Annotated in this window: 49 protein-coding genes (1 of these 49 running past the window's edge); 25 read left to right on the top strand and 24 right to left on the bottom strand. The window is 71.2% G+C overall.

All coding sequences use genetic code 11. From position 1 onward, the window contains the following. A protein-coding gene (locus tag Voc01_RS11740; RefSeq protein WP_203927379.1) for an AfsR/SARP family transcriptional regulator crosses the window boundary here: on the bottom strand, positions 1-499 show its start. The gene continues 2525 nt to the left of window position 1, outside the view; only the first 499 of its 3024 coding nucleotides appear in the window; the start codon lies at positions 497-499; the stop codon falls past the left edge of the window. Between the two features lie 118 nt (positions 500-617). Between Voc01_RS11740 and Voc01_RS11735 the strand changes: the two genes are divergently transcribed. Next, on the top strand, positions 618-1256 hold the full coding sequence (locus Voc01_RS11735) for a TetR/AcrR family transcriptional regulator (protein ID WP_203927378.1): 639 nt from the start codon (positions 618-620) through the stop codon (positions 1254-1256). Beyond that, positions 1253-1852, top strand: a complete 600-nt coding sequence (locus tag Voc01_RS11730; protein WP_203927377.1) for an O-methyltransferase — start codon at positions 1253-1255, stop codon at positions 1850-1852. The genes Voc01_RS11735 and Voc01_RS11730 overlap by 4 nt, the downstream gene beginning before the upstream one ends. On the opposite strand, the gene Voc01_RS11725 is transcribed toward Voc01_RS11730, so the two are convergent. Further along, positions 1849-3111 carry a sensor histidine kinase gene (locus Voc01_RS11725; RefSeq protein WP_203927376.1) on the bottom strand — a complete coding sequence of 421 codons (1263 nt, stop codon included), beginning with the start codon at positions 3109-3111 and terminating at the stop codon, positions 1849-1851. The genes Voc01_RS11730 and Voc01_RS11725 overlap by 4 nt on opposite strands. A gap of 260 nt (positions 3112-3371) precedes the next feature. On the opposite strand from Voc01_RS11725, the gene Voc01_RS11720 reads away from it, so the two are divergent. Continuing rightward, complete coding sequence (locus Voc01_RS11720) at positions 3372-4004, top strand: hypothetical protein (RefSeq protein ID WP_203927375.1); 633 nt, start codon at positions 3372-3374, stop codon at positions 4002-4004. Positions 4005-4381: 377 nt separating this feature from the next. Here the strand turns inward: Voc01_RS11720 and Voc01_RS11715 are convergent, their stop codons facing one another. Beyond that, positions 4382-5641: a glycosyltransferase family 4 protein gene (locus Voc01_RS11715; protein ID WP_203927407.1), complete on the bottom strand. Its 1260-nt coding sequence runs from the start codon at positions 5639-5641 to the stop codon at positions 4382-4384. 388 nt (positions 5642-6029) lie between these two features. On the opposite strand from Voc01_RS11715, the gene Voc01_RS11710 reads away from it, so the two are divergent. From Voc01_RS11710 to Voc01_RS11685, 6 genes are all read left to right on the top strand, one after another. Beyond that, positions 6030-8654 carry an MGH1-like glycoside hydrolase domain-containing protein gene (locus tag Voc01_RS11710; RefSeq protein ID WP_203927374.1) on the top strand — a complete coding sequence of 875 codons (2625 nt, stop codon included), beginning with the start codon at positions 6030-6032 and terminating at the stop codon, positions 8652-8654. 147 nt (positions 8655-8801) lie between these two features. Continuing rightward, positions 8802-9659, top strand: coding sequence for a DUF4397 domain-containing protein (locus Voc01_RS11705; RefSeq protein WP_203927373.1), 858 nt, complete (start codon positions 8802-8804; stop codon positions 9657-9659). Further along, entirely contained in the window at positions 9656-10318 is a 663-nt protein-coding gene (locus tag Voc01_RS11700) for a class F sortase (RefSeq protein WP_239160123.1), read from the top strand. Before Voc01_RS11705 ends, Voc01_RS11700 begins: the two co-directional genes overlap by 4 nt. A 306-nt stretch (positions 10319-10624) precedes the next feature. Next, on the top strand, positions 10625-11956 hold the full coding sequence (locus Voc01_RS11695; protein WP_373873808.1) for an ABC transporter substrate-binding protein: 1332 nt from the start codon (positions 10625-10627) through the stop codon (positions 11954-11956). Between the two features lie 182 nt (positions 11957-12138). Beyond that, entirely contained in the window at positions 12139-13086 is a 948-nt protein-coding gene (locus Voc01_RS11690) for a carbohydrate ABC transporter permease (protein ID WP_203927405.1), read from the top strand. Continuing rightward, a complete protein-coding gene (locus Voc01_RS11685) occupies positions 13083-13997 on the top strand; it encodes a carbohydrate ABC transporter permease (RefSeq protein WP_203927371.1) in 915 nt (304 codons plus the stop codon). The genes Voc01_RS11690 and Voc01_RS11685 overlap by 4 nt, the downstream gene beginning before the upstream one ends. Before the next feature lie 168 nt (positions 13998-14165). Here the strand turns inward: Voc01_RS11685 and Voc01_RS11680 are convergent, their stop codons facing one another. Continuing rightward, entirely contained in the window at positions 14166-14801 is a 636-nt protein-coding gene (locus Voc01_RS11680; RefSeq protein ID WP_203927370.1) for a hypothetical protein, read from the bottom strand. A 90-nt stretch (positions 14802-14891) separates the two neighbouring features. Here Voc01_RS11680 and Voc01_RS11675 point away from each other — a divergent pair, with 90 nt between their 5' ends. After that, positions 14892-16535: a glycoside hydrolase family 13 protein gene (locus tag Voc01_RS11675; RefSeq protein WP_203927369.1), complete on the top strand. Its 1644-nt coding sequence runs from the start codon at positions 14892-14894 to the stop codon at positions 16533-16535. Positions 16536-16538: 3 nt separating this feature from the next. Here Voc01_RS11675 and Voc01_RS11670 read toward each other — a convergent pair whose 3' ends face one another. The 6 genes from Voc01_RS11670 to Voc01_RS11645 all read right to left on the bottom strand — a co-directional run bounded on the left by Voc01_RS11670 (position 16539) and on the right by Voc01_RS11645 (position 22899). Next, on the bottom strand, positions 16539-18677 hold the full coding sequence (locus Voc01_RS11670; protein ID WP_203927368.1) for a TrbL/VirB6 family protein: 2139 nt from the start codon (positions 18675-18677) through the stop codon (positions 16539-16541). A gap of 140 nt (positions 18678-18817) precedes the next feature. Continuing rightward, positions 18818-19075: an NINE protein gene (locus Voc01_RS11665; protein WP_203927404.1), complete on the bottom strand. Its 258-nt coding sequence runs from the start codon at positions 19073-19075 to the stop codon at positions 18818-18820. 259 nt (positions 19076-19334) lie between these two features. After that, positions 19335-19679, bottom strand: a complete 345-nt coding sequence (locus Voc01_RS11660) for a hypothetical protein (protein ID WP_203927367.1) — start codon at positions 19677-19679, stop codon at positions 19335-19337. 131 nt (positions 19680-19810) lie between these two features. Continuing rightward, a complete protein-coding gene (locus Voc01_RS11655; RefSeq protein WP_203927366.1) occupies positions 19811-20725 on the bottom strand; it encodes a protein kinase family protein in 915 nt (304 codons plus the stop codon). 96 nt (positions 20726-20821) lie between these two features. After that, a complete protein-coding gene (locus Voc01_RS11650) occupies positions 20822-21421 on the bottom strand; it encodes a hypothetical protein (RefSeq protein ID WP_203927365.1) in 600 nt (199 codons plus the stop codon). 59 nt (positions 21422-21480) lie between these two features. Further along, the gene (locus Voc01_RS11645) at positions 21481-22899 is read right to left on the bottom strand and encodes a DUF4331 domain-containing protein (RefSeq protein WP_203927364.1); all 1419 of its coding nucleotides are present in this window, start codon (positions 22897-22899) and stop codon (positions 21481-21483) included. A 199-nt stretch (positions 22900-23098) separates the two neighbouring features. On the opposite strand from Voc01_RS11645, the gene Voc01_RS11640 reads away from it, so the two are divergent. From Voc01_RS11640 to Voc01_RS11625, 4 genes are all read left to right on the top strand, one after another. Further along, entirely contained in the window at positions 23099-24391 is a 1293-nt protein-coding gene (locus Voc01_RS11640; RefSeq protein WP_203927363.1) for a tetratricopeptide repeat protein, read from the top strand. A 190-nt stretch (positions 24392-24581) separates the two neighbouring features. Beyond that, a complete protein-coding gene (locus Voc01_RS11635) occupies positions 24582-26255 on the top strand; it encodes a DUF4331 domain-containing protein (protein WP_203927362.1) in 1674 nt (557 codons plus the stop codon). A 65-nt stretch (positions 26256-26320) separates the two neighbouring features. After that, positions 26321-27997: a sulfite exporter TauE/SafE family protein gene (locus tag Voc01_RS11630; protein WP_203927361.1), complete on the top strand. Its 1677-nt coding sequence runs from the start codon at positions 26321-26323 to the stop codon at positions 27995-27997. Between the two features lie 58 nt (positions 27998-28055). After that, positions 28056-29057 carry a metallophosphoesterase family protein gene (locus Voc01_RS11625; RefSeq protein WP_203927360.1) on the top strand — a complete coding sequence of 334 codons (1002 nt, stop codon included), beginning with the start codon at positions 28056-28058 and terminating at the stop codon, positions 29055-29057. On the opposite strand, the gene Voc01_RS11620 is transcribed toward Voc01_RS11625, so the two are convergent. After that, on the bottom strand, positions 29037-29846 hold the full coding sequence (locus Voc01_RS11620) for an alpha/beta fold hydrolase (RefSeq protein WP_203927359.1): 810 nt from the start codon (positions 29844-29846) through the stop codon (positions 29037-29039). The two genes, Voc01_RS11625 and Voc01_RS11620, sit on opposite strands and share 21 nt — an antisense overlap. A gap of 28 nt (positions 29847-29874) precedes the next feature. Here Voc01_RS11620 and Voc01_RS11615 point away from each other — a divergent pair, with 28 nt between their 5' ends. The 3 genes from Voc01_RS11615 (at position 29875) to Voc01_RS11605 (ending at position 31869) form a co-directional block, all read left to right on the top strand. Beyond that, positions 29875-30495 (top strand): TetR/AcrR family transcriptional regulator, encoded by a 621-nt coding sequence (locus Voc01_RS11615; protein ID WP_203927358.1) that lies wholly within the window; start codon positions 29875-29877, stop codon positions 30493-30495. A gap of 38 nt (positions 30496-30533) precedes the next feature. Beyond that, a complete protein-coding gene (locus Voc01_RS11610) occupies positions 30534-31388 on the top strand; it encodes a hypothetical protein (RefSeq protein ID WP_203927357.1) in 855 nt (284 codons plus the stop codon). Positions 31389-31485: 97 nt separating this feature from the next. Continuing rightward, the gene (locus tag Voc01_RS11605; RefSeq protein WP_203927356.1) at positions 31486-31869 is read left to right on the top strand and encodes a VOC family protein; all 384 of its coding nucleotides are present in this window, start codon (positions 31486-31488) and stop codon (positions 31867-31869) included. Between the two features lie 259 nt (positions 31870-32128). Here the strand turns inward: Voc01_RS11605 and Voc01_RS11600 are convergent, their stop codons facing one another. The 8 genes from Voc01_RS11600 to Voc01_RS11565 all read right to left on the bottom strand — a co-directional run bounded on the left by Voc01_RS11600 (position 32129) and on the right by Voc01_RS11565 (position 41855). Beyond that, positions 32129-33241, bottom strand: a complete 1113-nt coding sequence (locus Voc01_RS11600; protein ID WP_203927355.1) for an MBL fold metallo-hydrolase — start codon at positions 33239-33241, stop codon at positions 32129-32131. A gap of 81 nt (positions 33242-33322) precedes the next feature. Next, positions 33323-34759 carry an aldehyde dehydrogenase family protein gene (locus Voc01_RS11595; protein WP_203927354.1) on the bottom strand — a complete coding sequence of 479 codons (1437 nt, stop codon included), beginning with the start codon at positions 34757-34759 and terminating at the stop codon, positions 33323-33325. Further along, on the bottom strand, positions 34756-36744 hold the full coding sequence (locus Voc01_RS11590) for a GMC family oxidoreductase N-terminal domain-containing protein (protein WP_203927353.1): 1989 nt from the start codon (positions 36742-36744) through the stop codon (positions 34756-34758). The genes Voc01_RS11595 and Voc01_RS11590 overlap by 4 nt, the downstream gene beginning before the upstream one ends. Positions 36745-36885: 141 nt before the next feature. After that, the gene (locus Voc01_RS11585; protein WP_203927352.1) at positions 36886-37479 is read right to left on the bottom strand and encodes a DUF624 domain-containing protein; all 594 of its coding nucleotides are present in this window, start codon (positions 37477-37479) and stop codon (positions 36886-36888) included. 4 nt (positions 37480-37483) lie between these two features. Continuing rightward, positions 37484-38239 carry a carbohydrate ABC transporter permease gene (locus Voc01_RS11580; RefSeq protein WP_373873807.1) on the bottom strand — a complete coding sequence of 252 codons (756 nt, stop codon included), beginning with the start codon at positions 38237-38239 and terminating at the stop codon, positions 37484-37486. A gap of 190 nt (positions 38240-38429) precedes the next feature. Continuing rightward, a complete protein-coding gene (locus Voc01_RS11575; RefSeq protein ID WP_239160124.1) occupies positions 38430-39365 on the bottom strand; it encodes a carbohydrate ABC transporter permease in 936 nt (311 codons plus the stop codon). A gap of 77 nt (positions 39366-39442) precedes the next feature. Then, positions 39443-40714, bottom strand: a complete 1272-nt coding sequence (locus tag Voc01_RS11570; protein ID WP_239160122.1) for an ABC transporter substrate-binding protein — start codon at positions 40712-40714, stop codon at positions 39443-39445. 91 nt (positions 40715-40805) lie between these two features. Further along, entirely contained in the window at positions 40806-41855 is a 1050-nt protein-coding gene (locus tag Voc01_RS11565; protein WP_203927402.1) for a LacI family DNA-binding transcriptional regulator, read from the bottom strand. A 257-nt stretch (positions 41856-42112) separates the two neighbouring features. Here Voc01_RS11565 and Voc01_RS11560 point away from each other — a divergent pair, with 257 nt between their 5' ends. The 5 genes from Voc01_RS11560 to Voc01_RS11540 are packed head-to-tail and all read left to right on the top strand — an operon-like array spanning position 42113 to position 48798. Continuing rightward, entirely contained in the window at positions 42113-43465 is a 1353-nt protein-coding gene (locus tag Voc01_RS11560; protein ID WP_203927349.1) for a Gfo/Idh/MocA family protein, read from the top strand. Continuing rightward, positions 43462-44898, top strand: coding sequence for a glucuronate isomerase (uxaC, locus tag Voc01_RS11555; protein ID WP_203927348.1), 1437 nt, complete (start codon positions 43462-43464; stop codon positions 44896-44898). Before Voc01_RS11560 ends, uxaC begins: the two co-directional genes overlap by 4 nt. Positions 44899-44900: 2 nt before the next feature. Then, complete coding sequence (locus tag Voc01_RS11550) at positions 44901-46184, top strand: enolase C-terminal domain-like protein (protein WP_203927347.1); 1284 nt, start codon at positions 44901-44903, stop codon at positions 46182-46184. After that, positions 46175-47671, top strand: coding sequence for a mannitol dehydrogenase family protein (locus Voc01_RS11545; RefSeq protein WP_203927346.1), 1497 nt, complete (start codon positions 46175-46177; stop codon positions 47669-47671). Before Voc01_RS11550 ends, Voc01_RS11545 begins: the two co-directional genes overlap by 10 nt. Then, on the top strand, positions 47668-48798 hold the full coding sequence (locus Voc01_RS11540) for a Gfo/Idh/MocA family protein (RefSeq protein WP_203927345.1): 1131 nt from the start codon (positions 47668-47670) through the stop codon (positions 48796-48798). Before Voc01_RS11545 ends, Voc01_RS11540 begins: the two co-directional genes overlap by 4 nt. A 56-nt stretch (positions 48799-48854) precedes the next feature. Here the strand turns inward: Voc01_RS11540 and Voc01_RS11535 are convergent, their stop codons facing one another. Further along, a complete protein-coding gene (locus Voc01_RS11535) occupies positions 48855-49634 on the bottom strand; it encodes a 3-ketoacyl-ACP reductase (protein ID WP_203927344.1) in 780 nt (259 codons plus the stop codon). Positions 49635-49690: 56 nt separating this feature from the next. Next, the gene (locus Voc01_RS11530; RefSeq protein ID WP_203927343.1) at positions 49691-51070 is read right to left on the bottom strand and encodes a glycoside hydrolase family 88 protein; all 1380 of its coding nucleotides are present in this window, start codon (positions 51068-51070) and stop codon (positions 49691-49693) included. A 91-nt stretch (positions 51071-51161) separates the two neighbouring features. Between Voc01_RS11530 and Voc01_RS11525 the strand changes: the two genes are divergently transcribed. After that, the gene (locus tag Voc01_RS11525; RefSeq protein WP_203927342.1) at positions 51162-52517 is read left to right on the top strand and encodes a pectate lyase family protein; all 1356 of its coding nucleotides are present in this window, start codon (positions 51162-51164) and stop codon (positions 52515-52517) included. 44 nt (positions 52518-52561) lie between these two features. On the opposite strand, the gene Voc01_RS11520 is transcribed toward Voc01_RS11525, so the two are convergent. Continuing rightward, a complete protein-coding gene (locus Voc01_RS11520; RefSeq protein ID WP_203927341.1) occupies positions 52562-53581 on the bottom strand; it encodes a LacI family DNA-binding transcriptional regulator in 1020 nt (339 codons plus the stop codon). 159 nt (positions 53582-53740) lie between these two features. Between Voc01_RS11520 and Voc01_RS11515 the strand changes: the two genes are divergently transcribed. Next, the gene (locus Voc01_RS11515; protein ID WP_203927340.1) at positions 53741-54895 is read left to right on the top strand and encodes a Gfo/Idh/MocA family protein; all 1155 of its coding nucleotides are present in this window, start codon (positions 53741-53743) and stop codon (positions 54893-54895) included. 167 nt (positions 54896-55062) lie between these two features. Then, the gene (locus tag Voc01_RS11510; protein ID WP_203927401.1) at positions 55063-55866 is read left to right on the top strand and encodes a sugar phosphate isomerase/epimerase family protein; all 804 of its coding nucleotides are present in this window, start codon (positions 55063-55065) and stop codon (positions 55864-55866) included. 54 nt (positions 55867-55920) lie between these two features. Here the strand turns inward: Voc01_RS11510 and Voc01_RS11505 are convergent, their stop codons facing one another. Both Voc01_RS11505 and Voc01_RS11500 read right to left on the bottom strand, forming a co-directional pair. Next, complete coding sequence (locus tag Voc01_RS11505; protein ID WP_203927339.1) at positions 55921-56310, bottom strand: cupin domain-containing protein; 390 nt, start codon at positions 56308-56310, stop codon at positions 55921-55923. A gap of 30 nt (positions 56311-56340) precedes the next feature. Further along, complete coding sequence (locus tag Voc01_RS11500) at positions 56341-57144, bottom strand: serine hydrolase domain-containing protein (protein ID WP_203927338.1); 804 nt, start codon at positions 57142-57144, stop codon at positions 56341-56343. Between the last annotated feature and the right edge of the window lie 146 nt (positions 57145-57290).

Raw genomic sequence — 57290 nt, 5'->3', positions numbered from 1 at the left:
CGGCGTGCGCCCACGCCAGCGCCGCGTTGAGGCGCCGCTGTCCCCAGACGCCGCGGGCGCGTTCGACCCAGCCGCCGGACAGGTCGGCCAGCGCGACGCCGCGCCAGAGGCCGAGGGCCTCGCGCAGCCGGCGGGCCCGGCCGGCGTCGTCGGTGTCGTCGCGTGCCCGCGCCACCAGGTCCTCGAACCGGTGCAGGTCGACCGTGCCGGGATCGACGTCGAGGACGTAGCCACCGGCCCGGTTGACCAGCACGCCCGACCGGTCGCCGCCGGCGCCCGCCAGCACCCGTCGCAGCCGGGCGATGTGGACGTACAGCGTCTCGCGGGCGCGTTCCGGGGGCTGCTCGCCCCAGATCCGGTCGATGACCGTGTCGAGCGTGACCAGCCGGCCGGCGTCGGCCGCCAGCACGGCCAGCAGCGAGCGCTGCCGGGCCGGGCCGAGAGCCACCATGCCCTCCGCCGACCACAGCTCCACCGGCCCGAGCACGCGAATGTCCATCGTCTGCGAATTGTTTCACGGAGCCCGGTGACGCCGTTCGATCTCGGAACCGGGTGGACACGCACCGGACCGATATAGTCCGGCGGTAACCGGGTCACGAGATCGTGAGGGGGACGGTGTGGCGGAGACCCGCCGGTACGACAGCCCCGTCCGGCTGGCGAAGACCCGCCGTACCCGGCTGCGCATCCTCGACTCCGCCCGCGACCTGTTCCTCACCGACGGCTACGTCGGCACCACGCTCGACGCGGTGGCCGGCCGCGCCGAGGTGAGCCCGCAGACCGTCTACAACCTGGTCGGTGGCAAGGCGACGCTGTTCAAGACCGTCTACGACGTCACGCTCGCCGGCGACGACGAGCCGATCCCGATGGCCGCGCGTCCCGAGCTGCAGCGCGTCGTCGACGCGGCGTCCCCGCGGGCCGCGCTTGTCGCCTACGCCGGGGCGGCCCAGGTGCTGTGGACCCGCACCGGTCCGCTGGTGCAGGCCGCCATGGCCCAGGCCGCCGCGGGTGACCCGGACCTGCGCGCGTTCGTCGAGACCATCGAGTCCGAGCGCCTCCACGGCACGCGAAGCCTCGTCCGCTCGCTCGACGAGCGGTTCGGCCTCCGTCCGGGGCTCACGGTCACCGAGGGCGCCGACCTCCTGTGGACGCTCGCCGGTCCCGACGTCATCGACCGGCTCGTCACGCGTCGCGGCTGGACCTGGGACCGGTTCCAGGAGTGGCTCGTCGACACGCTCCACCACGGACTGTTCGGGTGAGCCTGACGGGCACCGACGCCTACTCCGGACGCACCGGCCTGCCGCCGCTGGTGGCGGCCGCGGTCGAGCTGGCCCGCCGGTGCGGCTTCGCCTACTCGTGCCGGCCCGAGCAGGGCGAGCTCCTGCGGCTGCTGGCGCACGGTGTCGGCGCCGGCAGCATCGGCGAGACCGGCACCGGCTACGGCGTCGGCCTCGCCTGGTTGAGGTCCGGCGCCCACCCCGACGCCCGCCTGACCAGCATCGAGCGCGACCCCGACCGCGCCGCCGAGGTGCGCTCGCTGATGGCGGGCATCTCGGGCGTCACCGTGGTGACCGGCGACTGGCGCGACCTGCCCGGCGCACCGTTCGACCTGCTGGTGCTCGACGGAGGCGGGCAGGGCAAGGGGACCGACGAACCGCTCGACCCGGCCGACTGGCTGCGCCCGGGCGGCACGCTCGTCATCGACGACTTCACCCCGATGGGCGGCTGGCCGCCCGTGTTCGAGGGCCGGCCCGACGCGGTCCGGATGCGCTGGCTCGGTCACCCCGACCTGGCGACGGCCGAGATCAGGGTGACCCCGACGGACGCCACCCTGGTCGCGACCTACATCCGTTAGGCCGCGGTGGCCGCGGCCAGTTCGGGAGCGAGCGTGGCCCGGCGGCGGGGGAGGTTCACGTAGATCGTGGTGCCGCCGCCGGGGGTGTCGTCGATCTCCAGCGACGCCTGGTGCGCCGCCACGATGCGCCGGACGGTGGCCAGCCCGATCCCGGACCCCTCGATGTCGGGGCGGAGCCGGGTGAACAGTTCGAGGACGCGCTCGCGGTCGGACGCCGGGATGCCGATGCCGTTGTCGGCGACCGACAGCGTCCACCCGTGGACGTCCTCCTCGGCCGAGATGTGCACGATGCACGGCACGTCGGTGCGGCGGAACTTGACCGCGTTGCTCACCAGGTTCTGCAGCAGCGCGCGCAGCTGGGTCGGGTCGCCGATCACGACCGGCAGGTTCACGGCGGTCACCTTGGCGCCGGCGGCGTTGATCGTCGGTTCGAGGTCGTCGATGACGAAGCGGGCGACCTCGGCCAGCGGGACGCGCTGCAGGTCCTGCCGGCTGCCGGCGGACGCGTGCGACAGCACGTCCTCGATCATGCGCCACATCCGGGTGGCGGAGCTCAACGCCCGTTCCAGGCCGGAGCGGGCGTCGGCGTTGTTGGCGACCGCGGGCAGGTCGGCCACCGAGGCCACGAACCCGAGGATGCCGGTGAGCGGGTTCTTCAGGTCGTGGCTGACCTGGCCGGCGAAGTCGCGCAACGCGGCGTTCGACCGGAGCAGCTCGTTGCTGGTGGTGCGCACCTCGTGCAGCGCCTCGTGGAGCAGTTCGGCGTGCCGGCGCAGCTCCAGCACGTCCATCACCATGCGGGCCAGCTTGTCGAGGCCGTCGCGCTGCTCCGGGGTCAGGTCGCGGACCTGGTTGTCGAAGACGCACAGCGTGCCGAGCGTCTCGCCGCCGGGTTCGCGCAGCTGCGAGGCGGCGTAGAACCGGACGTTGTCGAGCGCTCCGGTGACGAACGGGTTGGTGTTGAACCGCGGGTCGAGGGTGGCGTCGGGGACGAGCACCGGCTCGCTCTCCTCGATCGTGACCGTGCACATCGAGTCGCACCGGTTGACCACGCCGGGTTCGAAGCCGGCGGCGGCCAGCTGCCGCTGGTGATCGGCGTCGATGATGTTGACGACGGCGTGGGGGACCCCGCACAGGAACGCCGCCAGGTCGACGACCGACTGCAGATCCGGGTTGGGGAGGGCGTCGAGCAGGCCGTACCGGGAGAGCGCCTCCAGCCGGGTCTGCTCGTTGGTCGCGAGGTCGGTTCCCTGAGCCACGTGTCGAGAATATGAAGGACGCTGGGCCGGCGTGCCCGGTTCGACGAGGTTGGCCGGCTTTCCGGCCGGTGCCGTCCGGCCGGTGGCCGGCCGGAGTCCGCAGGGGAACCAGCCTAGCCTCCTAGGACGTTCAAGGCGACGTGATCCACGCGCCCGCGCCGAAATCGGCACCTGGGCGCGACCCGTTCGGCGGTCCGGCGTTGAGCCTGGCGGAACCGGGACGCCGGAGCAGCGCGTCCCGCCGAGCGTCGAGGAGCGACATGACCGACCGGATCAGCCTGACCGCCGCCGAGCTGGCATTCCTGCTGTCGGTGAGCGGCACCAGCGGCTCGCCGGCACCGGACCTGCTCGGCTTCACCGACGCCGACCGCACCGAGCCGGTGATCGCGGCCGGCCTCGGGTCGCTGCTGCTGCGTCACCTGGTGGCGCCGGGGCAGGGGCAGCAGGTGGAGCTCGCGCCGGAGCTGGTCGCCATCACCGAGGGCCTGGCCCGGCCCCGCATCTGCGTGCAGGTCGGCCTCGTCGCCGACCAGACGGCCGACGGCGCGCTGCTGTTCGAGTCGGGCATCGTGCGGTTCCTGCTGGCGCCGCGGGCGTACCGCTGCTTCGACGTCACCGGGGTCGACCCGGCCGTCGACCGGCGGGAGCCGCTGCTCCAGCTGGCCCGCCCGTTCCTCGACGCGCACCGCCCCGCGGTCGCCAGCTTCACGGCGCACTCGGCCCAGGTCCAGAACGCGTGGGTGACCGTGTCCGTCGAGGCCGACGACCGGTGGAGCTTCGTCTCGGGCAGCGCCCCCGACGCCGCCCGCTCCACGCTCACGGCCGACGAGGCCATGGAACAGATCCGCGACGCCCTGGGCACCCTTCTCCCCGAGCTCAGCCCCACGGCCTGACCCGGACCCCCGCGCGCCGGGGCAGTCCACCCGCCGATCTTGCAGGTGTGGCCCCCGAGAAAGCGGGACATAGCGCGACAAAGACGCGGCCACGAGTGCAAGATCGGCGCGCGGCTCGGAACCATCGCGGACACAGGGGAAGGGCCCCGGAACCAGGTGGTTCCGGGGCCCTTCTGCCACGTATTAGGCCGACGTGGCGGTCGCCTCGCGGCGAGTTGCGAGACGCGGCTCCAGCCGAACGGTATTCCGCGAATGCTGTTTTCAGTTGAGGCCCGGGGACACTGTCCCACGCCGGCTTGTGCTCAACGGTACAAGCCGATCAACGCGCCGGCCACCAGCTAATCGGATACTTAACTCACAAGGCTCACGGGGAATTCTCAGACCGCCAGCAGGTTCCCGTCGGGCACCACGATCGAGGGACGGCCGAACTCCATCTCGGCGGCCGTCCGCTCGGCGGCGAACGCCGGTGCCTCGCCGGCGGCGCGGGCGTAGACCGCCGCCGTCTGGTCGGCGATGCGGGCCCAGCCGTAGCGTTCGCCGACCATCGCCTTGGCGCGGGTGGCGACCCGGCGGGCGAACGGCTCGTCGGCGAGCAGCGACCCGACGGCCGACGCCAGCGAGTCGGGGTCCTGGGCGGGGAACGTCACGCCGGTCTCGCCGGGCTGGACGATCTCGGCCAGCCCGCCCGTGCTCGCGACGGCGAGCGGGGCGCCGGCCGCGGCCGCCTCCAGCGCCACCATGCCGAACGGCTCGTAGATGCTCGGCACCACCATCGCGTCGGTGGCTGCCATCACCGCGGGCAGCTGGCCCACGCCGAGGAAGCCGGTGAAGGAGACGGTGTTCTGCAGCCGGTGCCTGCGGATCTCGTCGACCAGCTCCGACCTGTACGGGCCGTCGCCGGCGAGGACCACGCGGAGCCCGTCGTGCTCGGCGGCGAGCCGCGGCACCGCGGCCAGCAGGTCCTGCACGCCCTTCTCGTACACGAGCCGGCCGGCGAAGCCGACCATCGGTCCGGTGCCGGCGAACCGGGCCCGTGCGGCGACGACGGCGCGGGCCGAGGCCTGGAACGCTCCGACGTCGACGCCGTTGGCCACCGCCTCGATGCGCGCGGTGGGGATGTCGAGGAGCCGGTTGACCTCCCACCGCATGTACTCGGAGCAGACGATGACCCGGCACGCCTCGTGGGCCAGCCACCACTCGACGCTGTGGATCGCCTTGTTCATGGGCTCGGGCAGCCAGCCCTGGTGGCGGCCGGCCTCGGTGGCGTGGATCGTCGCCACCAGCGGCAGATCGAGGTGCTCCTTCAACGTGACGGCGGTGTGCGCGACCAACCAGTCGTGCGCGTGGATGACGTCGTACTCGCCGTTCTCCGCGGCGCGCAGCGCCGACCGGGTCAGCGTGTGGTTGAACGCCATCGTCCACGCGAGCATGTTCGCCGGGTCGAGGGGGAACAGCGGCGGGTCCTCCGGCGCCCGGACGATACGAACGCCCTCGGCGTACTCCTCGAGCGGAGCGCCGGGGGCGTGGCGGGTGACGACGGTGACCTCGTGGCCGGCCCGGACGAGCGCGGTGGACAACGCGTGCACGTGCCGGCCGAGACCGCCCACCACGACCGGCGGGTACTCCCAGGAGAGCATCAGGATGCGGGCCCGTTTACGGCCGTGGTCGGTGGTGGTGATCTGCACGAGGCCGCCTCTTCCCGGGTTGATCCACTACCAAACGCGCCCAGCAACAAATCACGCTCCCGGAAGGGGACCGTGTGGTTGTTGGTGTTGCCGGTGTTCGTACCGCAGTCTGCCGCGCGGCCATTAACGCCGGTGCAATTCTCATTTCCGCGACGTAAAGCCCGGTGGAAGACCACCTGAACGCCGGCGGTGGTGAGCCGAGACCTCATTCTGCCAGACGCGAATCGGTACCTCGAAGTAACTCGCGCGTCCCCGAAGGGCGGATTTCCGGTCCGTGCGAAAACTGGGGTCCCGCCGGCCCGCGCATCGATCCGTAACAGGCCGGCCCCACAATTGATCCATGATCGGAAGCGCCCAGGCAGAGGCGCGCCGGCTGGCCGACGCCGATGCGGGCGCCGCCGCCTGGCGCGCCTGGGGTCCGTACCTGAGCGAGCGGGCGTGGGGAACGGTGCGCGAGGACTACAGCGAGTACGGCACGGTCTGGGACTACTTCCCGCACGACCACGCCCGCTCCCGCGCCTACCGCTGGAACGAGGACGGCATGGCCGGGATCTGCGACGAGCGGCAGATCTTCTGTTTCGGGCTGGCGCTGTGGAACGGCGTCGACCCGATCATCAAGGAGCGGATGTTCGGCCTCGACGGCGACGGCGGCAACCACGGCGAGGACGCCAAGGAGTACTGGTGGTACCTCGACTCCACGCCGACGCACTCGTGGATGACCTGGCGCTACCACTATCCACAGCGGGCGTTCCCGTACCAGGACCTGGTGAGCACCAACGCCGCCCGGGGCCGGCACGAGCCGGAGTACGAGCTCGCCGACACGGGCGTCTTCGACGACGACCGGTACTGGGCGGTCACCGTCGACTACGCCAAGGCCGGTCCCACCGACCTGTGCATGACGCTCACCGTCGAGAACCGTGGGCCCGAGAAGGCCACCCTGCACCTCCTCCCGCAGCTGTGGTTCCGCAACACCTGGGCGTGGGGCCTGCCGGGCCGCGACTACGTCCCCGAGATCCGCGGCAAGAGCAGTGCTCTCGTCGCGGAGCACAAGGAGCTGGGGAGACTGGTGCTCGCCGGCGACGGCCGGCCGGGTCACCTCTTCTGCGACAACGAGACCAACAACCGGCGGCTGTGGAACACGCCGGGCCGCTCGCCCCACCCCAAGGACGGGTTCAACGACCACCTCGTGCACGGCGCCGACTCCGTGAACCCCGACGGCGTCGGTACGAAGGGCGCGCTCCACTACGTCCTCACCGTCGAAGCGCGCCAACAGACGCAGGTCCGCCTCCGCCTGACGCTCGCGCCCGACGGACCCGACCTCGATCTCGGAGAGGGGTTCGCCGGGGTCATGGCCGCGCGCAGGCGCGAGGCCGACGCCTTCTACGAGACGCACGTTCCGGCGGGCGCCTCCTCAGACGAGGCCCTGGTCCTCCGACAGGCGGTGGCCGGGCTCATGTGGGGAAAGCAGTTCTTCCACTTCGACGTGGCCCGCTGGCTCGCCGGCGACCCCGCCGGTGAGCCGCCGCCCGCGAGCCGGCAGTACGGCCGCAACAGCCACTGGTGGCACATGACCAGCCACGAGGTCATCTCGATGCCCGACCCGTGGGAGTACCCGTGGTACGCGGCCTGGGACCTGGCCTTCCACTGCGTGTCGATCGCGCGGGTCGACCCCGGCTTCGCCAAGAGCCAGCTCCTGCTGCTGCTCCAGGACTGGTACATGCACCCCAACGGGCAGATCCCGGCCTACGAGTGGGCGTTCGGCGACGTCAACCCGCCGGTGCACGCGTGGGCGGCGCTGCGCGTGTTCGAGCTCGACGGCGGGCGCGACCACGCGTTCCTCGCACGCATGATGCACAAGCTCCTGTTGAACTTCACGTGGTGGGTCAACCGCAAGGACACCAGCGGCAACAACGTGTTCGAGGGCGGCTTCCTAGGGCTGGACAACGTCGGACCGTTCGACCGCTCGGCGGCGCTGCCGGTCGCGGGCGTGCTGGAACAGAGCGACGGCACCGCCTGGATGGCGATGTACGCGCTGAACCTGATGGAGATCGCGGTGGTCCTCGCCGACCGCGACCCCGTCTACGAGGACCTGGCGACCAAGTTCTTCGAGCACTTCGCCTACATCGCCGAGGCGGCCTCAGCGTCGGGGCTGTGGGACGACGACGACGCGTTCTTCTACGACGTGCTGCGCACGGCCGACGGGCACCGGGTCCCGTTGAAGATCCGCTCCGTGGTGGGGCTGCTGCCGCTCGCGGCGGCCGTGACCATCCCGACGCGGCTGCTGCGCAAGCTGCCCGACCTCGCCAACCGGCTGCGCTGGTTCCTCACCAACCGGCCCGCCTACACCGACATCCTGGGCGCCCGCCGGTCGCACGGCGGACGCGACCTGCGGCTGCTGTCGATGGTGGGCACGGGACAGCTGTTGCGCGTGCTCACCCGGATGCTCTCCGCCGACGAGTTCCTCAGCGACTTCGGGCTGCGCACGCTGTCGCGCGCCCACCTGGACGAGCCGTTCACCGTGCACCTGGGCGGCAGCGACTTCACCGTCGGCTACGAGCCGGGGGAGTCGACCAGCGGGCTGTTCGGCGGCAACTCCAACTGGCGCGGGCCGATCTGGCTGCCGGTCAACTACATCCTGATCGACGCGCTGCGTCGGTACGCCGAGTTCTTCGGCGACACGCTGCTGGTGGAGTACCCGAGCGGCTCGGGGGAGCGGGCGACGCTCACCGGCGTCGCCGACGACCTCTCACGGCGTCTCATCGGCCTGTTCACCGTCGGAAGCGACGGACGCCGACCCTCCGCGCCATCGACGGGGCCGTTCACCGACCCGCTGTGGCGCGACCAGGTCCTGTTCTACGAGTACTTCCACGGCGACACCGGTGCCGGACTGGGTGCCTCCCACCAGACCGGCTGGACAGCGCTCGTCGTCGATCTGATCCTCGAACTGCACCGACGCCCGGTTTAGCCCCTCGATCCGCCAGTTGTCGGGCGCCGTGGGTAGATCGTTACATACACAACGGGTGATCTCGCACCGCTCGGCTTGACGGGGTGTAGCGGCACCGGTAGACCCATCGCCGAGAGGCTCGATTACCCGTTCCCCCTGGGGGTCGCCATGCCGAAGGCCGTCCGAACCTGGTTAGCGCTCGTCCTCGCCGCGCCCGCCGTCGTGCTCCTGCCGGCGCCCGCGCACGCGGCCACGATGGGATATGTCCGGCTCGCCCACCTGTCGCCCGACACCCCGGCGGTCGACGTGTACCTGAGCTCGGTCGCCGGCGGCGCCCCGCGGAAGTTCCCGGCGGTCGGCTACGGCACGGTCTCGACGTACATGCCGCTCGACAGCGGCACCTACTCGGTGGCGATGCGCAACGTCGGCGCGGCCGAGTCGAGCCAGCCGGTGCTGAGCACCAGCGTCACCGTCGTGGCCGGCGGCGCGTACACCGTCGCCGGGGTCGGCCGGTTCGCCGACCTCGGCCTGCGGGTGATCAACGACGACCTGAAGCTGCCCTCGGCGGGCAAGGCCAAGGTGCGGGTGGTCAACGCGTCGGTGCGCGCGCCCCAGCTCGACGTCTCGGTCGCGACCACCGGAACGACCATCGCCACCGGCGCGGCGTTCGCCACGACCACCGACTACCGGGAGGTCGAGCCGGGGAAGTGGCCGCTGAAGCTGCAGCCGAGCGGATCGACGAACGCCACTGAGGTCGCGGCCAACTGCGCCGCCGGTGGCGTCTACTCTGTGCTGGTGCTCGACGGGAAGAACGGCGGCCTCACGGTCGAGGTGCGCGTCGACGCGCGCGCCGGCGCCCAGGTTCCGCTGGGCGGCGTCGACACCGGAGCCGGCGGCAGCGCGCCGTTCCCGTGGGTGTCGACGGTCGCCGTGATGCTGGTGAGTCTGGTGGTGGCCGCCGGTGCGCTGGTGGTCGTCCGGCGCCGCACGGTGCCGGTGCGCGTGAGGAGGCCGCGGCAGCGGTGACCGGGGCCGACTGGCGGGTCATCCGGCACCGGTCCGGCACCCGCAACCTGTTGATCGCGCTGGCCGTGGTGGTCGTCGTCGGCCTCGTCGCGGGCGGCGCGGTCGTGCTGCGGCGCGACGACGGCCGGGGCGCGACCGCCGCGGAACCGGGTGCCTCCGCCTCGGCGTCTCCCGGCCCGCTGACGATCGAGGCGGCGCCGGCCACCGAGCCGGTCCAGCTGCCGCCGCCCACGCGGGTGCGCATCGCGTCGATCGGCGTCGACAGCCCGCTGGAGTCCCTCGCCGTCGACGCCGCCGGGGTGCTGCAGGGTCCGGTCGACTTCGGGAAGGCCGGCTGGTACGCCGCCGGGGTCGCGCCGGGCGAGATCGGCCCGGCCGTGATCGCCGGCCATGTCGACTCGGAGGCCGGCCCGGCCGTGTTCTACCGGTTGCGGGACCTGAAGGCCGGCGACGTGGTCGAGGTGGCCCGCGGCGACCAGTGGATCCCGTTCCGGGTGGTGGCCAGCGAGCGGTACCCCAAGAACCAGTTCCCCACAGAGCGGGTCTACCGGCCCGCGCCCGTGCCGGAACTGCGGCTTATCACCTGTGGCGGCACCTTCGACCGCAGTCGGCGGTCATATGAGGACAACATCGTCGTCTACGCGGTGGCTGCCTCATAGGGCCACGGCACTTACCCCGATAACGCCCGCGTACCGATCTGCCGGAACGGCATCGGACGAACCAACCGGGCCGCTAATGACCTGTACTGTGCGGGAGATCGAGGTCAAATCGCGGTTGCCGGGGCAATACGAAATCGTTACCGAGTCGATCAAACGATAAGCATTGCCCGGATCCAGGCGACCGCCTTGACTGATGGCGAAGTGTTTACCCGGAGTACTGCGTGCGGTCTCTCGTGTGCGGCTCCGGGAGATGACGGAAAGGACGGGGACATGTCCCTACGCTCCACCCGGCCGGGGCGCGCCAAGATGCGCGTCGCAGCTGCGATGGCCAGCGCGCTCGGCCTAGTGGTATCGATGGCGGCATGCGGTAGCACGGGCGAAGACGAGCCTGCGCAGACCGGAAGTATCGATTGCGGTCCATACGAAAAGTTCGGTGACCTCAAGGGCAAGACGGTCAGCTTCTACACCGGCATCGTGACGCCGGAGGACACCGCCTACATCAACTCCTTCAAGCCGTTCGAGGAGTGCACCGGCGTCACCATCAAGTACGAGGGTGACAAGGCTTTCGAGACGCAGATCCTGGTGCGTGCCCGCGCCGGCAACGCGCCCGACATCGCGATCGTCCCGCAGCCCGGTCTGCTGGCCCAGCTCGTCGGTACGGGCACGGTCAAGGAGGCCCCGCCGGAGGTTGTCGAGAACGTCGACAAGTTCTGGGCCAAGGACTGGAAGGCGTACGGCACCGTCAACGGCAAGTTCTACTCCGCGCCGATGAGTGCCAACGTCAAGTCGCTGGTCTGGTACTCGCCGAAGGAGTTCAAGGACAACAACTGGAAGGTCCCCACCACGCTCGACGAGCTCCAGAAGCTCTCGGACGACATCGCGGCCAAGGGCAAGAAGCCGTGGTGTGCGGGCATCGGCTCCGGTGAGGCCACCGGCTGGCCGGTGACCGACTGGATGGAGGACATGATGCTGCGGCTGTCCGGGCCGCAGGAGTACGACAAGTGGGTCAAGCACGAGATCCCCTTCAACTCCGCGGGTCCGCGCGCCGCGCTCGACGAGGCCGGCAAGTACCTGAAGAACGACAAGTACATGAACGGTGGTCTCGGCGACGTCAAGAGCATCGCCACCACCACGTTCCAGGACGCCGGTCTGCCGATCCTCCAGGGCAACTGCTCCCTGTACCGCATGGCGAGCTTCTACGCCGCCAACTGGACCCCGGGCACCACGGTGGCCGAGGACGGCCAGGTCTTCGCGTTCTTCCTGCCGGGTAAGACCGCGAACGACAAGCCGGTGCTCGGCGGTGGCGAGTTCGTGACCGCGTTCGCCGACCGTCCCGAGGTCAAGGCGTTCCAGTACTACATGTCCACCGACACCTGGGCGAACGTCAAGTCCAAGCTCGGCGGCACCGTGGTCAGCGCCAACAAGGGCCTGAAGATCGGCGAGTGCAAGTGCACCGACATCGACAAGCTGTCGCTGCAGCTGCTGCAGGACCCGAACGCCGTGTTCCGGTTCGACGGCTCCGACCTGATGCCGGCCGCGGTGGGCTCCAACGCGTTCTGGAAGCAGGCCACGGCCTGGATCACCGGCCAGAGCACCCAGGCCACGGTCGACAACATCGAAGCGGCCTGGCCGAAGTAGCAGGGCCGGGCGATCAGCTGACAAAGAAGGCTGAGTAGCTATTTCGCTGCTGATCAACTCGGGGTAGAACGGGACGGCCGGGCGCATCCGGAAACGGGTGCACCCGGCCGTCCCGCGCCCCTGCGGGGGACTTACAAGACGTAAGGGAGGTGACGGTCTGCGTGACCACCGCTGAGAAATTCATGGACATGTTCATCGCGCTGGCGATCTTCGCCGCGGTGATGGCGGTCATCCTGCTGATCGCGTCGCGGTTCGGCGGGCGGCGTGGCGACCGGGTCGTTGCGTTGCTGTTCCTGCTGCCGGTGGTACTGATGCTGGCGGTGGGTCTGGTATATCCGGGTGTTCTGACGATCATCAACTCGTTCTACGACGCCCCGGGTACCTCCTTCATCGGGTTCGACAACTACCAGACGATCTTCACGTCGAGCGATCAGCTCACGGTGCTGCGGAACACGGTCATCTGGGTCCTCGTGACCCCGTTCGTGGCCACCGGCATCGGGCTGCTGTACGCGATCCTCGTCGACAAGGCCCGGATCGAGTCGCTGGCGAAGGCCGTCATCTTCCTGCCGATGTCGATCTCGTTCGTCGCCGCGGCGATCATCTGGAAGTTCATGTACGAGTACCGGCCCGACCAGGGGAACATCAAGCAGATCGGTCTGCTCAACCAGATCGTGGTGTGGTTCGGCGGCGAGCCCAAGAACTGGCTCCTCGAGTCGCCGCTCAACACGCTGCTGCTCGTGGTAGTCATGATCTGGATCCAGGCCGGCTTCGCGATGACCGTGCTCTCGGCGGCCATCAAGGCGATCCCCGACGACGTGATCGAGGCCGCGCGGCTCGACGGCGTCACCGCCTGGGGCATGTTCCGGTTCGTCACCCTGCCGAGCATCCGGCCGGCCGTCGTGGTGGTCCTCACCACGATCGGTATCGGTACCCTGAAGGTGTTCGACATCGTGCGCACCATGACCGGTGGCAACTTCGACACCAGCGTCGTGGCGAACGAGTTCTACAGCCAGAGCTTCCGGGCCGACAACCAGGGCCTCGGCGCCGCCCTCGCGGTGCTGCTGTTCATCCTGGTGATCCCGATCGTCGTATACAACATCCGGCAGCTCCGGGCATCGGAGGCACGATGAGCACCGCCAGTCTTCCGACCACCACCACGCCGCCGGTGGCTGCGCCGGTCACCGCCTCGAGCAAGGCCAAGAAGAAGCTCACCAACCCGGTCGCGTCGATCGTGGCGCTGCTGATCGCGATCGTCTGGACGATTCCGACGTTCGGCCTGGCCGTCTCGTCGTTCCGACCGCAGGCCGACATCGCCAACTCCGGCTGGTGGACGTTCTTCACCGACCCCGAGGTCTCGTTCAAGAACTACCAGACGGTGCTCGCCGCCGAGGGCCAGTCGGCGCTCGGCAGCTACTTCGTCAACTCGTTCGTCATCGTCATCCCCTCGGTACTGATCCCCCTGGTGCTCGCGACGTTCGCGGCGTACATCTTCGCGTGGGTGAAGTTCCCCGGACGTGACCTCCTGTTCATCGCCGTGTTCGCGCTGCAGATCGTGCCGATCCAGGTCACGCTGCTCCCGCTGCTGTCGCTGTTCGTCGACCTCGACCTGAGCGGCACGTTCTGGCCGGTGTGGCTCTCGCACTCGACGTTCGCCCTGCCACTGGCGATCTTCCTGCTGCACAACTTCATGAAGGAGATCCCGCCGGGTCTCCTGGAGGCCGCACGCGTCGACGGCGCCGGTCACGTGGCGATCTTCTTCCGCGTGCTGCTGCCGCTGCTCACCCCGGCGCTGGCGGCGTTCGGCATCTTCCAGTTCCTGTGGACCTGGAACGACCTGCTGGTCGCGCTGACCTTCGCCGGTGGCGGCCCCGAGACGGCACCGATCACGGTGGCGCTCGCCAACCTCAGTGGTACGCGTGGCAACGCGTGGCACCTGTTGTCGGCTGGTGCCTTCGTGTCGATCATCGTGCCGGTCGTGGTGTTCCTGGCTCTGCAGCGGTACTTCGTCCGTGGTCTTCTGGCCGGTGGTCTGAAGGGGTAGTTGCTCTTTCACGTGGGGGGCTCCGGGGGCGGAGTGCCCCGCGACGGCAGATTTCACAGCGTTTATGCCGTCGCGGGTCACTCCGCCCCCGGAGCCCTCTTGTGGTTGCGGCCGGTCCCGCCCCCCGCGCTCTTTGAGCTTGGAGGTGGTGGGACGGGGTTGTTTCTTCTACTCGAGGATCCAGAGCATGGAGGGGTTGCCTGGGGTTCTCGGGCGCCAGAAGACGTGTTGGACCACCACGAGTTTGCGGTTGTCCTCGCTGATGGGGCCCAGCGTGTAGTGGGAGATGCCGTGCTCCTGGACGGACAGGCCGTAGACGGTGTAGCTGAACTGCTGGGCGATGGAGGCCCTCGTGGGGTCGTCGCCGGCGATGGTGACCGTGCCGGGGGTCTCCAGGTGGACGCCGGCTTCGAAGAGCTTGCCCAGGACGCGTTCCAGTTCGGGGCCGATGTACGCGGTGAAGAGGGTGCCGCGGTCGAGGGCGTCGCTGGCCGCGAAGGTGCCGTTGCCCGCCATCGCCTTACGGACGGCGGCGTAGTCGTGGGCGTTCCACGCCCTGGTGTAGGCCGCGATCGCCTCGGTGGCCGCGCGTTCCGCCTCCGACTGGTGCCGCACGTAGAACAGGGCGCCGGCCAGCGCCACGGCCACGGCGACCGCCGCGGCCAACGCGATCTTCAGCCTCAGGACGGTGCGGTCGGGCGGCGGCGGTGCGTCGGCCGCGCCCTCCCGTTCGTCCTCCGGTAGTTCCGCCGGGAGGACGGTGACGGTGACGGGGGTTATCTCGAGGTGCCGGTCGTCGTCCATGTCGACCTATCCATGCGTGACCTGGGCGGGTGTCCTCTCAATTTACCGACGGGCGCGGGGCTGCGACAGGTTGCCGCCTACAGTTGGCCGATGGGCACCAACGACGAGTGGTGGCGCAGCGCCGTCATCTACCAGGTGTACCCGCGCTCGTTCGCCGACTCCGACGGCGACGGGTTCGGTGACCTGCCGGGCATCGCCTCCCGCCTCGACCACCTGGCCGATCTCGGCGTCGACGCCGTCTGGCTGTCGCCGTTCTACCCGTCGCCGCAGGCCGACGCGGGCTACGACGTCGCCGACTACCGGTCGGTCGACCCCCTCTTCGGCACGCTCGGCGACTTCGACAAGCTGGTGGCCCGGGCGAAGGAACTGGGGCTGCGGATCATCGTCGACCTCGTGCCGAACCACAGCTCCGACGAGCACGAGTGGTTCCGGGCGGCCGTCGCCGGGGGTCCCGGTCACCCGATGCGTGAGCGGTACGTGTTCCAGGACGGCCGCGGGCCCGGCGGTGACGAGCCGCCGGGCGGCTGGGCCAGCGTCTTCGGCGGCCCGGCGTGGACCCGGATCACCGAGCCCGACGGCCGGCCCGGCCAGTGGTACCTGCACCTGTTCGACGTCCGTCAGCCCGACTTCAACTGGGACCACCCGGCGGTGCGCGCCGAGTTCGACGACATCCTGCGGTTCTGGCTCGACCGCGGGGTCGACGGGTTCCGGGTCGACGTGGCGCACGGGCTGGTGAAGCAGCTCGACCGGATCGACTGGGCCGGCGGCAGCAGCGGTCCGGTCGTCTTCGACCCGCATGCCGAGGCGCCGCCGATGTGGGACCAGGAGACTGTCCACGACATCTACCGCGAGTGGCGGTCGGTGCTCGACTCGTACGGGCCCGACCGGATCCTGGTGGCCGAGGCGTGGGTCGAGCCGCCGGAGCGGCTGGCCCGGTACGTGCGCCCCGACGAGATGCACCAGGCGTTCAACTTCGAGTACCTGCTGGCGCCGTGGGAGGCCGACGCCCTGCGCCCGCTCATCGCGCGCTCGCTGGCGGCGGGTGCGGGCGTGGGAGCCCCGACGACGTGGGTGCTGTCGAACCACGATGTCGTGCGCCACGCGTCCCGCCTGGGCTTTCCGACGGATGAGGCGCCGCGGACCGGGGTCGGCGCCGACGACCCGCAGCCCGACGCGGAGCTGGGCCTGCGCCGCGCGCGGGCCGCGACGCTGCTGATGCTGGCGCTGCCCGGTGCGGCGTACCTGTACCAGGGCGAGGAGCTCGGCCTGCCCGAGCACACCACGCTGCCCGACGACGTCCGGCAGGACCCGACGTGGCGGCGGTCGTCGTTCACGTCCCGCGGCCGCGACGGGTGCCGGGTGCCGGTCCCGTGGCGGTCCGACGCGCCGGCGTACGGGTTCTCGCCGACGGGCGCGAGCTGGCTGCCGCAGCCGCCGGCGTACGGCGAGCTCGCGCCCGACCGGCAGCGCGGTGTCGACGGTTCCACGCTGGAGCTGTACCGCGCGGCGCTGCGGCTGCGCCGTGAACGCGGGTTGGGACTGGGGGAGCTGACGATCCTGGGGCCCGACGCGGGAGCGGTGCTCTCGGTCCGGAACGGGTCGACGCTGGTGGTCGCCAACACGGGCACCGAACCGGTGCGGCTGCCCGACGGCGCCTGGCCGCTGCTGTCGAGCGGACCGATCGGGCCCGGCGGCACCGTGCCCGGCGACACCACGGTGTGGGCCAGCGTCTGACGGTCAGACGACCCTGGCGGTGAACAGGGTGACCGCCGCGGTCACCGGGGCCTCGACGGACTCGACCACGAGCCGCGGGCTGATCGTCGTGATGCCCTGCGCGTCGGTCAGGGTGATCTCGCGGCCCTTCCCCGCGGAGGCGACGACCTGCACCCCTGTCCCCTCCGGCCGGCAGGTCAGCTGAACCTGGGTGACCGCGGTCTGCGGGCTCGGAGAGGAACGCGCTTTCCCCGCGGCGCCCAACGACGCCTGCGCGCTGCCCTGCCGCTTCACGAGCGTGAGGACGCCGTCGCCGCCGACCGTGGCGTAGTAGCCGGAGGCCGCGTCCGCCCCGACGCACGCGACGCCCACCCGTCCGCTTCCGGCGCCCCGCCCGACCGGCTGGAACTCGGCGTCGATGACGATCGGCGCGGTGCCGGCCGCGGTGACCGCCCGTCCGGGCGCCACGCAGACCTGTGCCGGCTGCGCCGCGGTGAACCGCAGGCCCGCCTCGACGGCGCAGCCCGGGCCGGGCGACCAGTCGAGCGGCTGCTGCAGCGTCGCCACCGTGCGGGTGCCCTTGAGCGGCCACGGTCCCAGCGCGGCGAACAGGCAGGCGACGAGGTCGCGCCGGTGTGGCGCGGCCTCGTCGCGCCGCACGACGGGCGGCTCGATCGGCAGGTACGACGTGCCGTACGGGGCGCCGAGGTACCCGCCGTAGGCCTTCTCGCAGGCGCCGCGGGCGGCGGCCGTGCGGACCTCGGCGCCGGGGTCCCGGGCGAACGGCAGCCGCCCGACGTAGAAGACCTCGCCGGTGTGCTCGCCGTTGCACGGCACCGTGTACCGGAAGTTCGACGTGCCGCCGACGAAGCTGAAGCACTCGCCGGTGCGCAGCGTCAGCCCGCCGTCGGGGAAGCCGTCGGTGGCGGCCTTCGCGGGGTCGGCGAGGGCCGCCGCGACGCGCGCGCCGTCGTCGCGGTCGGCCACGGGAAAGCCCTTTCTCAGGACCGGGTGCAGGGGCCCCGGCAGGTCGGCGAGGCCGACGCCGGCGTCGTACGTCTCGTGCCGGTGGTGCGGCGACAGGCCGGCGATCACGACCACGCGGTCGCCGTCGGCGCCGAGGAAGTGCCGGTAGCCGACCCGGTTCGACACCCCACCCGCGCCGAGCGGCGCGAGCACGAGCAGCACGAGCACGGCCAGCGCCGGGTAGCGCCCGAGCGGGCGGTACAGGCGCCCGGCGGTCACCGTCGCGACGCTCGCCACGACCGCCACCAGCACCCCGAACGCGCCCGCGGGGGAGAGCAGCCCGGACAGCGGCGTGGCCGTGACGATCCCGAGGAGCCCGCCGGCGAGCTGGTAAGCGCTGTCCTCGAGCCCCGGCCGGCCGCGGAGCAGGTGGAGCACCGCCACCGTGGCCAGCACCAGCCCGGCGGCCCGCCCGAGAACCGCGTCACGGACGAGCCGGGCCGCCGACAGGCCGAGGGCGAGGGCTTTCCTGTCCCGCCAGAGCGCCACCCACGCGACGGGCGTGCGCGGGCCGGTGGGCACGAGCGCGAGCAACGGCACGAGCGGCAGCGCGTAGACGACGAGTCCGACGGTCGCGCGGGCCAGCCCGAAGAGGACGCGGCCGGGTTCGCCGGGGTGCAGCCAGCAGACCAGCCCGAGCAGGACGACGGCGCCCGCCACCACGGCGGTGCGCACCGGCGACGCCAACGAGGGGCGGCGGTGGGAGCGGGGGACCTTCGCCGGTGCGCGTTCCGCGAGATCGGGGGTGCTCGTGGCGGGTCCCGTTGCGCCTTCTGGTTTCTCCGCGCTTCCTGCCGGTCCCGCGCGTTCCGCCCTGGTGACGCTGTCCGCTCTGGTGGCGCTTTCCGCCGGTCCGACGGTGGGTGGGGCGGTGCCACGCGCGGCCGCGTGTGCCGCGCGGACCAGCGGGGCGGCGGCCCAGCCCAACCCCGACGCGACCGCGAGCGTGAGGACGGCCCCGACGCCGCCCGGCGCCGCTCCGAAGCCGGCGATCGCCGCCAGCCCGATGCCGGCGCCGGCGACCAGCGCGAACCCGGCCGCGACCAGCGCCGTCACGCGGGCCGAACCGGCCGCGGCCGCGGTCGGGCGAGCCGGACCCGACGCGACCAGCGGCTTCACGCGAGCTGAACCGGACATGCGGCCTTCGTTCCGGTGCGCCCGATCGGATGTGCCCGATCAGGGCGCCAAAGTCAGGCGGCCGACCGGCATGGCGCCGGTCGGCCGAGTGGAACTGGGAACCGGCGGATCATCCCCATGAGCCGCCGGAACCGCGGATGCTACTGGTCGCGGAGGATTCGACCCTGCGCGTCGGTACCGCCCTTGACCAGGATCAGGATGCCGTCGATGAGCGGCCACAGGCCACCCAGACCACAGGTGAGCCACGTGGCCGCGATCTGTCCGATCGCCATGCCGGTGTGGCCCGTGTAGAAGCGTCCGGCGCCGAAGCCGCCCAGGAGGATGCCCAGCAGGCCGGCGACCAGCTTGCTCTTGTCGGAAACTTGCCCGGCGTAGCCGCCGCCAGGTGGTGGATACATGCTCACGGCCGCACACCCTAGCAACAGCGGGTTGTCAGCGGTGCCCCCACCAGGGCTTCGTTAGATCACAAATTTGCTACCGGCTGGTTCGCCACGGGTCCTAAGGCTGCATACGGGATGGTTTGCGCTCGGTGCCCGACCTTTCGCCGCCCTTGACCTGGGCGGCCGGTGGCCTCTTTGGCCTGTTTGGACTGGGCGGCCCCCTTGACCTGGGCGGCCTGTGGCCTCGAGCCGGCGCCGTGCCGGCTCGAGGCTGCCGTCAGCTCGTGGTCGGGAGGTCGCTCGGCTCGGTCTCGGCGTCGAAGGCCGGCAGGCTCGACTGGCGACCGATCGCCGTGGCGGCGACCCAGCCCAGGGCGGCACCGGCGGCGACAGCCGCGAAGACCAGTGCCCACGGCCTGCTCGGGCTGCGCCCGGCCAGGGCGTCGAGGGCGTTGCCGGCGCGGCGCCACGCCTCGTCCTTCGCCGAACCGACCCGGTCACCCGTGTCGACCACCAGGTCGCCGGTGCGGTCGCGGGCCGACTCCCAGGTGGAGACGAGGGCGTCCCAGGCGTCCTCGGCGATCTCCTGTGCCTTTGCGGTCTTGCTGGTGCGTCCGAACATGGCGACCTCCGTGCTCGCGATTCTCGTCCCGTGTGTCCCCGCCAACCCTATGGCCGCGGCGACGGCCGTGCCGTCCAGAACCGTACCCGGACCCGCGTGATTCGAATCAATGCCGCTCCGGCACGGGATTGTCAGGCGGCGACGAGCGTGGTACGCGCCAGGGTCAACGCCTCCGCGAGGGCTCCGATGCTCGACGGTCGCCGGCGCGGGTCCATGGACAGGGCGCTGGTGATCACGGCGTCGACGGCCGACGGGAAACCGCTTACCGCGGCGCGGATGGGCGGGTTCGGCGCCGGTCCGGCGCGGCGGCCGGTGAGCGTGTGGTAGATCAGCGCCGCCACCTGGTAGATGTCGGTCGCCGGTCCGGGCCGTCGACCGGTGACACCCATGCGCGGGTCCGCCGGCTCCACCTGCTCCGGTGCGCGGTATCCGTCGGGACCCTCGCCCGGCGCCGCGCGGAAACCGGCCAGGCCGAGGTCGCGGGGGGTGCCGATGCGGTACCGGTCGAGCAGCAGCACCGTGTCGGGGCTCAGGGCGCGGTGGGCGTATCCGAGGCGGTGCAGGTCGCCGAGGGCGCCGCACAACGCCGTTGCGGCCGCCAGGGCGGCCGCCGCGGTCAGCCGGTCGAGCGGTCGCCGGCCCGGCCCGTACCCGTCGCGCCACGCCGGGGCGGTGGCCAACGTGGTGACGAGCGTGGTGCGCCCACCGTCGTCGTGGCGCCCGACGAGATGGGGCAGCCCGTACGCACCGTCCATGGTGGACAGAAGGTCGGCCTGCGCACCCAGCCCGTCACGCAGCTGTGCGCCGTGGCGGCTCAGCCGCCGCAGCACCACCTGGCGCAACCGCACGCGGACGCCGGCCGCCACGGTGGTGGCGATCGGGGTCGCGTCGGCCTCCCTCCACACCCAGGACCGGTCGGTCGCGGTGCGCTCCTCGACCTGCTGTCGCAGGAGGAACGCGTACTCGCCGAGCAGGACCTCCGCACCAGCGGTCCACCGACGTTCGTGAATCGTGCGTTCGTGAATCGTGCCCAACCGGGTCGACACGGGCACCTCCGCCTGGCTCTGGGCGTTCAGGTACCAAGAGCGTGCCAGAACAGTGGGTCCACACAAACGCTCCGCCGATGAATGAATGCCCGGCGCTCAGTCACGCCTGCTGACGCACGCGCGTTGGAGTGCGGACCGCGCGTCCTCGAGGTCGCGGAGGAGCGCCGGGTCGTATGCCCTACCGGGCCGCAGACGCAGGAAACCGATGGCGGTGAGCACGGGGTCGATACGCGGGGAAAGCGCTTGCTGCGCGGGATCCGCGCTCGGAGTGGCAGTGGGTGTTCCGCCGCCTGTCACTGCGCCTCCTGTCACCGCGCTGCCTGGTGAAGCGCTGCCTGGTGAAGCGCTGCCTGGTGAAGTGCTGCCTGGTGAAGTGCTGCCTGGTGGAGTGCCGCCTGGCACGTTCACCTTGTCGCGGACCGCTGCCAACTGCTCGGCGCGCTGGCGCAGGAACGGATACGCCCGCGCGGGCAGGCGCTCCGCGCCGGTGTTCTCGTACGTGAACCGTCCCAGCGACAGCACCGGGTCGGCCACCTCCCGGCACGGCCCCGCCGGGAAAGCGCTGGCCGCGGGCAGTTCGAGCGGCGGGCGACGCGGCCCGTCGACGGCGGCCGCCACGACGACCACCACGGCGGCGACGACCGTCAGAACGACGCCGACGGTGCGGACCTTCACGGCGACGGCGCGGACCTTCATGGAGACCTCCGACGTGGGATGGCCCCCGACGTCCACGGTGGACGCCGGGGGCCGGGGACTCACTGCGTGTTGACAGCCACCGTGTTCGGCAGCGCCACGTAGGGGAAGCGCTGCCGGAACGGCACGTTGTTGGCGTTCACGCCGTCACCGAGACCGTCGACGGCGGCCGGGTGACCCGGAAGCAGCACGCCCTCGGCGGCCTGCAGGGTCACGTCGAGCGCGTCGTCGGCGAGCCGGCGTCCGTTCGGGAAGCCGGCGAGGTCGCCGCCGACCACACCGAGCCGGTTGGGGTCGGCGCTCGGCGCGATCGACATGTTGAGGCGCAGCTGCTCGCTCGGGCGGAACCTGGCCGGGTCCACGTCCTTGTTCAGCCGTTGCGAGTTGAGGTCCGCCTGCACCGGTCCACACGCCTTGCAGAACCCGGTGAGGAAGGCCTGCACCAGGTCGTTCCGGGGTGTCGCCGGTGCCGGGATCATGTACAGCTGCTGCACCAGGCGGGGCACCTCGGGGTTCGTCACGAAGGGCAGGAACTTCGCGTCGTCCTGCGGCTTCGTGGCGTTGAACTCGTCCTTGCGTCCGACCGGGATCACGACCTCGTTCACCAGCGGCATCCCCAGGCGCGAGACCTGCTGGTGGCCGCCGGACATGAGGCGCGTGTTATCGGGCAGCACGACCTCGACGCGCTGCCGCGACGTGGTGCTCCACACGCCGATCACCGGGTTGCGCGTCGGGTCACCCTTCAACGCCAGGTCGGTCTTCGGCACGCGGAGCGCGATCGTGTTGACGTTGTAGCCCTTGACCGTGTCCTGCCCGATCTCGCTGAGGTCGCCCCCGTACAGGAGGTCGAACACGCGCAGGTCGAGGAAGAACGGGTCGTCGGCCTGGCCGGCGAAGCTGCGTCCCTTGCTTCCGAACGGCCTGATCGCCGCGTCGGAGACCGTGCCGTAGTTCGGGAACGACGCGGGTCCGGTGAACGACGGTGCGGCCGGCGCGTCGTCGAGCAGCTTCGTCGTTCCCGACGGCGTGATCCGCTCCAGGTCGTAGAACTGCCGGAAGTTCAGGTCGGGGTCGTCGAGGCTGGTCACCGGGCCGGTGTTGTAGAGGAACGTGTTCTTGTTGCGGTAGCGGTCCTCGAACGTCCACCGGTAGGTGATGTCCGGCCGGGCGTCGCCGTCGCTGTCGATGTTGATGTCGTAGGCGACCTGGGTGGCCCAGGCGTAGAAGTTGGGGCCGCCGTTGGGTTCCTGCAGCGGCACCCAGTTGGCCACCAGCGTCACCGTGTCGGGCGCGTCCGGGCTCACGAACGCGTAGACGTCGGTGTTGTCGAGCCTCGGCTCACCGGCGACCAGGGGCGCCTCGCGATGACTGGACGCCAGCGAGGACCCCGGTCCCAGGGTCGTGAGGCCGGCACCGGTGACCGCCACCGCGAATGCGGCGGCGAGCACGCGTTGTCGGGCCGGCCGACGGATTGTGGACATGGAACTCCCATCGTGGGCTGGGTGGTACGGCGGCGCGACGGGCGCACCGTCGACCGCTCGTTCGCCCGTACCGCCGGTGGCGGACGGAGATCCGGTGCCACGTTGGCCCATCGGGGCGAAAATCCGGGTCCGACCCATCCGGCCGGCCACCCGCGCCGAACCTCTCCCGAACACGTGCGTCGGGGAAGGGGTGAATGCGATGCGCAGGGTTATGGTCATCGTCGGGCTCGTGGCGGCGCTGCTCGCCGTCGGCGGCATCGCGCTGCGTCCGTCGCGGCCGGCTGCCGTCGGCGGGGAGCCGGCCGCGACCCCGGTGTCCACAGTGGACGAGATCGCCCGGTCGATCGAGGCGGCGCGTGCCCGGCTCGACCGGCTGCCCGGTGACTGGATCACCTGGGCGAACCTCGGCCTGGCGTACGTGCAGCAGGCGCGGGTCAGCGGCGACCCGTCGAACTACGCGCGGGCCGAGGAGGCGCTGAACCGGTCGCTGGCGGTGCGTCCCGCCACCGACAACGCCGTGGCGCTGGCCGGCCACGGTGCGCTCGCCGCCGCGCGGCACGACTTCGCGGCCGCGCTCGACTACGGCAACCGGTCGCTGGCGATCGACGGGTACCGGGCGGCCACCCACGGCGTCGTGGCCGACGCGCTGGTGGAGCTGGGCCGGTACGAGGAGGCGTTCGAGGCCATCCAGAAGATGGTCGACCTTCGTCCGGACACCTCGTCGTACGCGCGGGCGTCCTACTCCTTCGAGCTGCGCGGCGACATCGTGAACGCCCGCGACGTGATGCGGCGCGCCCTCGACGCGGCCACCGGACCGACCGACGCCGCGTTCGCCCTGGAGCACCTGGCCGGGCTGGCATTCGACAACGGTGACGCGGACACGGCGATGTCCACAGTGGACGAGGGGCTTCGCCGCCTGCCCGGACACCCGCCGCTGCTCGCGTTGCGCGGCCGGATCCTGGCGGCGAAGGGGGACACGGCCGGTGCGGTCGCCGCGTACACGGCGTCGCTGGCCAAGCTGCCGCAACCCGGACCGGCCGCCGAGCTCGGCGACCTCCTCGCGTCCACCGGCGACCGGGCCGGCGCCCAACGCCAGTACGACCTTGTGCGCGCGACCTCGGCCTTGCTGAAGGCCGACGGGGTCGACGTCGACTCGGAACTCGCCGTGTTCGCCGCCGACCATGGAGACGTGCCCGGAGCGGTGGCCGCCGCGCGGTCGGCCTACGGGCGGCATCCGTCGATCGCGGTGTCGGACGCGCTGGCGTGGTCGCTGCACATGGCGGGGCAGGACTCCGAGGCGCTGCCCTACGCCGATCGGGCGCTGCGCCTCGGTACCCGTAACGCGTTGATGTACTACCACCGGGGCGTGATCCGGGCCGCGCTGGGCGACAGGGCGGGTGCCAGGGCCGACCTGTCGATGGCGCTGTCCATCAACCCGCACTTCTCGGTGCGGCACGCTCCCGAGGCGTCCAGGATTCTCGGGACCCTGTAGCGACGGCGGTGACGCACGGGCCGGCCCGGTGTGGGCCGGCCCTTTGCGTTTGTATCCGGCCGGTTCGTAGCCGTCGGCGATGCGGATTGGTCGATGACGTGCATCCGACAACGCCGAGATTTCACCAATCATTGTGAACCGCCGGCCCGAATGTACGTGTGCAAGCTGCTGAATCTCCGGGAGGAACCCCATGACAGCGCACAAGACCCGCCGGTTGCCGGCGGCGATCGGCGCACTCGGCCTGGTGCTGGCCGGCGCGCTGGTCGGCCTCGGCCCCGGCACCTCGGTGGCGTCGAGCCACCGCGAGGCCCCGCTGATCGCGGCCGATCCAGCCGTCGACAACACGGACGTGTACGCGTTCGTGAGCCCCGAGCGGCCCGACTACGTCTCGTTCATCGCGAACTTCCAGCCGTTCTCCGAGCCCAACGGCGGGCCGAACTTCTACCCGTTCGCCACCGACGCCGTCTATATGGTCAATGTGGACAGTGACGGCGACGCCAAGGCCGACGCCATCTTCCGGTGGACCTTCAAGAACATCGACAAGCGCGGCGGCAACACGTTCCTGTACAACAACGGCCCGGTGACGTCGATCGACGACGAGAACCTGCTGTTCCGCCAGACCTACACGCTGGAGTCGTCGTTCAACGGCGAGCCGTTCAAGACCCGGATCACCGACGCTCCGGTCGCCCCGTCGCGGGTCGGGCTGAAGTCGATGCCGGACTACAACGCGCTGCGGCAGCAGGCGGTCAAGCAGCTCAACGGTGGCTGGAACATCTTCGCCGGCCAGGCCGACGACCCGTTCTTCCTCGACCTGCGGGTCTTCGACCTGCTGTACGGCGGCGACCTGAGCGAGACCGGTCAGGACACCGTCGCCGGATACAACGTGAACACGATCGCGCTGCAGGTCCCGTTCAAGGATGTCGCCCTGAAGGGTGACGCGAAGCGCAACCCGGTGATCGGCGTGTGGAGCACGACCGAGCGCAACCGGGTGCGGGTCAGCGGCGCGTCGTCCGGCGTCACGGGCGACCGCGTTCAGGTCTCGCGTCTCGGCAACCCTCTGGTGAACGAGGTCGTCGTGCCGGCGAACCTGAAGGACGCGTTCAACTCCATCAAGCCCGACCAGGACGCGAAGGTCCAGGCGGTCGTCAACCGGGTCACCGATCCCGAGCTGGCACGGCTGATCGAGCTGCTGTACGGCGTCAAGGCACCGGCGACGCCGCGCAACGACCTGGTCGAGATCTTCCTGACCGGCATCACCACCAAGGCGAACGGTCCGATCCAGGCCGACCTCAACTCGCAGCTGAACAACATGGACGTCAACCCGCAGAAGTTCGTTCCCTCCGAGCAGCTGCGGCTCAACCTCGGGATCGCGCCCGCCGCGCAACCGAACCGGCTCGGTGTGCTCGCCCAGGACCTGCAGGGCTTCCCGAACGGTCGCCGGCTCACCGACGACGTCGTCGACATCGAGATCCAGGCCGTCGTCGGCGCTGCCCAAAGTGGACAGTTGGTCCAGGCGCTCGCCGCCGGTGACAAGGTCGACGCGAACGACAACCAGTTCGGCGACACGTTCCCGTACCTCGCGCTGCCGAACGTGGGCGCCGTGAACAAGGGCGGTGGCACCTCGGGCGCCGCTGCCGCCGGCGGCGCCCCTGCCGCTCCCGGTGGCGCTCCGGCCGGCGCCGACCCGTCGGGCTCGCCCGCGGCGGCGGCGCCCGGTGACACCGGTGACCTGACGAACGTCGCCGCGGTCACCACCGGCGGCGTGGGGATCCTCGCGGTCCTCGCGGCCCTCGGGTTCTTCCTCTGGTTCAAGCGGCGGCGTCCGCGCGCCGCGCTCGTCCCCGACTCCGGCTCGTCCGACTGACCTACCGATCGCGGGGTGGCGCCATCGGCGCCACCCCGCTCCCACAACGCTTATGGGGGACGACGATGAAGCGCATCCTGGCCATCGGTGCCACCGGTCTGGGACTGGGGACGGGGCTGGTACTGGTGACGCCGGGCGGGCCGGCGGCGGCACATCCGATCAACAACTTCTCGGTCAACCAGCTCCACTCGTTGACGTTGCGCGCGGACCGGATCGACCTCCGCGCGACGGTGGACATCGCCGAGCTGCCGACCGTGCAGGAGAAGTCCACTGTGGACACCTCCGGCGACGGGACCGCCGACGACGCCGAGCGGCAGGCGTACGCCGAGCGGGCCTGCACCGAGCTAAGCGGCAGGCTCGACGTGGCGGTCGACAGCGACCGGCTCAAGTGGTCGCTGAAGCGGCCGACATTCATCTACCAGGCCGGGTCGGCGGGGCTGCCGACCAGCCGCCTCGAATGCGAACTGACCGCGCCGGCGGATCTGTCCCGCTCCCGCGTGGTCCGCCTGGACAACCGGTACATGCTCGACCGGGTGGGCTGGCGCGAGATCACCGCCGTCGGCGACGGAGTGCGGCTGGTCGACCCGCCGGTGCCGGCGGTCAGTCGCAGCGGGGGAGACCTGCGGTCGTACCCAGAGCAGCTGCTGTCCTCGCCGCCGGACGTGCGGTCGGCGGTGCTCCGGGTCACCCCGGGCGCCTCGACCCCGGTCGCCGTCGGGTCCACTGGGGACAGTCAGTCCGATGGTTCATGGGTGACCCGGCTCGTGAGCGCCGGGGAGCGGCAGCTGAACGCGTTCCTGGGGGAGCGCGGGCAGGGCCCGCTGATCGGCCTGCTGGCCGTGCTGCTGGCCCTGACCCTCGGCGCCGCGCACGCGGCCCTGCCGGGGCACGGCAAGACCATCATGGCGGCGTACCTGGCGGGCCGTCGCGGCCGGGCCCGCGACGCCGTGGCGGTCGGTGGCGTGGTGACCGCGACCCACACCGGTGGCGTGCTCGTGGTGGGCCTGCTGCTGACGACGTTCGCGGGGCTGGTCGGCGAGGCGGTGCTGGGCTGGTTGGGCGTCGCGAGTGGGACCCTGGTGGTCGGCGTCGGTGTGGCGATGCTGGTCGGCCTGCGACGCAAAGGGAGCGGTCACGGATGGCTGAACGGCCACGGGCACTCGCACTCCCACCCCCACGGCGGCGGACGCGGCTCGTCCCACGACAACCGCGTGCGCACCGACGAGCACGGGCACGACGGTCACTCGCGCGACGGTCACTCGCACGACCATTCCCACGGTGACCACTCGCACGACGGCCATTCGCACGACGGCCATTCGCACGGTCACTCGCACGGTGAGCACCCGCACGGTGAGCACTCGCACGGTGAACACTCGCACGGACATCGGCACGACGAGCGCCGCCCCAGCCGTCTCGGTATCGCCGGCATCGGTATCGCCGGCGGCCTGGTGCCCAGCCCGTCCGCCCTGATCGTGCTCCTCGGCGCGATCGCCCTCGGCCGTACCTGGTTCGGGGTCCTGCTGGTGCTGGCCTACGGCGTGGGCATGGCCGGGACCCTGACCGCGGCGGGCCTGGCCCTGGTCGGCCTGCAGCGCCGCTGGGAGACCCGGACCCGCTGGCGCGGCGAGCGCGGGAAAGCGCTTGCCGTCAGGCTCGCCCGGGTGATGCCGTCGGCGACGGGGTCACTGGTCCTGATCGTGGGCGTCGGACTGGTCGGACGGGCGGCCGCCACCCTCATCTGAGCGCCGGCGCGCCGATATTGCGTTGTCGACCGTTGGCGCCACTCCTACCGTCTGCCCCATGGGGCGCACCATCATCGTCGGCGACATCCACGGCTGTTACGCCGAACTGCGCGAGCTGCTCGCGAAGGTGGCCCTCCGGCCCGACGATCTGCTCATCAGCGTCGGCGACCTGGTCGACCGTGGCCCGTCATCCGGCGAGGTGGTCGGGCTGTTCCGGGAGCGCCCGAACTCGGTCGTGGTGATGGGCAACCACGAACGCAAGCACGTGCGGGGCATCTTCTCCTACGCGCAGGAGATCACCCGCCTTCAGCTCGGTGACCGGTACGCCGAGACCGTCGACTGGATGCGGACGCTGCCGTACTACTTCGAGAACGAGCAGGTCCGCGTCGTCCACGCCGCGATGGTGTCCGGGGTACCGCTGGCCGGGCAGAACCCGTCCGTCCTCTGCGGATCGACGAGCGGCGAACGCGAACTCGCCGCGCTGTTCCCGCACGGTCACTGGCACGACCACTACACCGATGCCCAGCCGGTCGTCTTCGGTCACCACGTCACCGGCCGCGAGCCGCTGGTGCGCGACGGCCGCGTCTTCGGCCTCGACACCGGGGCCTGCCACGGCTGGAACCTCACCGCGTTGTCCCTGCCGGACTTCACCATCCACGCGGTCGCGGCACACGCCGACCACTGGTCGGTCGTCCGGCGCCAGTGGCAGCTGCCGGTTCTCCAGGGCAGGCCGTGGCGCGACCTCACGTGGTCCCAGCTCGACGAGCTGGTCATCCGGTTCTCGACAGCCGATCCCGCCAGCGTGGAATGGCTGGTAGCCGTCCGCGACTGGGCCGCGGAGCTGCGGAGCTCTCTGCCGACGCTCGTGACGGCCGCGCAGCGCGTAGCCTCCGATTCGACCGTCGACGACCTGCGACGCCACCCGGCCGCACCGGTGCTGTTCCAGGCGCGCAACGGTCGGCTCGACGCAGCCGCGATCGCCCGGCGCTGCGGCACACCCCGCGCGACGACCGACCTGGCCGCCGCCCTGGGGCTCGCGCTACCCGGTCTGCCCGACTGAGCCGGCGCCCGACTCCACCGTCGGACCCGAGAGGAAAGCGCTTACCGCCGGTGCGAGAGTGTCCGCCGGGACACCGTGCCACTCGCCGGGCAGGCTCCTCGCCGTCGCGTTCGGAAGCAGGGCGGCCGCGGTGGCTGCCATGCCCGTCAGGTCGTCGCTGCTGCCGGTGCTGTCGAGCACGAGTGTGTGCGTCCGCACGCGACGCAGCAGGTCCGCGTCGGTGGCCTCGCTGAGCATGCTGTCGTAGACGAGCGTCGACGCGACGGAGACCATGGCGTCCCAGTGTGCGGTGCCGCGCATGCCGGCGAGGACGTCGTCGGGTATGCCGATGCCGGCGAGAAAGAACTCCACCGCGTCCGCGCCCGAACGCGCCGACAGGTGCGCGGTGAACTCCCGTTGCGCGGCGGTGCCCTCCGGCGACCCCGGTTCGATCGGCGGCTCCATGAGGACGAGGTGGCGCACCGGTAACCCGGCCGCCGACGCGTGCAGGGCGACCAGGCACCCGGACGAGAACCCGTACAGCGCGGCGGAACCACCCGACACGTCGATCAGGGCGGCCACGTCCTCCACCTCCCTGTGCGGGGCGTAGGGCGGCGTGTCGGTGCTGTCGCCGCGTCCCCGTCGGTCGTAACGGACGACGGTGAAGTCCTTCGCGAGCCGGTCCGCCAGTCCGCCCAACGCACTGTTCGCACGGAAGTGCCCGGCCGCGTCGATGAGGATCACCGTGGGACCGGACCCGGCGCGCTCGTACGCGATGCGCGTGCCGTCGCGGGAGCTGACGGTATACATGAACTGAACAGTACAGTACAGTTTGGCGGTGCGGAAAGAGCGGAAACGTCAGACGATCCTCGCCGCCGCCCTCGACGAGTTCCTGGAAAACGGTTTCCTGGGTGCGGGCATGGACCGCGTGGCAGCCCGGGCCGGGGCCTCGAAGGTCACCGTGTACGCCCACTTCGCCGACAAGCAGACGCTCTTCGACGCGGTCTGCGCCGAGGCGATCGCCGCGGCCGAACGGGCCGGGTCCGAGCGCGTCGAGGCGCTCGCCGCGTCCACGGACCTGCCGCGGGACCTGCGCGCCTTCGCCCGCGAGCACATCGCCGGCGTGACCGCACCCCATCTGGTCCAGCTGCGCCGCATGATCATCGGTGAGGCGCGACGCTTTCCCGACCTCGCCCGCGCCTGGCACCGCGGCGCGCCCGAACGCGGTCACGCGACGCTGGCCCGGATCATCACGCGGCTGTCCGAACGCGGACTCGTGCGCGCGCCCGACCCGTTGCTCGCCGCGCAGCACCTGAACTACCTGATCCTGTCGATCCCGTTGAACGAGGCGATGTTCGCCGTGCGCGAGGACCACGATGGGACCGAGCTGAGGCGCTGGGCCGACGAGGCGGTGCGCGTCTGGCTGGCCGCGTACGGGACCGGCCAGTCGACTTTCTGATCGCATCCCTGCTCACGGGCGTTGTAGCGTTCACGCCCATGCGTACCGCCTCCTCCGTCGCGTCGGCGACGACCGACACCCTGCCCGGGGTCGAGATCCGCGTTGCCCGGCACTACGAGGGGCCTCCGGGGATGACGAACGGCGGCTGGGCCTGCGGCCTGGCCGCCGGCCTGCTGACCGGGCCCGACACGCCGCCGGGCACCGCCGTGGAGGTGACACTGCGCGCACCCGTTCCGCTGGACACGCCGATCCGTGGCGAACGGTCCGGGGACAGCGCTTTCCTCGTAGGCGTGGACCCAGCCGGTGACGGCGCTTCCCCAGCCGGTCCGGACCGGTCCGGTGACGGCGCGCTGGTCCAGGCGAGGCTGCTGACCGCCGAGGAGCGCGCCGCTCTCGTTCCGCCGCCCGCGTTCGTCCCGCTGGCCGCCGCCCGCCACGCCGGCTCGCCGGACGTGTGCGTGCGGACCCCGTTCCCGACCTGCTACGTGTGCGGCCCCGACCGGGAGGGCGGCCTCCACATCACGATCGGCCCCGTCGCGACGGGCGGATCCGGCGGAGGCGGTGCTGTGGCGACGGGTGGCTCCGCCGGTGTCGGTGCTGCCGCCTTCGCCGGGGTCTGGGCTCCGCCGTCCGCGCTCGGCGACCTGCCCCTGCGCTACCTCTGGGCCGCTCTCGACTGCCCGACCGGCCTCGTGCACCTCACCGGCGGCGGGAAAGCGCTTCTCGGACGCCTGACCATGGTGCCGCACCGCGCGCCGGTCCGCGGTGAACCGCTCGTCGTGGTCGCCGCCGCGACCGGGTCCGACCGCCGCAAGCGCTTTGCCACAGCCGCGCTCTACACACCGGACGCAGAGCTGGTGGCGCAGAGTGTGGCCACCTGGATCACGATCTGAGCGGTCCCGGAAAGCGCTTGCCGCCCCCGCGCCCGGCCCGGACGCCTTCGCCTCGGCCACCGAGCGGACCGGACCGACCGCACCTAGCATCGGCTCCATGACCGACGAACGACCGTGGACCGAGCTCACCGCCACCGTGCTCGGCGCACCCGACGCACGCGAACTGGCCCGGTTCTACTGTGGACTGTTGGGCTACGAGATCCGCACCAACGAGTCCGACTGGGTGACGATCGGCCCGCCGGGCGGCGGCACGCGGCTGTCCTTCCAGACGGAGGAGCACCACGTCCGGCCGGTGTGGCCGGGTCGCCCGGGAGATCAGCAGATGCAGTTGCACCTCGACATCGAGGTACGCGACCTGCACGCGGCCGGCGAGCACGCCCGCGCGCTGGGCGCGACGCTGGCCGAGTTCCAGCCACAGAAGGACGTCCGGGTCTGGCTCGACCCGGCCGGCCACCCGTTCTGCCTGTGGGTCAGCGAGTAGCGGCCCACGAGGCCGACGCGGAGCGCCGCACAATCGAGGCCCGCGCGCAGCGGTCGCCGCGCACGGGCCGCGCCGTAAGACAGGCCGCGCCGTAAGACAGGCCGCGCCGCATGACGGGTCGCGCCGCATGACGGGTCGCGCCGCATGACGGGTCGCGCCGCATGACGGGTCGCGCCGCATGACGGGCTGCGCCGTAGGGGCGGGCCACGCCGTACGGGCGGGCCACGCCGCATGACGGCCACGCCGCAAGACGGGCCGCTCAGGCGACCTCCTGCCACCACCCGTCGACCGCTGGCGGGTCCGCAACGTCGACCCGCTGGCCTGGCCGCGGCACGGTCAGGCGCACGCCCCGCGCCTTCGCCTCCCGCCACACCCGGTCGGCCGGTTCGGCCCAGTCGTGCAGGGCCAGGTTGAACGTGGCCCAGTGCAGGGGGATCAGCACGTCACCGCGGAGGTCGACGTGGGCGGCCACGCCCTCCTCGGGGGTCATGTGGATATCCGGCCAGGCGTCGCCGTACGCGCCGATCTGCATCAACGTCGCGTTGAAGGGGCCGTGCTCGGCGCCGATGGCGGCGTAGCCGTCGAAGTAGCCCGAGTCGCCGGTGTAGAAGATCTTCGCGGACCGGCCGGCCAGGACCCAGGACGCCCACAGCGTCCGGTTGCGGCTGAACCCCCGGCCGGAGAAGTGGCGGGCGGCGGTCGCGATGAACGTGAGACCACCGATCTCGGCGCGGTCGTTCCAGTCGAGCTCGATGACCCGGTCGGCCGGGATGCCCCACCGCCGCAGGTGGGCGCCCACACCGAGCGGCACCAGGAACGGCGCGTCGTGCTCGCGGGCCAGCGTGCGCACCGTCGGGAGGTCGAGGTGGTCGTAGTGGTCGTGGGAGATCACGATCGCGTCGAGCGCCGGCAGCATGCCCAGCGGGACCGGCGGCGGGTGCAGGCGCCGCGGCCCGACGAGCCGGGAGGGAGAGCACCGCTCACTCCAGACCGGGTCGAACAGCACCCGGCGACCGTCCATCTCGATCAGCGCGGAGGAGTGCCCGTACCAGGTGACGTACGCGCCGTCGGGGTCGGGGGCGTCGAGATCGGTGGTGCGCAGCGGCACCGCACCGGTCGGGTGCCGCTTCTGCTTGCCGAACAGCATCTCCCGGGCGATCCGGCCGGCCGCGCCCGGTGGCACGAGCGCGGCCGGAACCGTGTTGTGGAAAACGCCTTCCCGGAACTGGGGCGAGCCCGCGACGCGGGGATCGTCGTCGAGGCGCCTGCGCTCGCCGAACGACTCGACGACCTCCCGCAACGCCCACGCCGTGGCCGCCGCCAGTGCGCCACCGGCGGCGACCCCGGCAACCAGCCGCCATCTTGTTGCCATCCGCCGCGCCCCCTCGAGATCTGCGAACACCCGGTGGTCCAGTGTGCCCGATCCGGCTGAGCGGCAGCTGAGTGCGTCACCTTAGAGTTGTATCGCCTTCACCTGGGTGAACTCGAGCACACCGTACGGGCCCAGCTCGCGGCCGTGGCCGGACTGCTTGTACCCGCCGAACGGTGCCAACGGGTTGAACGCCGCGCCGTTGATCTCCACCTGCCCCGTGCGCAGCCGGCGGGCCACGCGGACAGCCCTTTCCCGGTCACCCGACCAGACCCCGCCGGCGAGGCCGTACTCGGTGTCGTTGGCCAGCCGGACGGCGTCGTCCTCGTCCTCGTAGGGGATGAGCACGAGCACCGGGCCGAAGATCTCCTCGCGGGCGATGGTCATGTCGGGGGTGACGTCGCTGAAGACCGTCGGTTGGACGAAGTAGCCGCGCGGCTGGTCCGCGGGCGGCTCGGCGCCGCCGCACACCAGCCGGGCGCCCTCCGCCGGTCCGCGGGCGATGTACTCCCGGACCCGGTCGCGCTGCACCGCCGACACCAGCGGCCCGAGCCGCGTGTCGCCGGCGAACGGGTCACCGACGCGGACCTGTCCGGCGACAGCGGCGGCGATCCGCTCGACCGCCGGCAGGCTCGCCCGGGGGACCAGCATGCGCGTGAGCGCGGAGCACGTCTGTCCCGAGTTGATGTAGCACTTGGCGATGCCGTCGGCGACGGCCCGCTCGAGGTCGGCGTCGTCGAGGATGATGTTCGCCGACTTGCCGCCGAGTTCGAGCGCCACCTTCTTGACCGTGGCCGCCGCGACCTCGCTCACCCGCCGACCGGCCCGCGTCGACCCGGTGAACGAGATCATGTCGACGCCCGGGTGCGCGGAAAGCGCTTCCCCGGCGACGGGGCCGTAGCCGGTCACGAGGTTGAAGACACCCGGCGGAAGCCCGACCTCGGCCATGATCTCGGCAAGGACGAACGCGGTCAGCGGCGCCACCTCGCTCGGCTTCACCACGACCGTGCACCCGGCGGCCAGCGCCGGTGCGACCTTCGCGGCGACCTGATGCAGCGGATAGTTCCACGGCGTGATCGCACCCACGACACCGACCGGCTCCCGCACGATCAGCGAGTTGCCGAGCCGCTCCTCCCACGGCAGGTCGTCGACGAGCCGCTCGACCGCCGCGAACGACACCACCGGCAACGCCGTCTGTACGCCCATCGCGAACGGCAGCGGCGAGCCCATCTCGCGCGCGATGAGGTCGGCCAGTTCCCCTTGGCGTTCCTGGAGTTTCAGCGACACCGCGGTGCAGAACGCGACCCGGTCGGCCAACGGCGTCGCGGCCCATCCGTCGAACGCCACCCGCGCCGCGGCGACCGCGCGGTCGACGTCCTCGGCCGTTCCGGCCGGCACCCGCGCCATGACCTCCTCGGTGGTCGGGTTCACCACGTCGATGGTCTCGCCGCTCGCGGGGCGCACCCATTCGCCGTTCAGGAAAAGGCTTTCCCGATCGACGAGAGTTTGAGTGGACGTCATGAGCGGGCCACCTCCTCCGTGCGGGCGCCCAGGGAGGCCGCGATGTTCTCCGCGGTCCGGGACGCCAGGGCCATGATCGTGATCATCGGGTTGGTACCGGACGGGGTCGGGAACGCCGACGCGTCGCCGATCCACAGGCCCGGAGTGTCGTGCACCTCGCCGCGCGGATCGGCGACGCTGGTGGCCGGGTCGTCGCCCATGCGGCAGCTGCCCATCTGGTGCGCCGAGAACAGCGTCGCCCCACCGCCGCGCAGCGGGATCCGTTGCACCCGCGCGATGAACGCCTCGAGGTCGTCGCCGTACCGCCATGACGGCCGGCCGGCGGCGAGCACCTGGATGCCCCGCGCACCCGCGGCGTGGTGGAGCCGGATCTGCGCGGCAAGCGCTTTCCGCATCATCCGCACGTCGCGTTCGTCGGTCATCGAGTACCACGGCACCGTGCCGCCGTTGGCGTCGAGCGTCACCCGGCCGTGTCCGTGGTCGCGCACCAGGCCGATGAACGACGCCGAGTTGCGGTAGTCGGTCATCGCCTCCTTGTGCGCGAGACCGGTGGTGAACGGGACGGACGACGCGCCGAGCCCGGTCGTGTACTGCACACCCTCGACGAGGAAGCCGTACCCGTCCTCGACGTTGGCGAACTCGTTGACCAGCCCGGCGTGCGGCGCACCCCACCACGCCTTCAGGTCGGTGCCGTAGTCGCCCATGGTGACCGTGCACGGGTGCAGCCGCAGGTAGTCCCCGACGGCCGGTCCACCGATGCCGGAGCGGAGCAGGATCACGGGGGACTCCAGCGCACCCGCGGCGATCACCACGACCGGCGCGCGCACGGTCACGGTCGCGGAGGCGCTGCCGTCCTCCGCCAACCACCGGCCGGTGACCCCGGCGGCCCGACCCCCCTCGACGAGCACGCGCTCGACGTGGCAACCGTCGACGACGCGGGTTCCGTGCGCGGCGACAGCCGGTTCCAGATAGACCTTCAGCGTCGACCGCTTCGCCCCCGACTGGTCGCCGAAGCCGAGGTAGCCGGCCATCGCCGGGTCGTGCCGCGACTCGTCCCAGTTGCGGTTGACAGTCGCGAACGACCATCCCAGCGCCTCCGCACCGCGACGCATGGCCTGCTGCGGCCCGTTGAGCTCGGAGCACTTGTCGGTGACCGACAGCTCCTGCCACACCGCGTCGAGGTGCCGGTCGAAGGCCTCGGTGGCGACGTCGGACAGGCCGTGCTCGGCGGCCCACTGCCGGCGCACCCAGTCCTTGGTGCGCAGGCAGTTCGTCCAGTTGATGACCGTGCCGCCGCCCAGGCCGCTGCCCGCCATCACCGTGACGTTGAGGTCGCCGGTCGGGGTGGGGCTGCCTCGCCAGTACGAGTTGAGGTAGGCGAACACCTCCAGTTGGGCGAAGTCGGCTTCGTTCCGGTAGCGGCCGGCCTCGAGCACCACCACGTTCGCGCCCGCGTCGGCGAGGCGTCCCGCGATCAGGCCACCGCCCGCTCCGGACCCGACCACCACCACGTCGGCGGTGAGGTCGAGGTCGGCGCCGGTCGGTCGCAGCGGCTGGAAAGCCTTTTCCCGCGCCGGTGGCGGTGAGATCGGACCCGGATAGCCGAGATGGGCCCAGTTCGGGTTGCCGCCCGAGCCGTCCGGCATGCCGTAGGTGACGAAGAGGATCAGGCTGATCAGCGACCGGATCCCGGCCGCGGCCAGCGTCGACGCGAGGGACAGCGTCGCCAGGATCTGTTCGCGCGACTCCTGGGAGGCGCCGACGAAGCCCTGGCTTCCGAGGACGTCGAGCAGCCCGCCGAGCGCGGCCCGCTGCTCGGCCGGCATGGTCGACAACACGAACAGGACACCGCCGTCGGCACCGACGTCGGTGGCCGTGCGACCCCAGAACCCGTCGGGGTCGTCGGGCCGGTCGATCGCGGGGACCACAGTGTCGCAGAGGGCGCGGAGCACCCCGGTCTGGTTCTCGGTGAGGATGTCGGTCACGGGCGGATCCTCCCTGTGGGCAGGCGGCGCCGTAGCCGGACGGACCGCCTGGCGGGGCAGCGTCGCGATTGGCGCAGTCTAGGCCCACAGAGACAGGTTTCAACACCCTCAGTGCACGTAGATCCGCTCAGCGGAAAGCGCTTACCGCACGAAGCGGAGGGTCACCACGTGCAGCGCGAACAGCGCGAAGCCGACGAGCAGCGGCGCGGTGACCGGCACCAGAAACGCGATCGCCGCCGTCAGCGCGACTACGCCGGCCGTCGCCAGCGCCGCGCCGGGTGCCTGGCGGGCCGCGGCGAACGCCCATTTCGACGCGGCCCGCCAGGAGTCTCCGGACGCACGGCCCAGCCGCACGGTGGTGAGGGCGGCCAGCGCCGCGAGGGTGGCCGCCAGCACCACGGTCGCCGCCAGGACGACCGTGCCGCCGGGCACGCGTCCGCTCGACAGCACCGCGACGTCGACGGCCAGTAGGGCGGCGACGGCCAGGACCACGACGGTCGCCACCGCCCCGGGTGCCAACGCGCGCCGGAACACGCGCCACAGGTCCACAAAGGACGGAACGCGGTCGCCGTCGACGACGTGTCGCACGGCCACCGAACCCGCCCGCACCGCGGCACCGGCGGTCAGCAGGGGCAGGGATGCCACCGTGACCCCGATACCGATCAGCGCGAGGTCGGCGGCGACGGTGAGCCCTTCCCGCCAGTCGGTCCGGGGCCGTGCGGCACGTTCGGCCATGGTGTCAGCCCTTCAGCCCGGACGTGTTGATGCCCTGCACCAGCATCCGCTGGAACGCCACGAAGAACAGGAACACCGGTAGCAGCGAGAGTACCGACATCGCGAACATCGGACCGATCGAGTTCTGCCCGCCGGAGTCCTGGAACATCCGCAGGCCGACCGGGATCGTGAGGTTCTCCCCACCCGACAGGTAGATCAGCTGGGTGAAGAAGTCGTTCCACGTCCAGATGAACGAGAAGATCGCGGTGGTGACCAGCGCGGGCTTCGACAGCGGCAGGATGATGTGCCAGAACACCCCGTACGGGCTGCACCCGTCGATCTTCGCGGCCTCGTCGAGGTCGCGCGGGATGCCGCGCATGAACTGCACCATGAGGAAGATGAAGAACGCCTCGGTGGCCAGGATCTTCGGCACGATCAGCGGCAGCGGCGTGCTGATCCAGCCGAAGTAGTTGAACAGGATGTACTGCGGCACGATCAGCACGTGGCTGGGCAGCAGCAGGGTCGCGATCATCAGCGCGAACCACAGTCCCCGCAACGGGAACCGCAACCGCGCGAACGCGTACGCCGCCACCAGACACGACACGCAGTTGCCCACCACGGTCGCCAGCGCGATCACCGTGCTGTTGAGGAAGAAGCGGCCGAACGTGACGCTGGGAAGCGCTTTCCAGCCGTCGGGGTAGTTCTGCGGCCAGAACTCCTCGGGCCGCAGACTGTTGCTGCTGTTGACCTCGGTGGGCGACTTGAACGACGTGCCGAGCATCCACAGCAGCGGGTACAGCACGACCGCCAGCACCGCCACGATCGCGATGAACCGGAACACGCTCTTGGTCAGCTCCGTCTGCCGCCGCTTGCGCAGCAGCTCCTCCCGGTTCGCCTGGCGACGGTGCCCGGGCCCGCCCGACGCGCGCGGCTGCTGCGGTACGGGCAGCCGCGTCGTTGCCTGTCCCATCTCAGCCCTCCTCGTCGGCGTAGTGGACCCACATGCGTCCGGTGCTGAACAGCGCGACGGTGATGAGGCCGATGCTCAACAGGAACACCCACGCCATCGCCGACGCGGAACCCATCTCGAACTCGGTGAATCCCCGGTTGTACAGCTGGAGCGTGTACATGAGCGTGGAGTCGGTCGGTCCGCCCGTGCCGTCGCTGAGCACGAACGCCGACGTGAAGCCCTGGAAGCCGTTGATGGTCTCGAGCACCAGGTTGAAGAAGATCACCGGTGAGAGCATCGGCAGCGTGATGTTGCGGAACCGCCGCCACGCTCCCGCGCCGTCGACCGCCGCGGCCTCGTACAGCTCCTGCGGCACCTGCTTCAGCCCCGCGAGGAAGATGACCATCGGCGCGCCGAACTGCCAGATCGCCAGCAGCATCAACGTCTCCAGCGCCCAGTCGGGGTCGTTGACCCACGGCTTGCCCTCGACGCCGAAGAACGCCAGGAGGCTGTTGAACGCCCCGTCGCGGTCGAACATGGCCCGCCAGATGATGGCGATCGCGACGCTGCCGCCGAGCAACGACGGCAGGTAGAACAGGCCGCGGAACAGCCCCGTGCCGCGCCGTTCGCGGTTGAGCAGCATCGCGACGCCCAGCGCCACCGCCAGTTTCAGCGGCACGGCGACGAGCGCGAAGACGAGCGTCACCTGGACGGCGTGCCAGAACTGCGGGTCGTTGGTGAACAGCTCGATGTAGTTCTCGAAGCCGATCCAGTCGGACGTCCGGCCCAGCAGTTCGTAGTTGGTGAAGCTCAGGTACAGCGAGTACAGCATGGGAATCGCGGTGATTCCCATGAGCCCCAGCAGGAACGGGCTGAGGAAGACATAACCGGCGATGCCTTCGCGCCACTTCGACGGGCGGCGGGATGCCGGTTTCTCAGCGGGTGCCTCGGGACGCAGCTGTGTGGTGGTGGCCACGCAAACCCCCTACGTGTGGTGCCGGCCGGGATCGCGGGGACCCCGGCCGGCACCGTGACTCAGCTGCCGACAGCGGCCTTCGCCTTGGACATGAACTCCTCGGCGGCCGCCTGCGTGCTCGCCTTGCCGTACTGCACCAGCTCGGCTGCGGTGATCAGCTCGGCGCGCAGCTTCACGTGGCCCTTCGGCGGCACCGGCGGGGCCTTGCCGAACTTCGAGTTCAGCTCACCCTCCAGCGCGACGGTGACCTTCTCCGGCTCCGTCAGCGACGGCGCGACGATGTCGCGGTTCTTCAGGTTCGCCGGAAGACCCCGCTCGACGCCCTGGATCTTCGCGGCCTCCGGGTCGTTCACCATGAAGTTGAGGACGTCGGCGACCGTGTCCGCTTCCTTCGTGGTGCGCGAACCCGCCCAGTACAACGAGGCGCGGGCGAACTGGCCGCTCGGGTTACCGGGGTAGGCGGTGAGCCCCAGGCTGTTCTTGGTGCTCTTCTGCAGCTCGGCGAGCTGGTTGGACCACATGAACGCGGTGCCGGCCTGCCCGGTGACGACGAGCTGCTTGGTGACGTCACCGGTGTTGGCGGTGTGCACCAGGTCGGCCGTCGGAACGGCCTTCTTGGCGCGGGCGTCGGCCCACATGTCGAACCACTTCTTCACATCCTCGGTGGTCGCCGCGACCTTACCGTCCGATGTGTACAGTTCCTTGCCCTGCTGCCGCAGCCAGAGCCACAGCGCCTTGTAGTCGGCGCTCGGGTCCATGATGCCCTGGACCTTGCCGCCACTCTTCTGCGACAGCTGCTCGCCCAGGCTGATGATCTCTTCCCACGACATGCCGATCTTCGGCTCCGCGAGCCCGTACTGCTGCAGCACGGTCTTGTCGTAGATCATGCCGGGAGTGTTCTGCGCGGCCGGAACCGCGGCGTTCTTACCGTTCACGACGCCGTACTCGACGAGCCCCTTGGGGATGTCCTTGGTGTCGATCGCGTTGCTCTTGACGTACTTCGTCAGGTCCAGGGTGACGTTGCGCTGGGCGTACTCGGCGAGCCCGCCGTCGTCGAGCTGGAAGATGTCCGGCGCGTTGCCGCCGGCCGCGCGGGTGGCCAACTTGTCGTAGTAGCCCGCGTTCGGCTGCTGCTCGACCTTGAACGTCACGTTCGGGTGCTTCTGGGTGTAGAGATCGAGCACCTTCTGGGTGTTCTCGGCGCGTTTCGCGCCACCCCACCAGAAGACCTGGAGCTCGATCTTCCGGTTGGGGTCTGCCGACGCCTTCTTGTCGTCGTCGCCTCCGCAGGCGGTCAGGGTCAGCGGAACGGCTACGGCGAACGCCGTCATGAGCGATAGCAGGCGACGGCGGGAGGTTGTACCGTGATCTTGCACGGGTCTCGTGACTCTCGTGAGGGGTGGGTTTCCGGGTGACATCGATCTACTCCTTGAGATGGCCAGCGACCGCGTAGTTGGCGGTAGCGCCGGCGGTCGCGCCGGCCGGTCCCGCAGGGCGATGCGGGGCCGGGCCGGTGGAGGCGCGTACGACCAGTTCGGTCTGCAGCGTGACCTGTGCGGTGGTACGGCGGTCGTCGTCATGTTGCAGAAGCATGTCGACGGCCGCCCGACCCGCGGCCGCCGCCGGAGTGGCGACCGTGGTCAGTCTGGGGCGGGCGAACCGCGCGAGCGTGTCGTCGATCCCGACGACGCTCAGCTCGCCCGGCACATCGACACCGAGGCGTTCGAGCCCGTCGAGAAGGCCGAACGCCAACAGGTCGTTGTAGGCGAGCACGGCGGTGACACCGGCGCGGCGAACCTGTTCGGCCGCAGCCGATCCGGCGTCCTGGTTGGGTTGGTTGGGTCCGATCACCTGCAGGGTCGCGCCGGCGCCGCGTGCCGTCGCGGCCGCGGCGCGGCGGATCTCGCGGTTGGTCCATGAGCCTCTGGGACCGGCGAGCAGCGCGATCTGCTTGTGACCGAGCTCGACGAGGTGCTCCATGGCGCGGCGCGCGCCCTGGCCGACATCCATCACGACCGACGGAATCGAGTCGACGAGCCGGTTGACCACGACGAGCGGAACGACCCGTCGAGACTGCTCGATGAGATCGTTGCTCATGCGCGGGCTGCACAACAGGATCCCGTCGACCTGTTTGGCGAGGGCCTGGACGACCTCCGCCTCGACGACCGGATCCTCGTTGGTGTCGGCGATGAACACGTGATAGTCGCGCAGCCGCGCCTGACTCTCGGCCGCTTTGATGAGTGGTGGGAAGAACGGGTTGGCGATGTCGGCCACGATCAGGCCGAGGTTGTGCGTGCGCCCGGTGATGAGCGCCCGCGCGGCCCGGTTGGGCCGGTAGCCCAGCTCCTCGGCCGAGGCGAGCACACGGTCGCGCGTCTCCGGGTTCACCAGGTGGGGCGCGGAGAAGGTACGGGAGACGGTGGACACGTGCACGCCCGACGCCCGGGCGACATCTCGGATGGTGACCGGCACCACAGCCTCCCTCATGAGTGGAGCTATTAATGCAAACGGTTGCGTCCATGTCAACGGGTCGATGCCTGACGGTTACATCTGAACAGTGGGGGAAACTACCGCTTAATGGACTTTCTGTCCTGAACCGTTGACGGACCGGGTGGTGGTCGTTGATAGTTCGCTGCAAACGTTTGCTGCCCGGCGGGCCGCCCCCCGCCGTCGTGCCGCTCCGTGTCGGCCCGGCGCCGACCCGTGTCACTCCGCATCGAGGAGGAGCAATGCCCCCCGCCGACCCCGCTGTGCGCCGGCGTTTCGCGATCGTGGGCACCGGCGCCCGGGCCGAGATGTACACGTCGGCGATCGCCGTCGACCACTCCGACGTCGTCGAGCTCGTCGGGTTGGCCGACACCAACCCGCACCGGATGGCCGCGCACAACCGCCGCCTCGGTGAGTTCGGCGCGGCGCCCGTGCCCACGTACGCCGCCGACGACTTCGCGGCGATGCTCGCGAAGGAGCGGGTCGACGCCGTCGTGGTGTCCACAGTGGATGCGACGCACGACCGGTACATCGTCACCGCCCTCGAAGCGGGCTGTGACGTGATCGTCGAGAAGCCGATGACGACCGACGAGGAGAAGTGCCGGCGGGTACTGGCCGCCGCGCGGGAGAACCCCGGCTCGGTCACCGTCACGTTCAACTACCGCTACAACCCGGTGCACGAGACGGTGCGCGAACTGCTGGCGTCGGGCGTGGTCGGCGAGATCGCCTCGGTGCACTTCGAATGGCTGCTCGACGTGCGGCACGGCGCCGACTACTTCCGCCGGTGGCACCGTGACAAGGCCAGCTCCGGCGGGCTGCTGGTGCACAAGGCGAGCCACCACTTCGACCTTGTGAACTGGTGGCTCGACGCGCAGCCGGTCACCGTCTCCGGGTCCGGTCGCCTGTCCTTCTACGGCCCGGACGCCGGCGGACGGCACGGCTACGCGCGGCCCTACGACCGCGCGCACGGCGCCGACGCGGCCCGCGACGACCCGTTCGCGTTGCACCTGGCCGCGCAGCCCGCGCTGCGCGAGCTGTACCTCGACGCCGAGGCCCACGACGGCTACCGCCGCGACCAGAACGTGTTCGCGCCCGGTGTGACGATCGAGGACGACATGGCGGTGCTCGTGGACTACTCCACCGGCGCGACGATGACCTACCACCTCACCGCGTACTCGCCGTGGGAGGGTTACCGCATCGGGTTCAACGGCAGTCGCGGGCGTCTGGAGGTCGAGGTCGTGGAGAACGACCATGTGGCGCCGACCCTCGCGGGCGAGGTGAAGGGCAAGTCGGCGGCGCTGCACGGTGTCGAGGCCGCCGCCGAGAACGGCTGGATCCGGGTCCTGGTAAGGCCGTTCTGGGAACCGCCGCGGGAGGTGCCGATCACCGGGCACAGCCGGCACGGCCACGGCGGGGCCGACTCGCGCATGCTGGCCGCGTTGCTGCGGCCCGACCAGCCGCCGGACCCGCTCGGCCGCCGGGCCACCGAACGGGAGGGCGCGCAGGCGCTCCTGGTGGGCCTGGCCGCGAACCGTTCCATCGCCACCGGACAGCGCGTGCGGGTGGCCGACCTGCTTGTGGAGACCCCTTCGTGAAGACCGACAGCGACCACCTCTTCCCGGTCGACCCCACCCAGCGCTCGATCGCGCGCGAACTGTACGCCGTCGCGGCGCCGCTGCCGCTCATCTCGCCGCACGGCCACGTCGATCCGGCGCTCCTCGCCGACGACGCGCCGTTCAGCGATCCGGCCCGGCTCATCGTGGTGCCCGACCACTACGTCACGCGGATGCTGCTCAGCCAGGGCATCCCGCCGTCGAAGCTCGGCGTGGCGACGCTTCCCGGCGCCGACCCGGACATCGAGGTGGAGACCGACGGCCGGGAGATCTGGCGCCGCTTCGCCGCCAACTGGCACCTGTTCCGCGGCACGCCGTCGCGGATGTGGCTGGAGCGGGTGTTCAGCGACGTGTTCGACGTGCCGCCGCTGCGTGCCGGTGGAACGGCCGGGTGGGGCAACGCCGACGAGGTCTACGACGCGATCTCCGAGCGACTGTCCAAACCGGACTTCCGGCCGCGCGCGCTGTTCGAGCGGTTCAACATCGAGCTGCTCGCCACGACCGAGTACCCGCTCGACAAGCTGGAGTCGCACGCCCGGCTCAAGGCCGACGGCTGGGGCGACCGGGTGGTCACCACGTTCCGTCCCGACGACCTGGTCGACTTCGAGTGGGCCGGCTGGCCGGCCCGGGTCGCCGCGCTCGGCGCCCTCACGGGCGAGAACACCACGACCTACGACGGCTTCCTGTCCGCGCTGCGGTCGCGCCGGGAGGCGTTCATCGCCGCGGGCGCCACGTCCTCCGACCACGGACACCCGACCGCACTGACCCTCGACCTCAGCCGCGACGAGGCCGCGGTGCTGTTCGAGAAGGGGCTCAACGGCACCGCCGACGCGGTCGACGCCGAGGCGTTCCGAGCCCATATGCTCGTCGCGTTCGCCGAGATGTCCGTCGAGGACGGTCTGGTGATGCAGCTGCACCCCGGCGCCACCCGCAACCACAACCGGTGGCTGCACACGACCCACGGCCGCGACGTCGGCGGCGACATCCCCACGGCCACCGACTACGTGCGCGGCCTGATGCCGCTGCTCGACCGGTTCGGCAACGATCCCCGGTTCCGGCTCGTCCTGTACACGTTGGACGAGACGGTGTTCACCCGCGAGCTGGCTCCGCTCGCCGGCGGCTACCCGGCGGTCTACCTCGGTGCGCCGTGGTGGTTCCTGGACTCCCCGGAGGGTCTGCGCCGGTTCCGCGAGACGGTCACCGAGACGGCCGGCTTCTACAACACGTCCGGGTTCGTCGACGACACCCGCGCGTTCTGCTCCATCCCGGTGCGCCACGACGTGGCCCGCCGCATCGACGCCGCGTTCCTGGCCCGGCTCGTCGCCGAGGACCGGCTCCCGCTCGACGAGGCCGCGCAGACGATCGCCGACCTCGCCTACCACCTGCCCAAGAACGTGTTCCGGTTGGAAGGCTGACCATGGCGACCACGATCACGGCCGTCGACGTGCACGACGTGCGGTTCCCCACCGCGGAGGCGGGCGACGGCTCCGACTCCATCAACCGCGGCGACTACTCGGCGACGTACGTCGAGCTGCGGACCGACTCGGGCGTCGTCGGCTCCGGCCTGACGTTCACGAACGGGCGCGGCAACGAGCTGACCTGCGGTGCCGTCCGTGCGCTCTCGCACCACCTGGTGGGGCTGTCGCTGGACGACCTGGACCAGGTCGCCTTCTTCCGGTCGCTGACGGCTGATCCCCAGCTGCGCTGGCTGGGCCCGGAGAAGGGCGTCATCCACATGGCGGCCGGCGCGATGGTCAACGCGGTCTGGGACCTGCGCGCCCGGCTGGCCGGCAAGCCGATGTGGCGCTTCCTCGCCGAGATGGACACCGAGGAACTGGTCGCCTCGATCGACTTCCACCACATCAGCGACGCCCTCACCCCCGACGAGGCACGGTCCATATTGGACAAGGGACGCGACGGGTACGCCGAGCGGCTCGCGTTCCTCGAGGAGCACGACTTCCCGTCGTACACCACCTCGGTCGGCTGGCTCGGCTACCCCGACGACAAGGTCCGCTCCCTGAGCCGGACGGCGTACGAGGAGGGGTGGCGCGCGGTCAAGATGAAGGTCGGCGGTCCCATCGAGGACGACATCCGGCGGGCCCGGCTGATCCGTTCGGAGGTCGGCCCCGACACGCTGCTGATGATGGACGCCAACCAGATCTGGGACGTCGACGAGGCGATCGCCAACATGCAGCGCCTCGCAGAGTTCGACCCGTACTGGATCGAGGAGCCGACCCACGCCGACGACGTCCTGGGGCACGCGCGGATCGCCCGTGCGCTGCCCTTCACGCGTGTCGCCACCGGCGAGGTCGCGGCGAACCGGGTGATCTTCAAGCAGTTGCTGCAGGCCGAGGCGATCCGGGTCTGCCAGGTCGACGCGTGCCGCGTGGCCGGTGTCAACGAGGTCCTGTCGATCCTGTTGATGGCGGCCAAGTTCGGTGTGCCGGTGTGTCCGCACGCCGGCGGCGTCGGGCTGTGCGAGTACGTGCAGCACCTGGCGATCTTCGACTACCTGCGGGTCGGTACCTCGCTCGACGGCCGGATGGTCGAGTACGTCGATCACCTGCACGAGCACTTCGTCGATCCGGTCTCGGTGCGCAACGGCCGCTACCGGCTGCCGACCGCCCCCGGGTACAGCGTCGCGATGAAGCCCGCCTCCATCGCCGAGTTCTCGTTCCCGGACGGTCCGGCATGGCGGTAGACGCGGCGGTCGCCCGGCTGGGCAGGTCCACTGTGGACCTGCTGCCCGACGCGGCCCGGCCCCTGCTCGACGGCGGCGTCGGCGCCGGCATCCTCCACCTCGGCCTCGGCGCGTTCCACCGGGCGCACCAGGCCGTCTACATCGAAGACGCGATCGTAGCGGCCGGCGGCGACTGGGGCATCGTGGGTGTCGCGCCGCGCTCGGTCGACATCCTGAACGCGCTGGCCGCGCAGGACCGGCTCTACAGCGTGCTGACCGTCGGCCCGGGGTCGGTGCGGCCGCGGACGCTCGGGGTGCACGTCGACCTGATGCACGCCGCCGCCGACCCGCTGGCGGTGGTCGCGCGCCTGGCCGACCCGGCCATCCGGATGGTGACGCTCACCGTCACCGAGAAGGCCTACCGGCTCGACCCTGTCAGCGGCGTTCCCCGCATCGACGACGAGGTGCGCGCCGACGTGGTCACCGACCGCCCGCCGCGCACGGTCCCCGGTCTGCTGGCCCGCGGTCTGCTGGCGCGTGCGGCGACCGGCGCGCCGATCGCGGTGGTCAGCTGCGACAACCTTCCGTCGAACGGGCGCCGCACGCGGGCCCTGTTGGAGGCGGCACTGGCCGAGGTGCCCGGGCCGGCGGGGGAGCGGGCCCGGGCGTGGCTCGACGGTGCGGTGTCGTTCCCCGGCACGATGGTCGACCGCATCGTGCCCGCGACCACCGACGCGACACGCGCGTCGGCTCTCCGCGCGCTCGGCGTCGCCGACCTGGTTCCGGTCGCGGCCGAGCCGTTCGCGCAGTGGGTGGTCGAGGACGAGTTCCCGGGTGGCCGCCCCGCGTGGGAGCACGCCGGCGTGGTGCTCACCGACGATGCGCGGCCGTGGGAAAGCCTGAAACTGCGGACTTTGAACGGTGTCCACAGTGCACTCGCGTACCTCGGTGCGCTGGCCGGTGTGGGTCCGATCGACGAGGTGCTGCACCTGCCCGGGATCGACGCGTTCCTCGACCGGCTGATCGGGTCGGACATCGCGCCCACGTTGGTGCCGCCGCCGGGCGTGTCCGTCGAGGCCTACGGCCGCACCGTGCGCGAGCGGTTCGCCAACCCGGCGCTCGGCTACCGCACCCTGCAGGTCGCGATGGACGGGTCGCAGAAGCTCCCGCAGCGGCTGATCGGCACGCTCGTCGACCGCCGGGCCGCGGGCGCCCGTCCCGTATGGGGTTGTCTCGTGCTCGCCGCGTGGATGCGGTTCGTGCGGGGCTACGCCGACGACGGCACCGCGTTGCCGCTCGACGATCCGTTGGCCGACCGGCTGCGGGGGGCGGTGTCCTCAGTGGACGACAAGCCGTCGGAGCTGGCAGCCGCGTTGTTCGCGATCGACGCGGTGTTCCCCGCGGAGCTGGCCGGCGACGACGAGGTGCGCGGCCTGGTCGAGCACTGGCTCACCGTGCTGGCCCGGGGCGGGGTTCCCGCGGTCCTGGCGGAGGTGTCCTCCTCATGAACCGGGCCGTCGCCCTGATCGGTGCGTCCGGGCACGGTCTCTGGCATCGCCGGCTGATCGAGCGGACGCCGGGCCTCCGCCTGTGCGCCGTCAGCGACGTGCGTCCGCCGCAGCAGGACCCCGACGCCCCGCTCGACGGCGTTGCGGTGTTCACCGACCACACCGACATGTTGGCGGCGACCGGGCCCGACGCGGTGGTCATCTGCACGCCGCCGCACACCCACCTGCCGATCGCGCGCGACGTGCTGCGCGCCGGATACGACGTGCTGCTCGAGAAGCCGCCGGTGGCGTCGCTGGCCGAGCACGCGTCACTGGCGCTCGAGGCGGAGCAGGCGAAGCTGCCGGTCCAGGTGAACTTCCAGGCGCTCGGGTCGGCCGCCCTCGCCCGGCTGGTCGACGGGATCGCCGCCGGAGTTCTGGGTGAGGTCGAGGCGATTGGCGTGGCCGGTACGTGGTGGCGGCCGCCGGCGTACTGGGTCCGCTCACCGTGGTCGGGAAAGCGCATTCTCGACGGCCGTCCGGTGATAGACGGCGCGTTGCTCAACGCGTTCGCCCACGCCGTGATGCAGGGCCTGGCGGTCGCCGCCGGGGCCGGATGGGGCGCTCCGGTGCTCGCCGAGGTGCAGCGGTACCGGGCCGGGCAGATCGAGGTCGAGGACACCGGATGCGTGCGCCTCACGTTCCCCAACGACCGCCGCCTCACCGTGGCGGTGACGCTCGCGTCCCGCCAGTTCCGCGCGGGCGACATCACGGTGACCGGCAGCGCCGGCAGCGCCGTGCTCGAGTACCCGACGGACCGGCTCCGGTTGCCGGGCGCCGGCTGGACCCTCGTCCCGGGACGCGAGGACCTGCTACTGAACCTGTTGGCGCACCGGGACGACCCGGAGGTGCCGTTGCGGGCCGAGCTCGAACGCACGCGTGCCTTCACCGCGGTGCTGGAGGCGGTGGTCGCCGCACCCCCGCCCGTCCCGGTGGACCCACGGTTCCTCGTGTCGCACGACGGCGGCCTGGCCATCGACGGCGTCGAGCCGGCGGTGGCCGCTGCCGCGGCGGCGGGAGCACTGTTCTCGGAAACCGCGTTCCCGTGGACGGCGCCGGCGACGACGTACGAGCACCGGCTCGCGTAGGCGGTTCCCGCCCCGCCCCGCCCCGCTCCGCGCGGAGCGGGGCGGGAACCGGTTGCTCAGAGCGTCCGGAGGTGGAACCCGCCGTCCACGTCGATCACCTGACCGGTGCTGAACGGCAACAGGTCCGTGGCAACCGCGACCACCGCCCGCCCGACGTCCTCGGGCACGCCCCAGCGGGCGATCGGTGTCAGGCCCTTGTTGTGGATGAGGTCGTCGTACCGGTCGCGGACCGGTCCGGTCATGTCGGTCTCGATGATGCCCGGCCGGATCTCGTAGACGTTGATGCCGTGACCGGCGAGCCGCGCCGCGAACAGCTTGGCCGTCATCGCGAGGCCGGCCTTGGCCACGCAGTAGTCGCCCCGGTTGGCGCTCGCCGTGTACGCGCTGATCGACGAGATGATGACGATCTTCGGTGCGGGGACGCCGCTGCGGTCGCGCACCACCATCCGGTTGGCGACGAGCTGGGTCAGGAAGTACGGACCGCGCAGGTTGACGCCGATCATGTGGTCGAAGGACTCCTCCGACGCCTCCAGGATGTCGGCGCGCACCTTCGGCCCCACGCCGGCGTTGTTCACCAGCAGGTCGAGCCGGCCGAACGTGTCGTAGACGTCGGCCACCAGCCGCTCCCGGTCGGCGGCCACCGAGATGTCCGCCCGCGAGACGTGGCCCCGCACGCCGAGCTCGGCCAGGGAAGCGCTTACCTTGCCGGCCGCGTCGGCGTCGCGCACGTAGTTGACCACGACGTCGTAGCCGGCACCGCCCAGCGCCAGGGCCACCCCGCGCCCGATCCCGCGCGACGCCCCGGTGACCAGCGCGACGGGCCGCTGCCGCTCCACGGGGACAGCGCTTTCCGCGCTCGCCGGGCCCACGGGGACAGCGCTTTCCCCGGCGCTCACCGGGAGCCGCCGAAGAACGTGTAGTACGGCTCGTCCCGCGCCACGCGCCCGACGTACAGCGCCACCTCCCGGAGGTGGTAGTCGCCCCACATGCAGGCCTCCCCGTTGGGAACGCGCTGTCCCGGCGCCACGTGGTCCCAGCCGTTCGGCCAGTGGTAGACCGAGTGCAGCAGCAGCCCCTGGTGCGACGGATCGGTGCTGAGATACGGCTCGCCGAACAGGGTGTCGCACACCGTCAGGCCGGCCTGCCAGTACTTCGTTCCCGCGTCACCCAGGTAGCGGCCCAGTCGCAGCAGGCCCTGCGCGGCGATCGCGGCCGCCGACGAGTCGACCGGCTCGTGGTCGTTGAACGGGTCGGCCGGGCGGTCGAGGTAGTCGCCCATCGCGGCGAGCCCGGGCGCACCGGTGTCCCAGTACGGCACCCCGTCGGTGGGTGTGTTGGCGAGGTAGAAGTCGCAGGTCGCGGTCGCCGCGTCGAGCATCATCGCGGTGACGCTCTCCCGTCCGCCGACGGTCTCCAGCTCCTCGTCCGAGCGGGTGGCGACCCACTCGAGCAGCTCGGGGTAGCCGGCCATCGCCCACGCCAGTCCGCGCGTCCAGGTGGTGAACGCCGAGTACCCCTGCTGGGTCGACGGGCAGCGGAAGGCGCCGTCGTTGACGTTGAAGATGGACTCGTGGGCGGTGCGCCCGCGGACGTCGTAGCGGTCGCGGCCGGTCCCGTGGAAAATGTTCCACTTCGCGGTGTTCGCGGCGTGCTCGACCAGCCGCCCGAGCAGCGAGACCGGCTTGTCCTGCTCGCCCATCAGCACGTGGCCGAGCTGGTGCGCCATCGCCAACGCCCGGCACGACCGGATCGTGTCGACGAACAACGACTGCGGCCCGTTGAACGAGTAGATGTAGCCGGTACCGTCGGCGGTGGTGCGCCACCGGGCCGCCTGCACCGCGCCGCTGACCTTGAGCGCGATCTCGTATGCGGCGCGGTCGCCCTCGACCCGGCCCTCGTGGAGCAGCCGCAGCAGCGCGCCGTACGTACTGACGTTCGTGAAACCGTGGTCGTGGACGCCGACGTGGCTGACGTGGCTCGCCATCCGCTCGAACGTCGCGTCGCGACCGATGGTGAGGAACCGTTCGTCGCCGGTGGCGTCGAACTGCAGCAGCGCCGCGCCGTACCGGAAGCCCTCCGTCCACTCGGTCCAACCCCGGGCGGTGTAACGCCCGTCGACGGTGAACACGGGCGCGCCCTCGGACGGCGGGCACGTCTGTTCGATGGACTCGATCTTCCCGCCGGAGGCCGCCCACAGCCTGTCGATCTTCGGCAGCAGGTCGGTGGGGGTCAGCTTCTCGTCGATCTCCACTGTGGAGCCTCCCTGTCGCACTGCAACAAAACTGCACACCGGGAACGTTGACCTCGAACCCCGGGGCGTGTCACGGTACCTCAGGAATGCGCTTTCCTATATAGGAGCCCCCATGCGTCTCCGCACATTAGTGGCCGCTACCGCTTGTGCAGCAACGGCTTTGGCCGTCACCACCGCCGTTCCCCTCACCACCGCCGCGGCGGCTCCGACGGTCACCGCCGGGGCCCTCGCCCTCGCCCGTCAGACCCTCCCGGCCGGTGACGGCTGGGGGTCGGCCGGCACCGGCACCACCGGCGGATCGGCCGCCGCGCAGGCCGACATCCGGGTGGCCACCGACCGGGCCAGCCTCATCGCGGCGCTCGGCGGCGACAACGCCACCAACCGCCTGAACGCCACACCGAAGATCGTGTTCGTCACCGGTCACATCGACGCCAACGTCGACGACGCCGGGAACGCGCTTGCCTGCGACGACTACGCCGACCCCGGGTACAGCCTCGACGCGTACCTGGCCGCCTACGACCCCGCGACCTGGGGTCGGGTCGCGCCCAGCGGGCCGCTGGAGGAGGCCCGGGTCCGCTCGGCGGCCAACCAGACCGCGCGGATCCGCATCTTCGTCGGTTCGAACACCACGATCATCGGGCTCGGTCGCTCGGCGACGATCACCGGCGCGAACATCATGTTCGACCGGGTGAGCAACGTGATCCTCCGCAACGTCGCCCTCGAGGACGCCTACGACTGCTTCCCGGCGTGGACGCCGACCGACGGCGACGCCGGCAACTGGAATTCGCTGCACGACACGCTGACGCTCACCGCCGCGACGAACGTGTGGGTCGACCACAACACGTTCACCGACGGAGACAACCAGGACAGCGCGCAGCCGGTGTACTTCGGCCGGCCCTACCAGGTGCACGACGGGCTCTTCGACATCATCCGCGGCTCCGACTACGTCACGGCGAGCTGGAACAACCTGTTCGAGCACGACAAGACGATGCTGATCGGATCGACGAACACGCCCGGCGTCGACGTCGGCAAGCTCCGCGTGACCCTGCACCACAACCGGTTCGCCAACGTCGGGCAGCGTGCGCCGCGGGTCCGCTTCGGCCAGGTGGACCTGTACAACAACTTCTTCTACCAGACCGACGAGGAGCCGTTCTCCTACTCGTGGGGCGTGGGCGTGCAGTCGGCGCTCTACGCCGAGAACAACTTCCTGCTGCGCAGCGCCGACCTCGGTCTCGACGAGTTCGTCTACGACTGGGGCGGCACCGCGATGACCGAGATCGGCACGCTGGCCCGGGTCGGCTCAGGAAAGCCCGTTCCCGTCAGCCTGCTCGCCGAGTACAACGCCACCCACGACCCGGACCTCGGCACCGACGCGGGCTGGGTACCTGTACTGCGCGGCGCGGGGGTCGACCCGACCGCCGCGGTGCCGGCGAAGGTCGGCGCCCAGGCCGGCGCCGGAAAGCTGTAGGCCGTACGTCGAGTGCTGGAGAGCCCGTCGGGGCTCTCCAGCACTCACCTCGTCATGTCGGGCGCCGCGGCGAGACTCTCGCGGATCACCACCTCGGAGTACGCGTTCTCGACGTGGTCGATCGGCGTTCCGCCCAGCGCCAGCGACATCGCCCGCTCGCCCATCTCGACGAGCGGCAACCGGACGGTGGTGAGCGACGGGGTGACGTCGCGGGCGATCGGCATGTCGTCGAACCCGGTGACCGACACCTGACCGGGCACGTCGAGACCGCGCTGGCGCAGCACCGACAGCGCTCCGACGGCCATCGAGTCGTTCAACGCGACGATCGCGGTGATCTCGGGATGGTCGTTCAGGAGGTCGTACGCGGCTTTGGCTCCGCCGTCCCGCGTGAAGTCGGCGTAGACGATCCGCCTGGCCGGAAGCGGAACACCTCTCTCATGCGCCGCGTTCCGGATGCCGGTGAGCCGGTCGGTGGTCGTGGTCAGGTTGCGTGGACCGGCGATCACGCCGACGTGGCGGTGCCCGTTGCCGAACACCGCGAGGCCGATCGCGTAGGCACCCACGGTGTTGTCGGGCAGCACGGCCGCCCCGACGAGCTCGTGCCGGCCGATCACGGCCACCCGGCCACCGGTCTCGGCGTAGGCCTTGAGCTGGCCATTGAGCTGCTTGGTGAACTCGGCGTCGTGGTAGCCCGACCCGGCGAGCACCAGCGCGCCGGCCTGCTGCGCCCGCAGCAGCGCCACGTACTCGAGCTCGCGCTGCGGGTCACGGTAGCTGTTGCAGATCACCAGGAGCTGACCGTAGGACGAGGCGATCCGCTGCAGGCCGCGGGTGATCTCGGCGAAGTACGGGTCGGACACGTCGTGGACGATGACGCCCACCGCGCTGCGCTGCGCACGGGCGAGGTTCTGGGCGTGCGCGTTGGGCACGTACCGGAGTTCGGCGACGGCCTTGAGCACCCGCTCGCGGAGACCGTCGGCGACGGGTTTGGTGCTGCCGTTGATGACCCGGGACGCGGTGGCGGGGGAGACCCGCGCGCGCCGGGCCACATCGGCCAGCGTCACATTGGTTGACGACTCGTCGTCTGGGCGCGCCAATCTAGTGCCCTTCCGTGCGGTGTGGCAGCAGTGTAGACGCCCGACCTTGTCGGCCCCGGCCCGATCCGTTAGCCTCCCCAGGAAAGCGCTTTCCTCTAGGAATGTGGGATCCAAGGGAGCAATGGGATGACGCGCCGGTCGATCGGCATCGTGCTCAACGGAGTCACCGGGCGGATGGGGTACCGCCAGCACCTGGTGCGCTCGCTACTGGCGATCCGCGAGGCGGGTGGCCTGCCCACCCGCGACGGGACACTCTGGCCCGAACCCGTCCTGGTCGGTCGCAGCGAGGCCAAGCTCGCGGAGATCGCCGCCCGGCACGGGCTCACCGAGTGGTCCACCGACCTGGGCGCCGCGCTGGCCCGCCCGGACGTATCGATATATTTCGACTCACAGGTAACGTCGGGTCGCGAGAAGGCGATCCGGCAGGCGATCGAGGCCGGCAAGCACATCTACACCGAGAAGCCCCTGGCGGAGACGGCCGTGGCGGCCACCGAGCTGGCCGAACTGGCCGCGGCCGCCGGTCTCAAAACGGGTGTCGTGCAGGACAAGCTGTTCCTGCCGGGGCTGCGCAAGCTCAAGCGGCTCATCGACGGCGGGTTCTTCGGGCGGATCCTGTCGGTGCGGGGCGAGTTCGGCTACTGGGTCTTCGAGGGTGACTGGCAGCCGGCTCAGCGTCCGTCGTGGAACTACCGGGCGGCCGACGGCGGCGGCATCGTCATGGACATGCTGCCGCACTGGAACTACCTGCTCGAGGAGCTGTTCGGCGGGGTGCGGTCGGTGCAGTGCACGATGGCGACCCATATCGACACCCGCGTCGACGAGCAGGGTGAGTCCTACGCCGCGACCGCCGACGACGCGGCGTACGCGGTGTTCGAGCTCGCCGGCGGGGCGGTCGCTCAGATCAACTCCTCCTGGTGCGTGCGGGTGTACCGCGACGAACTGGTCGAGTTCCAGGTCGACGGCACCGAGGGCAGCGCGGTGGCCGGACTGCGTCACTGCCGGGTCCAGCATCGTTCGATGACGCCGAAGCCGGTCTGGAACCCGGACCTTCCCAACTCGGTGCCCTTCCGTACCCAGTGGGCCGAGGTGCCCGACAACGACGAGTTCGACAACGGATTCAAGGCGCAGTGGGAGGCGTTCCTGCGGCACGTCGCCGAGGACGGTCCGTACCACTGGGACTTCGCCTCCGGTGCCCGCGGCGTGCGCCTGGCGGAGCTTGCGTTGCAGTCGGCGCGCGAGGGCCGGCGCCTCGAGGTCCCGCGCCTCGAGGTTCCGCGGTGACGACCGCGACCCCGGCGGCGGACGGTGCGGCCACCCCCGCGGAGGCCACGTCCGGCGCCTCCATGGCTCCCGTCGGCGGCGGTGCCGTGACGCCCGCCGCCGGCGGAGCAACGCCCGACGGCGGCGCGACCCGCGGCGGTGGGCGGCCTGTGGAGGGCGCGCCCGGGCTGGCGCGGTTCTCCTTCAACCAGGCGACCACACAGGGATGGCCGTTGCCCGACCTCGTCGACGCCCTGGTGCGGTCGGGCGTCCCGGGGATCGGGCTGTGGCGCGAGCCGGTCGCCGACTACGGGTTGGAGAAGACGGCCAGGCTCGTGCGCGACGCCGGGATAGCGGTTACCTCGCTGTGCCGGGGCGGGTTCTTCGCCGACGCCGGCTGGTACGACGAGAACCGGCGGGCCATCGACGAGGCGGCCGCGCTGGGAACGTCGGTGCTCGTGCTCGTCAGCGGCGGGCTGGGCGGACGCGACCTGGCCGGCGCGCGGGTCCACGTCGCCGACGCGATCGGGCGGCTGGTGCCGCACGCGCGTGAGGTCGGTGTGACGCTCGCGATCGAGCCGCTGCACCCGATGTTCTGCTCCGACCGGTGCGTGATCAGCACCCTGGACCAGGCGTTGGCGATCGCCGAACGGCACGAGGTCGGCGAGGTCGGCGTCGTGGTCGACACGTACCACCTGTGGTGGGACGACCGGGCGCCCGCCCTCGTGCGTCGCGCCGGGCCCAGGGTAAGCGCTTTCCAGCTCGCCGACTGGATCACCCCGCTGCCCGCGGGCGTCCTCACGGGCCGGGGCATGCCGGGCACCGGCTGCATCGACCTGCCGGCGTGGGTGTCCTATGCGGACTCGTCGGGCTACACCGGTCCGATCGAGATCGAGGTGTTCAACACGGAGGTGTGGGCCCGACCCGGTGCCGACGTGCTGGCCGAGGCGGTCGCCGGATTCCGGGCCGCGACGGCCGCGTCCACACCGTAGAACGGTCCTGGACTCCCATGCGCACGCGCCGGGAGCCCAGGACCAACCGTTGTGTCAGGACGAGGGCGGCTCGTCCTTGCCGGCCTCCTCCATCGCGTCGCCCTCCTCCTTGGTGCGGTGAACGGCACCGTCGGCGTGCTCGGCCGGGGCGTACACCGTGTACAGCACCAGGGGATTGGGGCCGGTGTTGATGAAGTTGTGCTTGCGGCCGGCGGGAACGACCACGAGGTCACCTTGAGCGACCTTCCGCTTCTCGCCGCTGACCAGCGCCTCACCGACGCCGCTCACGAACGTGAGGATCTGGTCGACCTCGTGGACCTCCTCGCCGATCTCACCGTTCGGCGGAACGGTCATGATGACGAGCTGGCTGTGCTTGCCGGTCCACAGCACCCGGCGGAAGTCCGCGTGCTGCTCGGCAACAGTGGCGATCGTGAAGTGCTCCATGGCCGACTCCTTACCCGTCGGCGGGCCAGGTCATGCCCGCTCGTCAAGTACCAGGTCACTCAGCCGCGGCCAGTGCTCCGCGGCCCATTCACCGAACTGCGTACCGGTCAGGCAGGCACACGCGAGACCGGCCACCGGGTCCACCCACAGGAACGACCCCGTCTGTCCGAAGTGGCCGAACGTCTCCGGCGAGTTGCGGCTACCCGTCCAGTGCGGGCTCTTGCCGTCGCGGATCTCGAACCCGAGTCCCCAGTCGTTCGACGCCTGCCGTCCGAACCCGGGCAGTACCCCGGACAACCCGGGAAACGCCACCCGGGTCGCCTCGTCGCGCAGGTCGGTGGCCAACGTGGGTGTCAGCAGTTCCGCGCCGAGCGCGGCAAGGTCGCTGATGGGACCGGTGACAGCGCGCGCCGGTGACCCGTCGAGCCGCGTACGCGTCATCCCGAGCGGGCTGAACACCTCGGCATCGAGGTACTCGGGAAAGGGCTTTCCCGCACGTTCGGCCACCAGCTCACCGAGCAGGTCGAAGCCCCGGTTGGAGTAGATGCGCCGCTTGCCCGGCTGGGCGAGCACACTGTCGTCCTCCGGCCCCACCCCGGACGCGTGTGCCAGCAGGTGCCGCACCGTGGCACCCGGCGGACCCGCCGGCTCGTCGAGCGAGACGTCACCCTGTGAGACGGCGATCTGCACCGCGAGCGCCGTGACCAGCTTGGTGACCGACGCCCACGGCATCGGCTCGTCAGGGCCCGTCCGCGCGATCTCACCGGTACGGTCGAGCACCACCACGGCGGCCTGCTCGACCGGCCATTCGCGCACTGAGTCCAATGCCCGCATGCTCCAACCCTATCGGCCCGGCGACCCGTCGACGGACTCGACCGCCCCGCTGACGCCCGACGGCCTCCACCGACGGCGGCCTTGCCCGGCCGGGCTGACGGTGGCCTTGTCCGGCCGGGCCGGCAGTGGCCTCGACCGTCCGCGCC

The organism is Virgisporangium ochraceum, from assembly GCF_016863655.1.
Lineage (GTDB): Bacteria > Actinomycetota > Actinomycetes > Mycobacteriales > Micromonosporaceae > Virgisporangium > Virgisporangium ochraceum.
The sequence above is the reverse complement of the archived record's forward strand: the minus strand, read 5'-3'. Positions and strand labels throughout refer to the sequence as shown.

What these genes read in the sequence shown, in the direction of transcription:
- Voc01_RS11720 (WP_203927375.1), top strand. Translation starts at nt 3,372, where the DNA reads ATGACCGACCGGATCAGCCTGACCGCCGCCGAGCTGGCATTCCTGCTG.
- Voc01_RS11715 (WP_203927407.1), bottom strand. Translation starts at nt 5,641, where the DNA reads ATGCTCTCCTGGGAGTACCCGCCGGTCGTGGTGGGCGGTCTCGGCCGG.
- Voc01_RS11710 (WP_203927374.1), top strand. Translation starts at nt 6,030, where the DNA reads ATGATCGGAAGCGCCCAGGCAGAGGCGCGCCGGCTGGCCGACGCCGAT.
- Voc01_RS11705 (WP_203927373.1), top strand. Translation starts at nt 8,802, where the DNA reads ATGCCGAAGGCCGTCCGAACCTGGTTAGCGCTCGTCCTCGCCGCGCCC.
- Voc01_RS11695 (WP_373873808.1), top strand. Translation starts at nt 10,625, where the DNA reads ATGCGCGTCGCAGCTGCGATGGCCAGCGCGCTCGGCCTAGTGGTATCG.
- Voc01_RS11690 (WP_203927405.1), top strand. Translation starts at nt 12,139, where the DNA reads ATGGACATGTTCATCGCGCTGGCGATCTTCGCCGCGGTGATGGCGGTC.
- Voc01_RS11685 (WP_203927371.1), top strand. Translation starts at nt 13,083, where the DNA reads ATGAGCACCGCCAGTCTTCCGACCACCACCACGCCGCCGGTGGCTGCG.
- Voc01_RS11680 (WP_203927370.1), bottom strand. Translation starts at nt 14,801, where the DNA reads ATGGACGACGACCGGCACCTCGAGATAACCCCCGTCACCGTCACCGTC.
- Voc01_RS11675 (WP_203927369.1), top strand. Translation starts at nt 14,892, where the DNA reads ATGGGCACCAACGACGAGTGGTGGCGCAGCGCCGTCATCTACCAGGTG.
- Voc01_RS11670 (WP_203927368.1), bottom strand. Translation starts at nt 18,677, where the DNA reads ATGTCCGGTTCAGCTCGCGTGAAGCCGCTGGTCGCGTCGGGTCCGGCT.
- Voc01_RS11665 (WP_203927404.1), bottom strand. Translation starts at nt 19,075, where the DNA reads ATGTATCCACCACCTGGCGGCGGCTACGCCGGGCAAGTTTCCGACAAG.
- Voc01_RS11660 (WP_203927367.1), bottom strand. Translation starts at nt 19,679, where the DNA reads ATGTTCGGACGCACCAGCAAGACCGCAAAGGCACAGGAGATCGCCGAG.
- Voc01_RS11650 (WP_203927365.1), bottom strand. Translation starts at nt 21,421, where the DNA reads ATGAAGGTCCGCGCCGTCGCCGTGAAGGTCCGCACCGTCGGCGTCGTT.
- Voc01_RS11645 (WP_203927364.1), bottom strand. Translation starts at nt 22,899, where the DNA reads ATGTCCACAATCCGTCGGCCGGCCCGACAACGCGTGCTCGCCGCCGCA.
- Voc01_RS11640 (WP_203927363.1), top strand. Translation starts at nt 23,099, where the DNA reads ATGCGCAGGGTTATGGTCATCGTCGGGCTCGTGGCGGCGCTGCTCGCC.
- Voc01_RS11635 (WP_203927362.1), top strand. Translation starts at nt 24,582, where the DNA reads ATGACAGCGCACAAGACCCGCCGGTTGCCGGCGGCGATCGGCGCACTC.
- Voc01_RS11630 (WP_203927361.1), top strand. Translation starts at nt 26,321, where the DNA reads ATGAAGCGCATCCTGGCCATCGGTGCCACCGGTCTGGGACTGGGGACG.
- Voc01_RS11625 (WP_203927360.1), top strand. Translation starts at nt 28,056, where the DNA reads ATGGGGCGCACCATCATCGTCGGCGACATCCACGGCTGTTACGCCGAA.
- Voc01_RS11620 (WP_203927359.1), bottom strand. Translation starts at nt 29,846, where the DNA reads ATGTATACCGTCAGCTCCCGCGACGGCACGCGCATCGCGTACGAGCGC.
- Voc01_RS11610 (WP_203927357.1), top strand. Translation starts at nt 30,534, where the DNA reads ATGCGTACCGCCTCCTCCGTCGCGTCGGCGACGACCGACACCCTGCCC.
- Voc01_RS11605 (WP_203927356.1), top strand. Translation starts at nt 31,486, where the DNA reads ATGACCGACGAACGACCGTGGACCGAGCTCACCGCCACCGTGCTCGGC.
- Voc01_RS11600 (WP_203927355.1), bottom strand. Translation starts at nt 33,241, where the DNA reads ATGGCAACAAGATGGCGGCTGGTTGCCGGGGTCGCCGCCGGTGGCGCA.
- Voc01_RS11595 (WP_203927354.1), bottom strand. Translation starts at nt 34,759, where the DNA reads ATGACGTCCACTCAAACTCTCGTCGATCGGGAAAGCCTTTTCCTGAAC.
- Voc01_RS11585 (WP_203927352.1), bottom strand. Translation starts at nt 37,479, where the DNA reads ATGGCCGAACGTGCCGCACGGCCCCGGACCGACTGGCGGGAAGGGCTC.
- Voc01_RS11580 (WP_373873807.1), bottom strand. Translation starts at nt 38,239, where the DNA reads ATGCTCGGCACGTCGTTCAAGTCGCCCACCGAGGTCAACAGCAGCAAC.
- Voc01_RS11570 (WP_239160122.1), bottom strand. Translation starts at nt 40,714, where the DNA reads ATGACGGCGTTCGCCGTAGCCGTTCCGCTGACCCTGACCGCCTGCGGA.
- Voc01_RS11560 (WP_203927349.1), top strand. Translation starts at nt 42,113, where the DNA reads ATGCCCCCCGCCGACCCCGCTGTGCGCCGGCGTTTCGCGATCGTGGGC.
- Voc01_RS11550 (WP_203927347.1), top strand. Translation starts at nt 44,901, where the DNA reads ATGGCGACCACGATCACGGCCGTCGACGTGCACGACGTGCGGTTCCCC.
- Voc01_RS11545 (WP_203927346.1), top strand. Translation starts at nt 46,175, where the DNA reads ATGGCGGTAGACGCGGCGGTCGCCCGGCTGGGCAGGTCCACTGTGGAC.
- Voc01_RS11540 (WP_203927345.1), top strand. Translation starts at nt 47,668, where the DNA reads ATGAACCGGGCCGTCGCCCTGATCGGTGCGTCCGGGCACGGTCTCTGG.
- Voc01_RS11525 (WP_203927342.1), top strand. Translation starts at nt 51,162, where the DNA reads ATGCGTCTCCGCACATTAGTGGCCGCTACCGCTTGTGCAGCAACGGCT.
- Voc01_RS11515 (WP_203927340.1), top strand. Translation starts at nt 53,741, where the DNA reads ATGACGCGCCGGTCGATCGGCATCGTGCTCAACGGAGTCACCGGGCGG.
- Voc01_RS11505 (WP_203927339.1), bottom strand. Translation starts at nt 56,310, where the DNA reads ATGGAGCACTTCACGATCGCCACTGTTGCCGAGCAGCACGCGGACTTC.
- Voc01_RS11500 (WP_203927338.1), bottom strand. Translation starts at nt 57,144, where the DNA reads ATGCGGGCATTGGACTCAGTGCGCGAATGGCCGGTCGAGCAGGCCGCC.